This window comes from Cupriavidus cauae (genome assembly GCF_008632125.1).
GTDB classification, from domain to species: domain Bacteria; phylum Pseudomonadota; class Gammaproteobacteria; order Burkholderiales; family Burkholderiaceae; genus Cupriavidus; species Cupriavidus cauae.
The window spans coordinates 1-55,897 of record NZ_VWRN01000060.1 but is presented as its reverse complement, the minus strand read 5'-3'; the positions used below and the strand labels follow the sequence as shown (position 1 = coordinate 55,897).

Genomic DNA, 55,897 nt, shown 5'->3' with positions numbered 1-55,897 from the left:
CCGCTTCCCCGCGTGGGCCGGCTGGCTGCCGGCGCACACGCCGAAGCTGGTGGTGGCCACCGCCGAGCCCCCGCGCCGGCCCTGGCGATTTCCCATCCTGAAGCGGGGCGCCGAATAGATGACGGCAAGACAGGCGAGTCATCCCACGGGAGCACGGCGGCGCAGCCGCTGGGCGCAGGTGCGCCGCATACTCGGCATCGCCTTCGTGGCGCTGGTGGTGGTGCTGGTGGTCAGGAAGCTGGCCGAGGTCGAATGGGCCGAGGTCTGGGTCACGCTGCAGGAATACGACTACCGCACGCTGACGCCGGCGGTGCTGCTGGTGATGCTCAGCTATTTCTGGCATTCGGCGTTCGACCTGCTGGGCCGCTGGTATGCGCGGCATCGGCTGTCGTCGCCGCGCGTGCTGGTGATTGCCTTCGTCAGCTATGCCTTCAACCTGAACCTGGGCGCGCTGGTCGGCGGCCTCGGCATTCGCTACCGGCTCTATTCGGGGGCGGGACTGTCGGGCGCACAGATCGCCTCGGTCTATACCATCGGCGTGGTCAGCAACTGGATCGGCTATCTGGCGCTGCTCGGCGCGGTGCTGGCCGCCCGCACGGTGGTGCTGCCGGTCGAATGGGGGCTCAATGCCACGTTGCTGCAGATCGCCGGATTTGCGCTGCTGGGCGTGGTCGCCGCGTATCTGGTCGCCTGCGCCAAGGCCAGGCGGCGCCGCTGGACGGTACGCGGGCATGCCTTCCATCTGCCGCCGCTGCGCTTCGCGGTGATGCAGTGCGCGCTGTCGATCACCAACTGGCTGACCATCTCGGCCATCATCCAGACCCTGCTGCCGTCGTCGGTGCCGCTGCTGGTGGTGCTGGGCGTGGTGCTGATCGGCAGCATCGCCGGGGCGGTGGCCCATATCCCGGCGGGCCTGGGCGTGCTCGAGACCGTGTTCGTGGTGCTGCTGGGCGACCGCGTCCCGCACCACGCACTGCTGGCGGCGCTGCTGGCCTATCGGGCGATGTACTACCTGTTGCCGATGCTGCCGGCGACGGTGGGATATTTCCTGCTGGAGGCGCGCGGACGGCGCGCCAGCACGGTCGAGCCGACCGCGTGAGGGAAGGGCGGACGCTTTAGCCGCTGGCCAGGCTGACGCCGCGCGGGCCGGCTTGCGCGCGGCCGTTGCGGCCGTAGACCGTCGCCGTGTCGCCGCGCTGGCGCAGCGTCTGCAGCGCGTCCTGCGTGTATTCCAGATGCGCGGACACCACGGCCCCGCTCAGCGCATTGGCCTCGGCCGCGCCGCGCGCGGTCAGCACCAGCGTGCGCCACGCGGTGGCGACGCCTTCGTCGATATGCAGTCCCACCAGCTGCCGGCCGCCGCCCACGCGAATGCCGAGCGCGGCCATCTGCGCCTGGCGCGCGGTGCCCAGCTGGGCGATCTGCTGTGCCAGTTCCTGCTTGTGCTGCACCAGCTCGCCCAGCGACTGGAAGTCGCCGGTGCGAATCGCGTTCCGTTCCTGCTGCAGGGCATCGACAAAGGCCGCGATGGCTTGCGTTTCGTGCTGCATGCTGGCGATCAGGGCTTGGCTCATGGGCGCGAAGTCGAAGGAAGTCGGTGGGGAATCGGGGGCCGGGCGGCGCGGATATCGGGATCGAACGCAGGATCGACGCAGGATCAACGCGATATCGATGCCTGCTCAGCGGCCGTTGTCCTGCGTCAGTTCGCGCAGCGTGGCCAGCAGACCGTCGGCGATCTTGCTGGGGTCCATCTTCAGGCGGCCCTCGGCGATGGCCTGGCGGATCTCGTCCACCTTGGCCTGGTCGATATCGCCGTCGGCCTCATGGGCGAGGCGCGTGCCGATATCGCGAACCTGGGTGCCCAGCGGGCTCATGGTCAGGCCGCCCGCGGCCGGTGCGGCGCCCGCAACGGGGCTCGACGCGGTGCGTCCAGTGCTTTCAGCGGCACCTTCGCCGGTGCGCGGCAGAGTCGATTGGTGGATCTTCACGGGATGTCCTTGCTGGGTTTGCTCAGCTTAACGGCGCAGGGTCGCCAAACTTTAGGACGCGAATTGTGACACGCTGTAACGAAGTCGGGGGCTTCGGGGGCTATTGCTGCAGCACCACCGTGTCCGCGTCCCGGACCAGCCCGTTGACCACCTGGCCGCTCTTGAGCCGCACCTGCACGGTATTGCCCGCGGCGGCGTCGGCCAGGATCTTGCCCTCGCTGCGGATCTGGAAGGCCTCGCCTTCGATGGTCACCGAGACCATCTGGCCCTGCTTGACCGCGATCGCCTTCCTGACCATGTCCATCCGCAGCGGCGAGCCGGCGGCGATCCGGTTGGCCGTGACCGCGCCTTCGAGCTGGGCCGGGTCGGTGACGACCGCGCGCGGCAGGCCGGCCAGATCGCCCTGGCGCTGTTCCAGGTCGGCCGGACCGATCGGCTGGCCGGGCGCCAGCGCATGCGCGGCGACATAGTAATCGGCCACCACCGAGACGCGCGCCTGGACGTAGCGTGTCCACGGCCGCTCGCCGCCGCAGCGCACGCCGACCGAGACGCGGCCCCAGGCCGCCGCGCCGCCCGGCAGGAACGGCTGCGGCGACACGCATTCGCGCGCGCGCCCGCCCGACGGCGGCACCACCTGGATGCTGGCCTTGCCCGGCAGCCCGGCGGTCTCGCGCAGCAGGAACTGCTCGACCGCGACGCGCACCGGATCGTCGGTGAACGGCGACGGCTGCGCAGCGTGCGGCGGCGCGGACGGTGCGGACGGTGCGGACGGCACGGGCGTCGTCGTGGCGGTCGCCGCCAGCGCGGCGGTGCAATGCAGCGCCGCGCAGAGCGCCAGCAAGGCGAGGCGGGCCGGTGCCGATCGGTTCGAGCGATGGTGCGAGCGACGGAGCGAGCAGCGGGGCGAGCTGGACATGGCGTGATCCCGGCAGGCGGAGCGAAAAGGAAAACGGGGAAGCCGGGCGCAGGCACGCGCGTAGCGCGTGTGGGGCGCGTGTAGACGCGATGAGCCCGGCAACGAGACCCCATTGTAGGCAGGGGCCCGCGCGCCCTCGGCCCGAAATGCGCAGATTTCCCCGTCCTATTCGTCCGATTGCACTGGCCACCCGCCACCTAAGATGGCACCCGTAAAGAAGGCCGGGTCCATTCCCGGCCGCCCTCACGCCTTTGCCGACGCAGGGGCGCGTGGTTTCGTCACACGTTCCTCGATAGCGAGAGATAGCGAGATACGGACATGATCGACAGACTCGATGCGTCGTTCCGTTTCCAGCAGGAAGCGTTGAACTTGCGCAATCAGCGGCAATCGGTAATCGCCGCCAATATCGCCAATGCCGATACGCCGGGCTTCAAGGCCCGCGACTTCGACTTTGCCAGCCAGCTGTCCGAATCGGTCGAGCGGGGGCGGCAGGCCAACGGCGTGTCGCTGTCGACCACGTCGACGCGCCATCTGCCGGGCCAGGCCTCGGTCGCCAGCGAGTTCGAACTGGCGTACCGCATTCCGATGCAATCGAGCATCGACGGCAACACCGTCGAAATGGACACCGAACGGGTGGCCTTCGCCGACAACGCGGTCAAGTACGAGTTCGGCCTGACGGTGATGAACGCGAAGATCAAGGGCATGTTGTCCGCCATCCAGTCGTGAGGAAACCATGCCGGCAATGAATATCTTCGACGTGACGGGCTCGGCGATGGCCGCGCAGTCGCAGCGCATGAACGTCACGGCCTCGAACCTGGCCAACGCGGACAGCGCAGTGGCACCCAACGGCCAGCCGTATCGCGCCAAGCAGGTCGTGTTCGGCCTCGCGCCGACGCCGGGCCAGGCCGACATCGGCGGCGTGCAGGTGCGTGGCGTGATGGAAGATCCGTCGCCGCCCCGCATGGTGCACAACCCCACCCATCCGCTGGCCAACGCCGACGGCTATGTGGTGATGCCCAACGTCAATCCGGTGGAGGAGATGGTCAACATGATTTCGGCGTCGCGGTCCTACCAGGCCAATGTCGAGGTGTTGAACTCCGCCAAGAACATGATGCTCAAGACGCTGACCATCGGTCAGTGATTCCGCCATATCAACGGGACCAACCGGACCAACGGGACCAACGATGACCACCACGCCACCCGTCAGCAACAACAACAGCGCGTCGAATCAGCTGGCCAACAGCGCGTCCAGCGCCGCCGACCTGCAGAACAACTTCCTGAAGATGCTCGTCACGCAGATGAACAACCAGGATCCGCTCAAGCCGATGGACAACTCGCAGCTGACCTCGCAGCTCGCGCAGATCAGCACGGTCAGCAGCATGCAGACGATGAACGCGACGCTGGGCCAGCTGCTGGCCCAGGTGAGCGCCGGCCGTGCGATGGACTCGGCCGCGCTGATCGGCCGCACGGTGATGGTACCGGGCAAGGAAGTCGCGGTTTCCGGCGGCAAGCCGAGTCAGTTCGGCATCGACCTGCCGGCCACCGCCGACGCGGTCACCGTCGACGTGCTCGACAAGGACGGCAACGTGGTGCGCACCATCGACCTGAAGGGCCAGACCGCCGGCGTGCACGACGTGACCTGGGACGGCAAGAACAACGCCGGCGGCACCGTGCCGGACGGCGAATACACGTTCAAGGTCAGCGCGACCGCGGACGGCAAGAGCGTGGAGCCGGTGGCGCTTGTCTACGGCAAGGTGCAGGCCATCAGCGGCGACGCCAATGGCGTGCTGGTCGATATCGGTGGCGGTCATACCGCGCTGGTCGACGACGTCCGCAAGATTCTTTAATCGGTAATCGGTATTCAACAGAACGCCAGCGCGGCGGTGCCATCGGCGCCGGCGCGGGCAACTTCGTACGACGCGTAACAAGGGGAAATCATGGGTTTCGGTCAAGGAGTCAGCGGCATCAATGCCGCGGCACAGAATCTGGACGTGATCGGCAACAACATCGCCAACGCGAACACCGTCGGCTTCAAGCAATCGACCGCGCAGTTCGCCGACGTGTACGCCGGCTCGAAGGTCGGCCTGGGCACGCGTGTGAACTCGGTGGTGCAGTCGTTCACGCAGGGCAATATCGAGGCGAGCGGCCGCTCGCTTGACGTGGCGATCACCGGCGGCAACGGCTTCTTCCGCATGGTCGGCACCGACGGTTCGGTCTTCTTCTCGCGCAACGGCCAGTTCCTGCGCACCGACGACGGCCGCATCACCAATGCGCAAGGCCTGCAGCTGACCGGCTACCCCGCCGGCGTGCAGCCGGGCGGTGGCGTGCAGCCGCAACCGCTGGTGGTGTCGAACGCCCAGATGGCGCCGAAGGCCACCGACCGCATCACCGCGCAGTACAACCTGGATTCGCGTGCCGCGTCGCGCAATCCGAGCGTGACGGCAAACGCCGCAAATACGGGTTCCGGTTCGGTGCAGGTCGCTGTTTCCGACGCTACGGCGCTGGAGGACTTCACGTATCAAGTGTCCTTTGACGGCACAAATTACACGCTGACCCGTTCCGATGGGCAGACAGTGACGCAGCCCGGCGCGAATTTCACGATCGACGGCCTGACGTTGACCGCCGGCGCGGGAATGAACCCGGGCGACAGCTTCACCGTGGACCCGCTCACCTCCAACTTCACCACCTCGGCCGGTAATCCCCCTGCGGCGGGGACTTTCGACTACAGCAGCACGATCGAGGTGTTCGACTCGCTGGGCAATGCCAAGCAGGTCACCGCGTATTTCGTGAAAGGACCGACCGGTGCCAATGGCACGCGCTGGGATGTCTACGTAACGGACAGTACCGGCGCCCAACTGTCCGGTCCCAATGAGATGGTGTTCAACCTGAACGGCGCCCTGACCACGCCCGCTGCCGGTGCGACGATTCCCGTAACCGTTCCCGGGGTGGGCGGCGCCGCCGCGATGAACATCCAACTCGATCTGGCCGGCACCACGCAGTTCGGCGACGACAACGATCCGAAGTCGATCGTGCAGAACGGCTATACCACGGGCGCGCTGCTGGGCTTCTCGATCGAAGCCGACGGCACCATCCTGGGCAGCTACTCGAACGAGGAAACCCAGGCGCTGGGCCAGGTCGTGATGGCTTCGTTCGGCAACGTCGAAGGGCTGAAGCCCGAAGGCGACAACGTCTGGAGCGCCACCGGCGCCTCGGGCCAGCCGCTGCTCGGCTCGCCGGGCGGCAGCATGGGCCAGCTGCAATCGAACGCGGTCGAGGCTTCGAACGTCGACCTGTCCGGCCAGCTGGTCAACCTGATCATTGCCCAGCGCAACTACCAGGCCAACGCGCAGACCATCCAGGCGCAGGACCAGGTGCTGCAGACGCTGGTCAACATCTGATCGGCATGATCGGCATGATCGGCATCACCGCGCAACCACGGAAAGCCGCAGCAGTGGCCGCAAGCATTGGATAGGAATCGCAGATGGACCGCCTGATCTACACCGCCCTGTCGGGCGCCAAACAGACGCTGGACCAGCAGGCCGCGGTGGCCAACAACCTGGCCAACGTGTCGACCACGGGCTTTCGCGCGCAGGTCAACATGTTCCGCGCGGTGCCGGTGGTCGGGCAGGAGACGCCCACCCGCGCCTTCACGCTGGCCAGCACACCTGGCGCCGACATGAAGGCCGGACCGCTGACCTATACCGAGCGTCCGCTCGATATCGCGATCAAGGGCAACGGCTGGCTGGCGGTGCAGGGGCGCGACGGCGCGGAGGGTTATACCCGCGCCGGCTCGCTGCAGGTGGGCCCGGACGGCCAGCTGCTGACCTCGAACGGCCTGCAGGTGCTCGGCGACGGCGGCCCGATCGCGGTGCCGCCCGGCTCGACGGTGACCATCGGCAACGACGGCACCATCACCGCGCGCGGCCCCGGCGAGACCGCCAATGGCCTCGCGCAGGTGGGCCGGCTGCGGCTGGTCAATCCGCCGCCCGATGCGATCGCGCGCGGCGACGACGGCCTGTTCCGGCTGCGGCCGGGCGCCGCGCCGCTGGAGACCGACCAGACCGTGCGCGTGATCGCCGGCGCGCTGGAAGGCAGCAACGTCAATCCGGTCGAGGCGATGGTCGACATGATCGCCAACGCGCGCCGCTTCGAGATGCAGATCAAGATGATCCAGGGCGCCGACGCCAACGAGCAGCGCGCCAACGCGCTGCTGTCGAACCGCTGATCGCCCGCCCTGAGCGCCCACGCCAGGCGCCCACCAATGAATCGACAGGGCACGCCGCCGCGCGTGCCCGCCACCAAGGAACACCATGAACCGCTCTCTCTGGATTGCGAAGACCGGCCTCGATGCGCAGCAAACGCAGATGGACGTGATCTCGAACAACCTGGCCAACGTGTCGACCACGGGCTTCAAGCGCAGCCGCGCGGTGTTCGAGGAACTGATGTACCAGACCATCCGCCAGCCGGGCGCGCTGTCGTCCGACCAGACCACGCTGCCGTCGGGCCTGCAGCTCGGTACCGGCGTGCGTCCGGTCGCCACCGAGCGCATCCACACGCAGGGCAATCCGCAGCAGACCGGCAATGCCAAGGACGTGGCCATCATCGGCCAGGGCTTCTTCCAGGTCACGCTGCCGGACGGCACCACCGCGTACACCCGCGACGGCTCGTTCCAGGTCGATCAGAACGGCCAGCTGGTGACCGCCAGCGGCTTCGTGATCGAGCCGGCCATCGCCATCCCGGCCAACTCGACCTCGCTGACGATCGCGCGAGACGGCACCGTGTCGGTGACGCAACCGGGCAATGCGAACAACGTGCAGGTTGGCCAGCTGCAACTGGCGACCTTCATGAACCCGACCGGTCTGGAAAGCCTGGGCGAGAACCTGTACGTGCAGACCGACGCGTCCGGCGCACCGAACCCGACCGTGCCCGGCCTGAACGGCGCCGGCATTCTGCAGCAGAACTACGTCGAAGCGTCGAACGTCAACGTGGTCGAGGAGCTGGTCAGCATGATCCAGACCCAGCGCGCCTACGAAATCAACAGCAAGGCCGTACAGACGTCCGACCAGATGCTGCAACGCCTGACTCAACTGGGTTGAACATGAACGCCATGCTGTTCCGTCTGGGCCGGTCGGCCTGCCGTCTGGCCTGCATTCTCGGGCCGCTGCTGGTCACCGGCTGCGCGCTGGTGCCGCGCGAGCCGCTGGTGCAGATGCCGACCACGGCCCGGGCCGAACAGCGGCCGACGATCGCGCCGACCGGCTCGATCTATCAGAACTCCTACGCCGGCAACCCGCTGTTCGAGGATCGCCGCCCGCGCAATGTCGGCGACATCCTGACCATCGTGATCAGCGAGAACGTCAACGCGTCGAAGAACTCGGGCACCAACGCCTCGCGCACCAGCAACGCGGCGCTGGCCTTCGACGCGGTGCCCCGCGCGCTCGGCGGCCTGTTCGGCGCCAGCCAGAACGCCAACATGAGCGGCGAGAACGGGATCCGCTCCAGCGGCGGTTCCAGCGCGGCCAATACCTTCAACGGCACCATTACGGTCACCGTGATCGAGGTGCTGGCCAACGGCAACCTGGTGGTCTCCGGCGAGAAGCAGATGGCCATCAACCAGGGCGCGGAATTCATCCGCTTCTCGGGCGTGGTCAATCCCCGCACGATCACCGGCGACAACGCGGTGCCGTCGACCCAGGTGGCCGACGCGCGCATCGAATACACCGCCAAGGGCTATATCGACGAAGCGCAGAACATGGGTTGGCTGCAGCGCTTCTTCCTCAACGTTTCACCGTTCTGAATCGCGTCATGTCTTTGCGCCTGGCTGTTTGCCTCCGCGGTAGTTTCCGCTCCAGCCGTCCCGGCATCTCGACGCCGGGCTTCCTGCCGCTGCTCGCGCTGGCGCTTGCGCTCGCGCTCGGCCTGCTGCTGCCGGCAGGCGCGGCCCATGCCGAGCGCCTGAAGAACCTGGCCACCATCCAGGGCGTGCGCGACAACCCGCTGGTCGGCTACGGCCTGGTGGTCGGTCTGGACAACACCGGCGACCAGACCATGCAGACGCCGTTCACCACGCAGAGCCTGAGCAACATGCTGTCGCAGCTGGGCATCACGTTGCCGGCCGGCCGCAACATGCAGCTCAAGAACGTGGCCGCGGTGATGGTGACCGCGACGCTGCCGCCGTTCGCACAGCCGGGCAGCCAGATCGACATCGTGGTGTCGTCGATGGGCAATGCCAAGAGCCTGCGCGGCGGCACGCTGTTGATGACGCCGCTCAAGGGCGCCGACGGCCAGGTCTATGCGATCGCGCAGGGCAATCTGCTGGTTGGCGGCGCGGGCGCGTCCGCCAACGGCAGCAAGGTGCAAATCAACCAGCTGGCGGTCGGCCGCATCGCCAACGGCGCCATCGTCGAACGCGCGGTCCCGGCGTTCCAGGCGGACAACGGCGTGCTGACGCTCGAGCTCAAGAGCTCGGACTACGGCACCGCCGAGCGCGTAGTCGAGGCGATCAACCGCAATCTGGGCGGCGGCGTGGCGAGCGCGCTCGACGCGCGCGTGGTGCAGGTGCGCGTGCCGCAGGCCTCGTCGCAGCGCGTGGCGATGCTGGCGCGCATCGAGAACATCGACGTCACGCCGGCCCGTGCCGCGGCCAAGGTCATCCTGAACGCCCGCACCGGCTCGATCGTGATGAACCAGGACGTCACCGTGCAGGACTGCGCGATCGCGCACGGCAACCTGTCGGTGGTCATCAATACGCAGCCGGTGATCAGCCAGCCGGCCCCGTTCAGCGGCGGCGAAACCGTGGTGGCGCCGGTCTCCGAGATCAACCTGAAGCGCGACGGCGGCTCGCTGCAGCTGGTGCGCGCCGGCGCCTCGCTGTCGGCGGTGGTGCGCGGCCTGAACTCGCTGGGCGCGACACCGGCCGATCTGCAGACCATCCTGGAAGCGATGCGGGCGGCGGGCGCGCTGCGCGCCGAGCTCGAAATCATCTGATCGCACGGGCCATCGCATGAGCCAACCGATCCACGCTCAAGCCGATCTGTCGCAGCGCTTCGCGCTCGACACGCAGGGATTCGAAGCGCTGAAGCAGAGCGCGCGCGACGGCAGCGCCGACACGCTGAAGGCGGCCGCCAGGCAGTTCGAGGCCGTCTTCACGCAGATGGTGCTCAAGAGCATGCGCGAGGCGACGCCGCAGGACGGACTGTTCGACAACGAGCAGACCAAGCTCTATATGTCGATGCTGGACCAGCAGCTGGCCCAGCACCTGTCGTCCAAGGGCATTGGCCTGGCCGAAGTCATGGCGCGCCAGCTGGCGCGTGCCAGCGGCCAGCCGCTGCCGCCGGAGGCCACCGCCGCCAGCCGCATGGACGAGGTGGCCGGCACGCTCGGTCCTCTGCTGGACGGACGCAGCACCGCAGCCGCCGGCGACGACGAGCAGGTGCCGCGCGCCGGCACCGTGGTGCCCGGCGGCAACTGGAATCCCACCGCTGGCCTGCGCCAGTATCAGGCGCAGCAGACCGGCCAGTGGCAGGGCGGCGCGGCGATGCCCGAGGACACGCCCGCCCATATCAGCGCCTTCGTCAGCCGCATGGCCGGGCCCGCCGTGACCGCCTCGCGCGCCAGCGGCGTGCCGGCACGGCTGATCCTTGGCCAGGCCGCGCTCGAATCCGGCTGGGGCCGCCGCGAGATCACGCATGCGGACGGCAGCACGACCCACAATGTGTTCGGCATCAAGGCCGGTGCGAACTGGAAGGGTCCGGTCGCCGAGATCACCACCACCGAATACGTCGACGGCCAGCCGCAGAAGATCAAGGCGAAGTTCCGCGCCTATGGCTCGTACGAGGAAGCCTTCTCCGACTACGCGCGGCTGCTCGCGAACAATCCGCGCTATGCCGGCGTGGTATCGGCCGGCTCGGCCGAGGAAGCCGCCCACGGCCTGCAGCGCGCCGGCTATGCCACCGATCCCGAGTACGGCGCCAAGCTGGTCCGGATCATGAAGAAGGTGCCGGTCTAAGGCCGGCCGCCGGTGCCCGGCCGAAGGCCGCCACCGGTTCTCGCCGCTCTCCCGTCCGCGGGAGAGCGGCGGGGGAGAGGGCAAGTGACGGCCACTGTGCCGCCAGGTCCAAAAAGCGAGCTCCGATCCCTAAAGTCCGCCGCCCAAACTGCCGTTACCACCCTCATCCACCGCCACGGTCGCGACTGCATCGCGCGGCCATGGCGACCAACAGAATCCGGGGCTAGTGCATGTCTCTCTTCAATATCGGCCTGTCCGGCCTGAACACGGCACAGAACGCGCTGACGACCATCGGCCACAACGTCAGCAACGCGGCGACCGCCGGTTACACGCGCCAGAACACCATCATCGCCTCGTCGGGCGGGCAGTACACCAGCCAGGGCTTCTTCGGCCAGGGCTCGACCACCACCACGGTGATGCGGGTCTACGACGAATTCCTGACCAGCCAGCTGCGCAGCGCCGAAACGTCGAGCGCCCATCTGGCGACGTACTCGGAACAGATCAGCCAGATCGACAGCCTGCTGGCCGACCAGAAGGGCGGCATCGCGCCGCTGATGCAGAAATTCTTCGCCGCGGTGCAGGGCGTGGCCGACAAGCCGGGCGATACCGCGGTGCGCCAGAACATGCTGAACGCCGCTCAGTCGCTGGCCGGCCAGCTGCGTTCCGCGGCCTCGTACTTCCAGAACCAGCAGGAAGGCATCAACAGCGAGATCCAGAGCTCGGTCACGCAGGTGAACGCCTATGCCAAGCAGATCGCCTCGTTGAACAGCGAAATCGCCAAGGCCACCGCGGCCAGCGGCGGCCAACCCCCCAACGACCTGCTGGACCAGCGCGACGAGGTCATCGCGCAGATGAACAAGGTCGTCGGCGTCAAGGTGGTCGCGCAGGACGGCGGCAGCTACAACGTGTTCGTCGGCAACGGCCAGCCGCTGGTGGTCGGCGCCAACTCGTACGACCTGAAGGCCGTGCGTTCGTCGGCCGACCCGTCGCGCATGGGCATCGCCTATACGCTGCCGGACGGTACCGCGATCGAGATGGATGACACGCTCTTCAGCGGCGGCAGCATCGGCGGCCTGATGCAGTTCCGCAGCGAGACGCTCGACGCCGCGCAAAACGCGATCGGCTGCCTGTCGCTGGCGATCGGCCAGACCTTCAACGCGCAGCACCGCCTCGGCATGGACCTGAAGGGCCAGATCGGCGGCGACATGTTCGCGCTGGGCTCGCCGACGGTGATCGGCAACACCCGCAATACCGGCACCGGTACCGTTGCCGCCACGATTGCCGATGCGACCGCGCTGACCACCAGCGACTACACGGTGACGTACGACGGCACCAGCTACAGCCTGGTGCGGATGTCCGACAACGAGGTGGTCGCCAGCGGCGCCGGCCCGACCTTCACGGCCGACGGCCTGAGCATCACGGTCGGCGGCACCATGGGCGCCGGCGACAGCTTCCAGATCCAGCCGACCCGCAATGTCGCGGGTTCGTTCGACCTGATCATCACCGATCCCGCCAAGGTCGCCGCCGCCTCGCCGGTGCTGGCCGAAAGCAGCGCCTCCAATGTCGGCACGGGCACCGCCAAGGTCAGCAACGTCGCGCAGGGCTTCAACGTGCCGCCCTCGAAGATCGTGGCGACCTTCGACGGCACCGCCTATACGTTCGCCGACGCCGCCGGCAATCCGGTGACGCCGGACGCCGGCCCGGTGACCAACGGCAGCGCGGTCGAATATACGTTCGACGGCGTGACGGTCAGCTTCGACGGCGCGCCCAAGGTCGGCGACAGCTTCACCATCGGCTCCAATGTCGGCGGCTCGTCCGACAACGGCAATGCGCTGGTGCTGGCCAAGCTGCAGACCGCCAAGACCATCAACGGCGTGTCGAGCTTCAATGACGCCTACGCCCAGCTGGTCAACGACATCGGCAGCCGCACCAAGTCGATCAATATCGCATCGACCTCGCAGAACAGCATCACGACGCAGGTGCGTACCGCCCAGCAGTCGGTCTCCGGCGTCAACATGGACGAGGAAACCGTCAACCTGCTGCGCTTCCAGCAGCTCTATCAGGCGAGCGCCCAGGTGATCCAGACCGCCTCGTCGCTGTTCGACGCCATCATCAATATCCGCTGACGGGCCGCCCGCCTACCGAGACCAGGAAACCATCATGCGTGTCGCCACTTCCACGTTCTACCAGCTCGGCCTGTCCGCGATGAACGGCCAGCAGTCCTCGCTGCTGCACGTGCAGCAGCAGCTCGGCACCGGCCGCCGTGTGCTGAACCCGTCCGACGATCCGATCGCCGCCACGCGCGCACTGGGCGTGGCGCAGGCCGGCGCCGTCAACGAGCAGTACGCGACCTCGCGCACCCAGGCCAACATCAGCCTGGCGCTTGAGGAAAAGACGTTGCAGAGCGTGATCACCACGATCCAGAACGTGCAGACGCTGATCGTCTCCGGCGGCAACGGCACCATCAGCAACGCCGACCGCGCGTCGATCGCCGCCGAACTGCAGAGCAACTACGAGCAGCTGCTGGGCCTGGCCAATGCCGACGACGGCAACGGCCAGTACCTGTTTGCCGGCTTCAAGTCGGGCACGCCGCCGTTCGCCGCCAATGGCGGCACGGTGCAATACGTCGGCGACACCGGTTCCCAGCTGCTGCAGGTCGACGTCGCCCGTCAGATGGCCGCCGGCGACAACGGCCGCGATGTGTTCCTCAGCGTCACGGGCTCGGCCGACTACGTGATGACCGCCGACGGCGGCAACACCGGCACGGCGCTCTACGGCGCGCTGTCGGTGACCGACCCGACCGACCCGCTGTACGGCCACGCGTTCTCGATCGACTTCGCCGTCGACGGCAGCGGCAATACCACTTACACCGTCACCGACAACAGCGCCGTACCCCCCACGGCCATCGTGCCCGCGACCCCCTACGTCGCCGGCGATGCGATCCAGTTCGGCGGCGTGTCGTTCACCGTCAAGGGCGCGCCGGCCAACGGCGACTCGATGACGCTGGCCCCGGCCAAGCAGGCCGGCACCGACATCTTCGCCAACATCAAGGCGGCCATCGATGCGCTGAAGCAGCCGGTGACCACCGAAGCCGATCGCGCGCGGCTGGACAACGCCCTGGCGACCGCCAACCGCAAGATGTCCAACTCGCTCGACAACGTGCTGACGGTACGCGCGTCGGTCGGCTCGCGGATGCAGGAACTCGATGCGCTCGACACCATCGGCGCCAATCGCGACCTGAACTACGAGCAGACGCTGTCGGGATTGCAGGATCTGGACTATGCGTCGGCCATTGCCGAGTACTACCAGCGTCAGACGGCGCTGCAGGCGGCGCAGCAGTCATTCATGCAGATTCAGGGGATGAATCTGTTCAATTACCTGCGGTAAGGGCAGGGACCATCCGTCCGGGGTGGTCCTCTTGCACGGCAGGTGGGGCTGGCATCAGACCAGCCCCTTTTGCATCACGCCCTGCTCACGCCCCACACGCCCCACTCACGTGCCGGACAGCCCGCCCGCGGGCGCCTGCTCGCCGGGGCGTTGCGCGGCCACCGACATCAGCCGCGCCTCGATATAGATGCGCCTGACCGCAGGGTAGCGAGCGCGGATCTGCCGTTCGACCCGCTCCACCGAGCGCGCCATGTCGTCACGGCTGGCGTCGGCCATGAATTGCACATCCAGCGTAACCAGTACGTCGTCCGGACCAAAATGCATGGTCAGCGGCCTGCCGGCGCGCTCGATGCACGGATCCTCCTGCGCGAGACGCTGGATTCCCAGCGCCATCTCCCGGTTCACGCCCTCGCCGACCAGCAGGCTGCGGCTCTCCACTACCAGCACCGTCGCGACGCCGGCCAGCAGCACGCCGATCGCCACTGACGCCGCGCCGTCGAGGACGGGCATGTTCCAGCGATGACTGGCGTATACGCCAAACGCAGCCAGTGCCAGGCCCGCCAGCGCGGCAGCATCTTCGGCGAGCACAGTGACGGTGGTGGGGTCCTTGCTCGCGCGCAAGGCCGCCCAGAACGGTGCGTCGCCCTTTTCGCGGTAGAACTGGCGCAAGGCGATGACGAAGCTGATGCCTTCGAACACCGCGGCGCTGGCGAGTACGACGTAGTTCCAGTGCGGGTCGCGCAACGGCTCGGGATCCATCATGTGCAGGACGCCCTCGTACGCCGAGATGCCGCCGCCGACGCCGAAGATCAGCACCGCCACGATCAGGCTCCAGAAGTACAGTTCCTTGCCGTAGCCGAAGGGATGCTGCGGATCGGCGGCGCGGCGGCTGCGCGCAATCCCGATCAGCAGCAGGACCTCGTTGCCGGTGTCCACCGTGGAGTGAATGGCTTCCGAGATCATTGCCGAGCTTCCCGTGACGCCGGCCACGATGAACTTCGTGATCGCGATGGCGGAATTGGCCGCGATCGCTCCATAAATGGCGACGGGAGATTTCGCGGATTTGCCCGTTGACGACGGCGCGAGGTCGCGAGGCGGGGAGTCCTTGTAGCCGATCATGGTGCCCATTTGCCAATTGCCCATTTGCCCATTGCTCGGCGGCGCATTCGCGATGATGCCGCCGCTCGGTGTGCGAAGGTGGTCGTCCACCCTGATGAATGGGTCGTGATGCAACAGGCGTTCCCGAGCGGCCCTTGGCCTGCCGGTGCGGCACAGCGCGGGGCGGCACCGACTCAAGGCCGTCCGCCGCCCGGTAAATTGTTCTTGTTGCGATGTAAAACGTACGTCGGGGCAGGGCCTGCCCGTGTTCCGCGCGCCAGGATGACGGGCGGACATCTTCGACTTGCGCCGGTATTGCGCCCTGCGCGCAGGCCGGCGCCCCGCGGTTGATGGTCAGCTGGCTGCCTTTTCCTTGCGATGGGACTTCGCCTTTTGGACGGCATGGTGCGACCGCTTGTGCTTCGCCTTCGCGGTCTTGGTGGCATGGTCTTTCGTTGCAGCCGGCGCAGCGGGCTTTGCTGGCGTGGCCGGGCTGGCAGGCGTGGCTGGTGTCGCCGGGGATGCCGCCTGAGCCTGGACCGTGCCAGAAACCAGGAAGGACATGGCGGCGGCGAATACTGCCAGTTTGCCGATGGACGGAATGCGCATGACGTCTTCTCCTTGGTCGAAGGGAGAACTGCAATACGAAACGGCCGACAGCGTCGGCTTTCGGATGTCGCGGGGAAGCGCCACGGGCACCGCCCACGCGCTCCGTCCCGCTTCGATGCCGAAATCGGGACCGACAGTCCGATAACGCGCGCGTCGCGTCGAACGTTGACGGCTTCCGCATGGCGGCGGCCCGCGGAACGCATCCGGGGCGGGTCTTGGCCCGCCCTCACCTCGGCGGCATTGGGGCCGCACGCCTGCGATCAGAACAACAGGATGCCCCCCAACGCGCCGCCCCGCTGTCTTGCCGACAGCCCGTCGAACGACTTCGATCGCGTCTCGCCGACCTCGGCGACCAGCGTGATGCTCTTGGTCAGGCTGTAGTACAGGCCCGCGGTGAGATTGGCGTTGGACTTGAGGCCGGTCCCGGGGTTGTCGCTGTTGCGGCTCTGGCCATAGCCAAGGCCCAGCTTGATCCGGTCCGTTGCCTTGTAGGTCCCTTGCACAAGGTAGGCCGAACTCCGCACGTCGCCCTGGTCGGCGTCCGAAAGGATGCCCAGGCCCTTGCCGGTCTGGAAGTTTGCCAGCAGACCAAAACGCCCCGCGTTCACGGAGCCGCCGACTTCCACTGCAGTCATGTTCAGCGATCTTCCGGCAGCATCTTCGAGCCGCTGGGACTTGCCGCCGAGCCACAGCTTGTACTGGTCGGTGCCGAAATTGACGCGGCCCTGGAACTGCGGCGTGTTCTTCGCCGTGTAGTCGGGTACGCCAATCACGGGCTGCTGGTCGACCGGGCTCATCACCGCCACGTCGACGGACAAGCCGCTGAAGGACGGCGTGGTGTAGACGAACTGGCCATAGGTGCCGACATAGGCGTAGCCCGCGCCGATATGACCCAGCGATACGCGACCGCGCTGCGTGGCACGCGTCGCGGCACCGACGCCGAGCAACGTCATGTCGTTGATGATCGCGTTGTAGCCGTACAGCCCATAGTCGCGACCGAGCTTGACCGTGCCCATGCTGCCATTGCCGAACGTCAGGTAGGCCTGGCGCACGTCCACCACGTTGTTCTGCGAGATGGCATCTCCGGTGGCAGCTGCGGCGCCGATACCGATCAGCGCGGCCACATCGTACTCGTCCTGGCGCGACTTCGCGCCAACGGACAGATAGCTCGGCAGCAGGCCATTGCCGATGACCGTGCTGTTGTCCTTGCCGCCGCAAGCGAGCGCGCGGCTGCCAAGCGCGAGGCCGCCGATGTTGTCGCCCGAGCACGAGTTTGTCGTATAGAAGGCATTGATGTTGCCGCCTACCGTCAGCGTCCAGTCGCCGGCCTGGAACTCCGCCGCGCCCGCATGGCTGGCGCAGGCCAGCGCGCCGATGACACAGGCAAGACGAATGGACAGCTGGCGCGGTTTCCGCACCGGGTGTTGGTGATGCATGGATGTCTCCTCTGGTGTTGTTGATCTGATGCGGCCGGTTCGCCGGCCGGCCGCATTGCGCAAGCGGCATGCCGGAGCAGTGGAAGAAGAGGAGCAGATCGAAGGGTTGTGGCGCGGTGAGGCAGCGATGTGCACGCTTGAAGCAACCGTGCCAACCGATGCGGAAAAACGAAACAGGACACTCGCCATGGGCGTCGCGAGGCGCGGCGTTCGAGGACCGGTCGATGCGTCGTACGAGAACAGTTGTTGCGGAATCGGTCAGCGATGCGCCGACGGGGCCGCAACGCTGTCCGCCGCATGCCGTGTGTCATTTCCGCTCACTGTGCTGCGCGACGAAACAAGCCGGAACAAGGATGCGATTCCGGCCGATCAGGTACAGTCAGCGGATCGAAAAGCGGAGGGAGACATGATCGTCGCTAACCGTTCGGCGGGACTGGTGGTGGTGCGCTGGATCGAAGACGAATGGCGTTGCCTGGTCCTGCGCGCGTACCGCAATTGGGACCTTCCGAAGGGAAGGCCGGAGCCCGGTGAGGCGCTGTTGGAGACGGCGCTGCGCGAGACCGCCGAGGAAACGGGTTTGTCGGCGCTGGCGATGCCTTGGGGCGATGACTATCGTGAGACCGAGCCCTACGCCAAAGGCAAGGTCGCGCGCTTCTACATTGCCTTGTCCCGCGAAGGGCAGGTCAGCCTTCCGCTCAGCGCGGAGCTCGGACGGCCGGAACATCACGAATTTCGCTGGGTGTCGTTCGCCGCGGCGCTCGAACTGCTGCCGCCGCGCTTCGGACCGATTCTGCAATGGGCGCAGACGGTGGTGGAAGCCAGCACTAAACAATATACGCAGTAAGGGATGGCAGCCGGGAAACTCACGCGGGCCAATATCGTCCAACCCGGATTCCGACCGAATTGAGAACCGTCATGCAGAAAATCTTCCTCAGTGCCGCCAGCCTTGTCTTGCTGCTGGGCGTTGTGTCCGGCTGCAGTAGTACCGGTGCCCCGGGCGACCGGCAATCCGGCATCACCATGTACGGCACCGTCGACGCCGGCGTCAGCGTCACGCGGGACAGGTAGGGCGGGACCAGCCCGTCCCGATTCGTGTTCATCCGACTGTCTGTCCGAACCGCAGTGCGTCGAGCCATTCGCCGATGACGGCACGCGCGGCGCGCTCGAGTACCGAACCATGCCGCGCCGCATCCGCGCGGATCGCCGCGATGTCCAGCCGATGCGCCGCCAGTTCATGCGCATGGCCGATCAACCAGCGCTCGATCTGCCGGTGATCGGCCTCGAGATGAAATTGCAGGCCGAGAATATGCGGCCCTAGCGCAAATGCCTGATTGGGGAATCCCGCGGTTTCAGCCAAACGCGATGCCCTCTCCGGAATCGCGAACTGGTCGCCATGCCAATGCAGTACTGGAATTTCGCCGACATGCCGCAATGGCGAGGCTCGGCCTTCCCCGGTCAGAGTCAGTGCCCCGTAGCCGATTTCCACCTTGCCTGTCGGCGTCACCGTTGCCCCCAACGCTGCCGCCATCAGTTGCGCGCCGAGGCAGATGCCCAAGGTCGGCTTGTCCTGCCTGAGCCGCGCCGCGATGGCGTCCTTCTCCGCGGCGAGAAAGGGGTAGCGATCGGTCTCGTACACACCGATCGGGCCACCCAGCACCACCAACAGATCCGCCGCCGTCACTGTCGCGCTGTCGATCGCGTCGACACCGGCCTCCAGATAGCGGACCGTATAGCCGCGCTCGATCAATAGCGGTTCAATGATGCCGAGGTCTTCAAAGGCAACATGACGGATCGCCAATGCGGTGCGATGCATGCGGTTCTGCTCCATTCAATCAAGCGATTTGCGATATTGGCTGGCAATTCGATCGGCGGGGCGGGGGCGGATGCTCCGGCCCGTCCCAACGCCAATGGCGAGCCCGCTTACGCCGCGGCGCGCAGCTTCACCGCCGGAAAGTCCACCGGCACGGCGAACGCCACATTGACGTAATTGGTGAACAGGTTCAGCGCCACGTGCGCGAGGATCTCGACGATTTCCTCGTCGCTGAAGCCTGCCTCACGAACGGCCCGCACATCGGTATCGTTGACCTGGCCGCGCGCCTCCACGACTCTCAACGCGAAGCGCAGGGCCGCGGCGGTCTTGGGATCGGTGGATTCGCCACCCTGCGCCGCGGACATTTCCTCGGCACTGGCGCCTGCCTTGCGGCCCAGCGCCGTGTGGGCCGCAAGGCAGTATTCGCAGGCATTGCGGTTGGCGATCGCCACGGCGATCTGCTCGCCAAGCTGGGCAGGAATGACGCCGCCGCCGAGCGCGCCGAAGCTGCCCCACATGCTCCGCAGCGCGGCAGGAGAGTTGGCCACGGCCTTGAACATGTTCGGCGTGGCGCCGAACGCGCCGTGGATCTGCGCCAGCAGCGCCTGGCGCTCGGCGGTGGTGTGATTGGGATCGATCAGCGGGACGCGAGACATGTGGTCACTCCTTGAGGTGGAAGGCTGCCGTCCGAATGGAGCGGTCGGAATCAATGGTAGGTAGAATGGCTGGACGCAAGGTGCAATAACGTCCATGAAACGTGTCCTTCCATCCGAAACGCTCGCGCAGACCACGGCCGATCCGGTGGATCGGCTGACCGCATTGCTGGACCGGTTCCGTGTCCGCACCAGGCTGTTCCATACCGGCAAGCTGTGCGGACGATCGACCTTCGAGCCGCTGCCGGGGCGCGCCTTCCTGCACGTCCTTCGCCGTGGCGAGATGGAAGTGCGGCACCGGCCCGGCGACACAGACGTGCCGCGTTTCCACCTCGCCGAGCCGACGCTGCTGCTCTATCCCCGGCCCGTGCACCATCAGTTCGTCAATCCGCCCGAGGACGGCTCGGATTTCACCTGCGCGACGCTGGATTTCGACGGCGGCGAACGAAACCCGATCGTGCAATCGCTGCCGTCACTGGTCCGGGTGCCGCTGGACACGGTGGAAGGGCTGCGGCCTGCGCTGGACCTGCTGTTCGCCGAGGCGGATCACGTCCGCTGCGGCTCCCGCGTGCTGGCAGACCGATTGTTCGAGGTCGTGCTGATCCAGCTGCTGCGCTGGATCATCGACCATCCTGCGGAGGTCGGCGTGACCAGCGGTCTGATCATGGGGCTGTCCGATCCACGCCTGGCGAAGGCGCTCGTCGCGCTGCATCGTTCGCCGTACGAGGACTGGTCGCTGGCACGGATGGCCTCGACCGCGGGCATGTCCCGCAGCGCGTTTGCCGCGGCGTTCAAGGACGCGACCGGTACGACGCCAGCGGCGTATCTGACGGACTGGCGGCTCAGCCTCGGCGCATCGATGATGCGCTCCGGGCGACCGGTGAACCTGATCGCCACGGAGCTCGGGTTTGCCAGCGCGTCGTCTTTCTCGAAGGCATTCCGGCAGCGGATGGGGGTGTCGCCGCGCAAGTGGTTGGCGGAGTCGGTGTAGCGAGCGCCGCCATCGATCGACGGACGAGGCGGGCTTTCGCGTTCCCCCACGCGTTGCCTTGTGGGGGCCTCGGCAGGCGAGCGCAATTCCCGGGGTCAGCGAACCACCGCGGCGCGGCCGCGTATGGCGGCCAGCACCAGCACGGTCGCGCACGCCTCCAGGAACGCCACGAAGTACAGGCCCGACGACAGCTGGCCGGTATTGGTCTTGAACCAGCCGATCATGTACGGCGCCACGAATCCAGCAAGGTTGCCGATCGAGTTGATCAGCGCGATGCCGCCGGCGGCAGCGGTGCCGGCGAGAAAGGCGGACGGCAGCGACCAGAACACCGGGAACGCGGCCAGGATGCCGATCGACGCCAGCGTCAGCGCCACCAGAGCCAGCATCGCACTGTGCAGCCATAGACCGGTCAGCGTCAGGCCGACGGCCGCCAGCAATGTCGCCATCGCGCAGTGCATCCGGCGTTCGCCGCTGCGGTCCGAATGAATGCCGTTGAGGACCATGGCGATGGTGCCCGCGATGAACGGGATGGCCGATACCAGGCCAATCTGCAGATTGCCCTGCACGCCCAGCTCCTTGATGATCGACGGCGACCAGAACGCGATGGTGGCGTTGCCGCTGACGACGCAGAAGTAGATCGCGGCGCAGATCCACACGCGGGAATTGGCGAACGCGGCTTTCAGCGTCGAGTGCTTGGCCGGATCGCGATTCTCGGCCTCGATGGTGCGCGTGACCAGTTGCTTCTCGGCGTCGGACAGCCAGCGCGCGTTTGCCGGCTTTTCCGGCAGGTACATCATGACGGCGATGCCGGCGAGCACCGACGGAATGCCTTCGAGCACGAACAGCCATTGCCAGTTGGCAAGCCCGTCGACGCCATCCATCGTCGTCATGATGAAGCCGGCCAGCGGGCCGCCGATCACGCCGGCGATGGCGAACGACGTCATGAACAGGCCGTTGATGCGCGCGCGCCGCGCCGCCGGGAACCAGTACGTCAGATACAGCACGACGCCGGGGAAGAAGCCCGCCTCGAACACGCCCAGCAGGAAGCGCAACGCGTAGAACTGCATCGGCGTCTTGACGAAGATCATCGCCATCGACGCGAGTCCCCACAGGATCGTGATGCGAGCCAGCGTCTTGCGCGCGCCGATCTTCTCGAGCAGCAGGTTGCTCGGCACCTCGAACAGGAAATAACCGAGGAAGAAGATGCCGGCGCCGAAGCCGTACACCGCTTCGCTGAATTGCAGATCCTGCAGCATCTGCAGCTTGGCGAAGCCCACGTTGACGCGGTCGATCCAGGCGAGGATGAAGAGAAAGACCAGAAAGGGAATCAGGCGGATGGCGATCTTGCGATATGCCACTTCGCATTGCCGCGCCACCTCGGTGGGCTGCAAGTTCTCTAAGGCGCCCGCGGCGCCGCTCATCACGGAAGACATCGGTGTTGCTCCTTGGGTGTGGTGGGCGGGGCTGCGCTGCATTGGCGCAGCCCTCGGAGGGTCGCTGTGCTGGGGGGCGCCGCGGTGGCGGCGCGATCTTCTCTCTGCCGCGGCGTGCGGCGTGCGGCGTGCGGCGTGCTGCGTGCGCCTGCGGGGGCCGCCGCGGTTGGCGCTACTGCGGGCCGACTGCGGACGGCGGCCGCATCAGTGCAGCAGCGGCTCGATCGATCCGGCGACCTGCAGCACGCGGGCGTCCTGGCCATGCAGGCCGCAAACGCCGAGGCCGATGCCCGGTGCGACCGGCAATGACACCGCGCAGCCGTCCAGGAAATTGATCACGCTCGGGTTGCGCAGCACCAGTCCGTTGGTCGCGAAGAAGTCCTCGTCACGGTCCAACGCATCGAGCCGCGGCGGGCGCATCGCGACGGTGGGCATCAGCCACGCATCGGCATCGCGCAGCCGCTCGGCGGCTTGGCGCTGCATCGCGCGACGCTCGGCGAGCAGCGTGATGTAATCTGCCGCGCTCAGTTGCTCGCCGCGCCGGATGCGCTGCGCAACCCGCTGGTCGTAGCGATCGCCATCGCGCGACAGCCACTCGCGATGCAGCGCCCACGCCTCGGCCGCCGTCAGGCCGCCGGCCGCGTTGATCTCGGGCAGGCGCCGCAGCTCGGGGAAGTCGAACGGCACGATGCGCGCGCCTTGCGCCGACAGCCGCGACAGCATGTCCTCGAATGCCTGGGCGACCTCGGCCTCCAGGCCATCGCAAACGAAATCGCGCGTCACGTAGAGGCGCAATCCCGCGAGCGTTGTAGGACGAGCGTCGAGTGCCTCGCCGCTCAGCACGGCATCGATGGCCGCGCAGCACGCAACCGATCGGGCCAACGGGCCGGCAGAATCCAGCGACGTCGACAGCGGCACGGCGCCATCGAGCGGCACGCGGCGCGCGGTCGGCTTGAAACCGGTCAGGCCACAAAACGCCGACGGAATGCGGATCGAGCCCCCGGTATCGGTGCCTAGCGCGGCCACCGCCATGCCGCCTGCGACGCTGACCGCGCCGCCAGAGGTGGACCCTCCGGCGATCCGCTCGGTGTCGAGCGGCGTGCGCGGCGTGCCGTAGTGGGGGTTCAGGCCCAGTCCCGAGAACGCGAACTCGCTCATATTGGTGCGACCGATCAGCACCGCACCGGCAGCACGCAGGCGCGCCACGGCGGGCGAGTCCGCGGTCGCCGGTGCATTGCCGTCGAGCACGCGCGAGCCGGCGCGGGTCACTTGTCCGCGCACATCGAACAGGTCCTTGATGGACACCGGCAGGCCGGCGAGAGGGGAGACCACCAGGCCGGCGGCGCGTGCCTGGTCGGCGGCGCGCGCAGCGGCGAGCGCGCCGGCCTCGTCCACCTCGATAAAGGCAACACCGCCGGCGCGGCGATGGCTGTCGATGCGCGCCAGCGCCTGCTCGGTCAGCGCGACGCTGGTGGTCTGTCCGGCAGCCAGCCTGGCCGCCAGCGCCGCAATGGTCGACTCGCTCATTCGGCCACCGCCAGGCTTTCGACGCGATACGCGTGGCGCAGCGTGCGGTTGCGCACCGGATCATGCAGTTCGACCTCGAAGGCCTCGCCATGGCCCAGCTCGCCGATCACCGCCTGGGTTCCGCAGAACATCGCCGTGCCAGCCGGCAGCGACGACTCGCCGGTCAGGCGCTGGATCAGCTCGCGCGGGTCGAGCAGGCGCGTGACCTTGCCTTCCTGGTACAGCGCGCGCTCGCCGTCGCGCACGCGCCAGCAGCGCATCTCGAGGCTGTCCCAGTGGTCGGCCACTTCCTCGAAGCGCCAGACCTGCTTGCCGACCGGCTTGTCGCACATCTGCTTGGACACCGTCACGTCATAGGCCTCGACCTTGCGGTCGGTGTGGTCCGAGCCGACGCCGACGTACAGTCCATCGCCCGCCTGCAGCAGCACCACTTCGATTTCGCCGGAGGAGTCGTCGCGCGGCACCTCGATGACATCGGCCGTGGTCAGCAGCGACGCCGCCAGCGGATAGAAGGTCGGCACGCTGGCGGGCGGCTTCACGCCGATGGCCTGCAGCTCTTCGATATGGTGCTGGACGGCCTCGAGATCGCGCCCGGTCCATCCGGCGATGATCAGACGTTGAATGTCGAGGGCGAGTTCGCCCCCGCCGGCAACTTGGAAATGCAGTGTCGGCATTGCGTACTACCTTGATTGGGGAAAAGAGGGGGTTAGAGCGTCCGGATGATGTTCTTCCGGAATTCGTCGATATGCGTGCGGACCGCTTCCCGCACCGCCGGCACATCCCGGCGCTCCAGCGCGTCGACGATCTCCAGGTGCTCCTGGTAGACGTTCTCGAGATGCTGCGGGTCGGACAGCGACAGGAACCAGAAGCGCGCCTGCTTTTCGTGCAGGCCGCGCAGCAATTCGGCCAGTACCCGATTGCGGGAGGCGGCGGACATCGCCGTATGGAACTTCAGGTCCAGCGATGCCAGCGCGGGGATGTCACGACCGGCGATCAGCGGGGGCGAGCGATCGACGATGTCGCGCATTGCCTTGAAATCGCTGTCGTGGCCGCGCTCGCAGGCCAGCGTGGCGCACAGCACCTCGTTGGTAGCGCGAACCTCGATCATGTCCAGCACTTCGTTCAGGGACAGCGGGGTCACCAGCACGCCCTTGCGCGGCATGATCGACACCAGCCCTTCGACCTCCAGCCGATGCAGCGCCTGATGGACCGGCGTGCGGCCCAGCCCGAGCATGGCCGCGACCTGGGCCTCGTTCAATGGCTCGCCAGGCCGGAATTCGCACGAAATGATGCGCCGCTTGATTTCCGTATAGGCCAGTTCGCGCATGGCCGCCCCGGTCTGGGAGGCGGTCTGCTTGCCACTGTCGTCGTCGGTTCCTACCAGTCGAATGGATGTCGCCACGGTCCGGTTCTCGTTCTCTCTGAAGTTGGAGTGATACTAGTGTGATATTTCACAGAGAACAAGGGCCGGATTTATCAGGGTTTACGCGGAGTCGCCTTCAGGCGGGCGGTTCTCCCCGCGCGGCGTTATGGGCGCCGAGGTCGATAAAGACCTTCCCGCCCTGGACCCGCACCGGATAGCTGCGAACGCCCTCCGTCACCGGCGCGCACACGGCCGCACCGGTCCGGACGTCGAACTTGCCCTGATGCAACGGGCATTCGATCTCGTGTCCGTCGAGGAACCCGTCGCACAGCCTCGCGTGGCCATGCGTGCAGAGGTTGTCGGTGGCATAGATCTCGCCATCGACGCCGTACAGCGCGATCTCGCGTCCGCCCACATCCACGGCGATCACGTCGTCCTGCGGCACCCTCGCAAGGGGGGCGGCCTCGGTCCAGCTTTCGGTCATCGTTCTCTCCCGCATCAGATTGGATAGATCAGCGAGTTGGGGATCATCTCGCTGTCGAATATGCAAAGCCGCGAGGCGAAACGCAGGCCATCGGGCGTGCGCACGACGGTGTCGAGATAGCGGCCGGCGTTCAGCACATCCGTCAGCTGATCGGGTTTGGTGCGCAGTACCGCGTAATTGGCCTCGGACACGATGCGCTCGCCGTCGGCGCTGCGCACCAGCGGCGCGCCGACGATGTGGCGCTGATAGTAGGGATCGTGGAACAGCGTCTCGCGAATGCCGTAGATGCGATCGCGCAGCATGGCCTTGCTTTCGAACGACAGCGTCGCCAGCGGCAGGCCGCGTTCGTGGTTTTCTCGCGGCTGGACCTTGTAGATACAGTCGTCGGTGAAGAAATCGGGCCAGCGGTCCCAGTCGCCGTTGTCGACGACGCTGGCGTAATCGGCGTACAAGGTCAGCAACGCGTGGTAGTCGACGAATTCCATCTTCAGACCTCCATTACCTTGCGCCAGTAGGCGTACATGCCGCGAATCAGCGTCTCGGTCACCATATGGTCCGTGTTCTCCGCGGTGCGTCCGCCCAGTTCGGCCAGCACGCGATGCCATGGCTTTTGCGCAAAGCCTTGCTGCGAGCATTCAATGGCCTCGCCGTCGTCGGCCGAGACGAAGCCGGCGGGGCCGAACAGATTGGCTTGGCGCAGGCGGCGGCGCGTCATGGTCTCGTCGTCGTCCTCGAAGCCGAAGTGTGTCCAGACGAAATCGAAGGTATCTGGACCGCGCGGCTGGATATGCCGCGTGGACACCGAATTGACCTGCTGCTGGAAGATCACGCTGGGAAAGATGGTCATCATCACCGCGGTGGGTTCGCCCCACCAGGGCTCGTGCACGATGTCGAGCAGCCGATCGTCCTGCAATGTCATCTGGTCCTTGAAGCTGGCGACGCCCGAAGTCACGTCGCTCTTTCCGCCCTGTCCGCGCGTCGAAACCATCGCGGCGTGACGCAAATGCTGGTCCATGACCAGGCGCGCCTTGTTGTCGGCGCGCCAGAGGCCGAAGGTCACGAACCACGTATGCAGCAGGCCGGGGTGGTAGGGGTCCTTGATGTTCTCCTGCATCAGCTTCCAGTTGCCCGGGATGCGCTGCTTGTTGTAGCCGAGCAGCTTCAGCTTGCGGCCGTTGAAGAGACGATCGAAGTAGCCGAGGATGTCCGGGCCGAGATAGGTCTCCAGCGGCTCGACCTCGTGATCGAACGACGCGAAGACGACGCCGCCGCGCGTAGCGACCTTCAGCCGGGTCAGGCCGTGTTCCTCCGGCCGGAAATCCGCGGGCATGCCGCCGTTGATCTTGCCGTCCTGCTTGACCCCGCGCCGAAACGGCACGCCCTGCAGATTGCCCTTCAGGTCGTAGTTCCACTGGTGATACGGACAGTGGAAGTCCTTGCGATTACCGCTGCGCTCGCGGCAGAACTTCATGCCGCGATGCGCGCAGACGTTTTCGACCACATTGATATCGCCGTCCGCATCGCGGATCACGATGACGGAGCGCTCACCGATCGCGGTGCGCTTGAAATCGCCGGGATTGGGAATCTCCGCTTCGAGGGCGACATAGCTCCAATGGCCGCGATAGAAGCAGCGCTCCAGTTCGCGCTGATAGAGTTGCTGGTCAGTGTAGACGCGGAATGGGATGCGGCTGATGCCGTCGTCGGTCCATATCGGGTCGCTGCGTGGGGCGTTGCTGTCCATGCGATGTCTCCTGTTCTTGTTGGACGGTTGGCTGTCGTTGGTCAGTGCATTCGGGGCGCGGGTGGATCAATCGTTCGATGCGTAGAAGGCGTCCGCGTAGATATGGTCGGCTTGGATGCCGCGATCGCGCAGCAGTACCGTCGCGGCCTCGACCATCGGCGGTGCGCCACATAGATAGGCACGCCATCCGTTCAAATCGGCGTAGTCGTGCGCGACCGCTTCCGTGACGAGCCCGGTGCGCAGATCGCGGTCGCTGCCCGTCTCAGTGGAAACCACATCGATTCGCAGGCGCGGATGCCGCTGTGCCAGTTCGTTCAACCAGTCCAGCCCATACGCGTCGCGCGGCGATCGAATGCCGAAGTACAGATGGATGGGATTCGAGAGCCCGGCGGCGATCGCGCCTCGCACGATGGCGAGCACCGGCGCCAGGCCCGTCCCTCCGGCAATGCAAAGAATGGGATCGTCGTTACGCGTGCGCAGATAGGACGTGCCAAGCGGCCCGCTGACGCGAACGGTATCGCCGACCTTCAGCTGTTCACGGATATAGCCGGTGACGCGGCCTTGCGGAACCATCCGCACATGAAATTCCAGTTCGCCATCGCCCGGCAGCCGTGCCATGGAGTAGGGGCGAATATGGTCCGGCGTGAATTGCAGCGTCGCGTACTGGCCCGGAGAGAACGACAACGGCTTGGACGGCGCCAGTCGGATCAGCTTGATGTCGTGCGTCAGGTCCGCCAGTGCGGTCACCGTGCCCTTCACGATGCGAGATGGATGGACCACCACCTCGTCGGGCTCGGGGATCTCGATGGTACAGGGACCCATCACCATCGATTGGCAGGCGAGCAGGGCGCGTCCGCCCTGCTCATCGTCGTTGATGAGGGTGTGGGCGCTGTCATCGCCGGCTGGCCGCACATCGCCCTCGAGCAGACGACAGCGACAGGTGCCGCAGCGGCCCGCCATGCAGCTGTACGAGATCGGCACGCCATGCTGCTGCAACGCGCTCAGCAGATTCTCGCCCTGCGGCACGTCCAGACGCTGTCCATGGGGGAGGACGCGGACTTCCATGTCGTCTCCAGTTCGTCGTTGTTGTTGTGGTTGTAGTGGGGGTGGTCGTTATAGTCCGGACCCATCATCGGACATCGGCAGTGATAAACCAATAGAATCCCGCTTATATGACCCATTCACCAAAGTGATAACGGAAAAGGGGGAGACATGCGGCTGCAGGACGTCGATCTGAATCTGCTCGTCGTGTTCGAACACCTGCTGCGGCTGCGTACCGTGTCGGGAACGGCCCGCGAACTCGGCCTGACGCAACCGGCCGTCAGCAACGCGCTGGCGCGATTGCGGCGACTCTTCGATGACCAGCTGTTCGTGCGCAGCGCCAAGGGGATGCTGCCGACGCCGGTGGCGGAGGACCTCGCGGAGCCGGTCGCCTATGCATTGGATGCGTTGCAGTCAGCCCTGAACCGCAAGGTCGAGTTCGACCCATTGCGCAGCGACCGCAGCTTCCAGCTGGCGATGACCGATATCGGCGAGGTCCACTTCATTCCCAGGCTGATGAGCGCGCTGCGCGAAAGGGCACCCGGCGTGTCGATCGCCACCGTCCGCAATACCGCGATCGACCTCGCCGACGCGATGAGCGTGGGACAGGTCGATCTCGCGGTGGGCCATCTGCCCGAACTGCCATCGGAGTTCTACCAGCGCCGGCTGTTTCGTCAGCGCTACGTCTGCATGTTTCGCGCGGGCCATGCGCTGGACAGGCGTACCGTGCGACTGCAGGACTTCGAGCGCGCGGACCACGTCGTGGTCACCGCGGCCGGCACCGGCCACGCCCGCGTCGACGAAATCCTGGCCAAGCTCGGGGTCCGCCGCAACATCCGCCTGCGCGTGCCGCATTTCGTCGCGCTGGCCGACATCGTCGCCACCACGGACCTGGTCGCGTCCGTCACTGAGAAGTTCGCCGAGCGCAGCGCCGCGTATTTCGGCCTCAAATCGATCCGCCATCCGGTGGATCTGCCGGACATCCAGATCAATCTGTTCTGGCATGGGCGCTATCACCGGGATCCCGGCAATCAGTGGTTGAGGGATTTGATTTTTGAGTTGTTTGCGGAGGGGTGAGCGCGCCCCGCAAGGCAAGATCGGCGCCGCGGCTGAAGCATTTCGAGACCGGACTTCAGTAGGGAAAACTTCGTGACTTCGACACGTTAAGAAGTTGCGATAACGCGGAATGAATCTATTTCCGTAAACCTTCCTACTAATCGGAGGTACTGCGGTTCTCTAGCCTGCGCAACCATTCTGACTCGCCGCCGGCAATGCGATCTGATTAGTTGCCATGCGGCGCCCCGGCACGGTGGTGATGCCTACCGATGCTCGAGCATGTCCATGAGAACGCCGGGCGATAGGCACTTTAATGAGGCGTTAAGGAAGTGGCGAAGCTATTGAAAGATGGAAATCTCAGTGGTATAGCGATCGCGATGGCTCTTGTCGTGGGGTTGCATTGGTATTTTCCGTGGTCTATTGGCTGGAGAGCTATCTGGGACGCTTGATAAGCTTCTCGATTGGATTGACCCTCGTCGCCGCAGCGGGATATGCCGGGCGAGCAAAAGCAATTGGATTGCGCTCCTTAAGAGGAGCGGAATGGCATTAGATGAAACGAACTTATGATGATAATAATTGAGATGGCTAAAACATCAGCGTCAGCCTGAGATTCTATGGTAGGAGAGGACATAATGCCGGTAAATAAAAAGGATCTGCAGCAGTTCGATCGGGCAAGGTGGACGTTGATTGTGGTTTCGGCATTTATATTTTGCTTATTCTTTGCCGGGTTTGCCGTCTTCGATTCCCCTATTTTTCACACCGTATTGGTTGTTGCTTATGTGTCTTGGGGAATATTCTTTGTCCGCAAAAACTACCGCTGCCCGAAGTGTCGTGCGATTCCCCGGTTACCACCTTTTATGGCCATAGATCTTGGCCCAAAGATATGTAGAAAATGTGGCCTGGATTTCGGTGGATGTGAGCCCGTGGAATCACGCGAATAGAGGGCGGCGCAATGGCGGTTTGGGTACGCGGCCCATCGCCATTTAGAGCGATAGTGAGCGGACGTTACGCCAGTAAGAAGATTTGCGGAGCGAAATAGATGGATATCGGGATCGGTGTGGTCTTGATTTGTGTTGCTTCAATGTTTATAACTTGGCTTGTATTTGGTAAAAATTTAACAGATACAAGAACAGCCAAATTCTTGTATTGGATTAAGTCGAGTGTCTTTATGGGAGTGTTGGTTTTTGCGTGGATAGCCTATAAAGAGCCGGCGTTAGGATTTGTGCCAACCATTGCGATCGCAATGGCGCTGTCTGGGTTTGTGAACCTCGTTAGATCACAATGGGCTTTCCTGTTTCCGTAGAAGTTAGCTTCCGCTGCGATCCCGGCGTGATTTCATTTTGACGACATGCGAATTAAGCCATTGGTGCAATATGGAAATCTTGAAGCCGGCCTTGTTCCCCAACATCCTGATCATCACCGGCCTGATGGCCGCCGGCAAATCGTCGGTGGCTCAGGCCATCGCGGAGCGGTTGCCAAAGTCCGTCCACCTGCGTGGCGACACGTTCCGCAAAATGATCGTGAACGGCAGAGCGGAGATCACACCCGAACTGACGCACGAGGCCCTGCAACAACTCTCGCTGCGCTACCGCCTGGCGTGCGACGCGTGCGAAGCCTATGCCGATGCGGGCTTCACGGTGATCTATCAGGACGTGATACTCGGTGAGTATCTCGACGAGGTCCACACGAGGCTGTCCCGCTGGTCGCCCGGCGTACTGGTGCTGAACCCCGCGTTGGACGTGGTCGCGCGGCGCGATGCCGAACGGCGCAAGACCGCCTATGCCGGTGATTGGACCCCTGCTTCGCTGGCTGCAGGGCTGGAGCACACGCCGCGAATCGGCTTGTGGCTCGATACCTCGGCCATGACGGTGGAGGAAACCGCCGACTTCGTATTGCGCCACGCAGAGGCAACCAGGGCCGGCGCACGCTAGAGTGAGGGACGCGACGACCGTCGTCGCAGTCAATCAATCAATCCATCGGGCAACATCCCAACAAAGGCCCGCATTAACCAATTGCCTTACCATTCGATCATTGCAAAGCGGATCAACTCCGCCGCATCCAACGATCGAAGACAAGCCATGGCACTGACAATCACCCCCGGAACGACGACCCGCACGCTGATTCGCGGCGAGGCTGGCGATATCGAATTGCTGATCGACTCGCCGAAAGACGCGGTGCAGGGCATTGCCGTGGTCGGCCATCCTCATCCGATGCAGGGCGGCACCGCTGACCACAAGGTGCCGCACCAGCTGGCCCGCGAATTGACCGCGCATGGCTTTCTCGCGGTGCGACCGAATTTTCGCGGCGTCGGCGCGACGCAGGGCGAGCACGACGCCGGTGTCGGCGAGACGAACGACATGCTGGCGGTGGTCGACCATCTGCGCGAGCAGTACCCGGGTCTGCCGCTGGCGCTGGCGGGCTTCTCCTTCGGCGCCTTCGTTGCGGCGTTGGCATCGGTCCAGCTTACGCAACGCGGCATCGCGATCGATCATCTGATTCTGACCGGCATGCCGTCCGGCCCCGTTGCGAATCACCGCAGCTACGATACGCCGCCGGTCCCCGCCAATGCACTGGTGATTCATGGGGAGGACGACGAGCGCGTCGCGCTGTCGGCCATCTTCGATTGGGCCCGTCCGCAGCAGCTGCCCGTCGTGGTGGTGCCCGGCGCGGACCATTTCTTTACTGGCAAGCTGCCGGTGCTGAGGCGCCAGGTCGCCAGCTATCTGGAGCGCCCGCCCGCATCCGCCGAGGCGTGAATCGGCCGCGTGGGCCTCGTCAGCCCGGCCCAGCTGCGCCGATCAGCCGCATGGGCCCCGCCTAGCCCGGCGAAGCTCCGCCGATCAGCCTGACTCCCTTCCACTGCCCGCTCCCGACCATCTCGGACACGATGGTCTGCAGCGCGGCCTCGACGCTGCGGCACGCCAGGCTCAGGCTTGCCGACGACGACAGGCACAGGCTGACGCGCCGCTCCAGCGTCGCGTCGGTAATCGACATCGCCGCAAGCGCATCGTCTTCGTCGCCGGCCAGCGCGGACCACGGCAGGATGGTCCATCCCAGTCCCTCGCGCACGGCGGACAGCAGCACCGATACCGCGCTGGTCTCCGCGACCAGGCGGCATTGCAGGCCGGCACTGACCAGCGCGCGATCGCACAGCACGCGGACCGAATTGGGGAAGCTGGGCAGCAGCAGCGGCAGCGCCGCGGCCTGCGCCAGCGTGATGGCGTGGGGATGTCCCGGATGTCCCGGACGTTCTGGAATTGGCCGGCCGACCAGCATCAGCTGTTCGTCGAGCAGCGGGGTCGACTGCATGTTGGGGCGCTGCTGCACGTCCATCGCCACGGCGAGGTCGAGCTTCTGCAGCGCCAGCGATTCGGCCAGATCGGCGCTGGAGCCTTCGACAATCTCCAGCGTGATATCGGGGAAGTGCTCGGTCACATGCCGCAGCAGCGGCAGGGCCAGCACGCGGGAGGTGCTGGTCGGCAAGCCCACGCTGACGTGGCCGCATGGCACGTCGCGGCCGTGCTGTACCGCGGCCTTGGCCTCTTCCATCTGCCGCAGCACCATCTTGGCGTGGCGGTAGAGGATAAGGCCGGTGTCGGTGGGTCTGGTGCCCGAGGGGCCGCGCACCAGCAATCTGGCGTCGAGTTCGGCTTCGAGGTTGGCGACGTGCTGGCTCAGCGAGGGCTGGGCGATATGGAGCGCATCGGCCGCGGCGGTGATGCTCTCCAGTTCGACGATGCGCGCGAAATAGCGCAGCTGCTTCAGGTCCATATTCGGCGAGGCGGTGGCATGGTGGCTCGCGCCAATCGGTCGCGAATGCGGCCGGATCGGTGGCGGGGACGCCGGCAATGTAGCATCCGCCGGCGCCCCGCTGCGCGTTCCGCAGCGGGGCCCGCCACAGGACCAGCCGCGGGACTAGCGGCGAATCGGCAGATCGAGATACGAAGCCAGCTCGCCGCCGAGTCGGATCGACAGCCGCGGCGGACGGCCGTGCGGCACCTGCGGGAAGTGCCCACGGTCCGCGCCGGCGATCGACAGACGCAGCCGGCTTCCGGCGGCCAACGTCCACGCGACGGGCAGCATCGCAAAGTGCAGGCGCTCGGTCTGCCCCGGCACCAGACGCGCCGCGTCGGCCTTCGCGAACGTGCGGTAGGGCCACGTGGTGCGGTATTCCGGCGGGCACGGCGCGGTCCTGCGATGCAGCGCGCGCAGCATGCCTTCGGTGATGTAGCGCACTTGCCCGGACGCCTCGACCTCGGACAGGAAGACATGCAGCGCGGCGTCGGGCTGCGAGCTGGCGAGGCCAATGTTCAGCACGACATGGCCGGCGATCGACAGCGGCGCCGTCAGCACCGCGCCATCGAAGGACAGCAGGTCCTGCTGCCGTTCACTCCAGTCCGGGTAGTAGTCCTCGATATTGGCCGCGCCGAGCCGCTCATAGCGGGTTTGGCGGCCGGTGGACCAGTTGAAGTCGGCCATCGTGTCGCGGTCCGATTCCGCCGCGGGACATGCCGGCGACAGGCTTTCCGCATCCGCGCTCAGATACAGCCGCTGCGTGTCATCCACCGGCACCGGGGGCCAGGTCGCGGCCGCATGCCATTGCTCGTCGTGCACGCTGTAGTAGTGGACGCGGGCCTCATGCTCGAGCCCGGTGGGCAATTGCATCAGATGATGATCGAAGAAGCGCAGTACCTCGGCCAGCAGCGGGAAGTCGGCGGCGGCGTGGTTGCGCCACGGCGAGATATTGGTGCGCGCGCCGTGGTCCCAGGGGCCCAGCAGCAGCCGGCTGTCGTGATTGGGCAGTGAAAGGAAGCGGGTGATCGCGCCATTCGCATAGCCGCCGCCGTCGTACCAGCCCGAGATCGAATACACCGCGACGTCCTGCGCAATGCCGTCGAGATAGCGATAGGGGCTGCAGCTGCCCGAATCGAGCGCCGGGTCGTGCTGCGTGGCGCCATCGCGGAAGGCGAACTCCGGCGCCAGATCGGCCAGCGCGAAGTTGTTGCGATGCTGCTCGATGGCCGCTTGTACCAGGCTGCCGTCGGTGTCCGCGTCGACCCGCTCCGGTCCATCGAAGCGCGGATCGTTGAAGTAGGGATAGCGGGCCAGCAGCGCGCGATCGTCCTGATCGAGCGCGACCATCAGTTCGTCATAGGCCTGCACCCAGACCTTGGACAGCAGGCCGCCCGGGTACAGCTGCTCGCTGTAGATGTCGGAGACCGCGAACAGCGGGGCGATCGCCTTGACCGCGGGATGGCCCGTGCTGGCCAGGAAACAGGCGGCCGCGCCCAGATAGGAGATGCCGGTCGAGCCGATGCGGCCATTGGACCAGGGCTGCGCCACGATCCAGTCCGCGATCTCGAAATAGTCGTCACGCTCGGTCGGCGATCGCAGCGCGTCACGCGTGCCGAAGCTGGCGCCGGTGCCGCGTACGTCGACCACCACTACCGCATAGCCCTTCGGTACGAAGGCGTCGCGGTATTTAGCGGTATTCGGGCTCGGCTCCGCACCGGGCTCGCGCAGCCGGAAACGGCGGAAATAGGGCGTGAAGATGACGATGGTCGGATAGCGCGCCGGCGCATCGTTGTCGCGGACCGGCCCTTCGGCCTCCAGCGGCTGCGGCACGAAGACATCGACCGCGAGCCGGCATCCGTCGCGCATCGTCACATAACAGGACAGCGGCGCATCGGGAACAGAAAAGCGCGAGGGGCGCGCTTCGAGATAGGTGCTGGCCGGCGTTTTCCAGGCATTGCCGCGGAGATCGATATCGGACATGAATCTTGCGTTGAGGTCGGTTGGCTTGCGGCAATGGTAAGCAGCGCCCCCCGAGCCCCGGAAAGACGAAATGCCGATATGGATATAGGGCTGGCCTATGGCATGCTGCGCCGCGGCGCGCAAGATCGGCCGCGAGCGCATCGAGATGCGCCAAAGCAGGGCCGAATGCCGATGCAAAACGCGGGGCATGCACCGCGGCGATTCCCGATGCCCGCGGGAGGGGCAGCCCGGAATCCGCCATAGGTTCGACCTATGGCGACATCGAGATTCCGTATTGGTTGGCACTCGCGCGAATTCTTACCATCGCTCTACAAGCCGGATCGATGGCGGCGCATTGCGCCGATGGGAGGGCGTGTGGCGCGCCGGTGCCAATGGAGCCAGCGAAACGCGGCCAGCGAAACGCAGCCAGCGAACCGCAGCCGTCGAGACCATTTCAATTCGCATGATTGGGGAGAACTGCAGATGTACCGTTCCTTGATGGGCGCCGCGATGGCGGCCCTGATGACGCTGTCCGGCGCCGCGATGGCGCAGGATGCCTATCCCAACCGTCCTGTCCGGCTGATCGTGCCGCAGTCGGCGGGCTCGGGCGGCGACGTGGTCGCGCGGATGCTGGGCGACAAGCTGAGCCAGGAGCTGGGTCAGTCCGTGGTGGTCGACAATCGCGCCGGCGCCAACGGCATCATCGGCACGTCCTTCGTGGCCAAGCAGCCCGCCGACGGCTACACGCTGCTGCTGACCGGTGTGTCGCAGGTCAGCTTCAACCAGCATCTGTACAAGTCGCTGCCCTACGATCCGCAGAAGGACTTCACCTTCATTGCTCCCGTGGTCGATACGCCGTTCGTGCTGGTGACCAGCAAGGCCAGCGGCATCACGTCGATGGCCCAGTTCATCGAGAAGGCGAAGGCCAAGCCCGGCGGACTGACTTTCGGCAGCGCCGGCGTCGGCAATTCCACGCATCTGGCGATGGAGATGCTGGCCGACAAGGCCGGCATCAAGCTGACACACGCCGCCTACAAGGGCTCGGGTCCGGCGCTGACCGGCGTGATCGCCGGCGAAGTCGATGCGATGGTCAGCGTGGTGGGTTCGGCGCTGCCGCAGATCACGGGCGGCAACGTGGTGCCGGTGGCGATCGTCGGGCAGAAGCGCGCCAAGGAGTTGCCCAATGTGCCGACGGTCAAGGAAGCGGGTCTGGACGTGCCCGTGATGCCTGGCTGGTACGCCTTGCTCGGGCCGGCCAATATGGATGCCAAGGTGGTGGCTCGGCTGAATGCGTCCGTGCAGGCCTTCCTGTCGGATCCGCAGGTCAAGAGCAAGCTGGCGTCGCTCTATCTGGAGCCGCTGGCAGGGTCGGCCGAGGCGATCAAGCAGCGCGCCGTGACGGACGCCAAGGTGTGCGGCGAATTCATCAAGCGGCGCGGGATTCAGAACTCGTGACGGTCGGACAGCTCAAGGGCGGCCATGCAAGGGCCATTCGAGAGGCTATTCGAGGGGCTATTCGAGGGGTTATTTGAGCCCGCAGCCCGGCGGCGTCGAATAAGGTCGCTGTCGCCCCCGCACGCGGGGCCCGGTGACCTGACTTCGCACACCGCCGAACTTCCGCAGGGCCGGGGAAGACCAGCCTGTCGGGCGGCAGCGCGATACCGCTAACTCTGCAACTCCGGCACGTTGCCGGCTTCCTCGTGCACGGTCAGGCGATCGTCGACATCCTGTACGCCGGCGATGGCCCGCACGGCCGCGATCAGTGCCTCGTGTTCGGCCGACAGGATGTGTCCGCTCAACCAGACTCGCCCGCCGACCACGGCCACGTCGATCGCGCCGGGGTGGCCCACGAGACGGCCCATTTCCGCGCGAACGCGCTCGGCGATGGTGTTGTCATCGGCCGCGTGCTTGCCCAGGCCGGTCGCGCTACGTACCTTCGCCGCGATGCCCTGCATCCGGTCGGTGATCCGTTTTGCCTGCTTCTCCGCGAGATCCTGCATGTCGTGGCGGCTTGCCTCGGCCTTGTCGCGCAGCTCCGCGCGGCGCCGGCGGCCCGACTGCGGATCGAACAGGTACATGATCGCCGCGCCAACCGCCGCCGCGACCGCAAATGGCAGCAGGCCCGGCTTGCTGCCGTGCGTTTCGCGCTGCATGCCTTCCCGCCGCTCCTCGTGCATTCCGTCGTTCATTTGCGCCTCCTTGAGAACAATGGCTACACCCCCCGCCCGGCGGCGGGGAAGCGATTAAAGCGGGGAGCATCAGGTGTGCCAGTTCGACGGTGCGGAAGGAGAGCCGGCGTGGTGGGCGAAAGCGGCGTGCGAGCTCGCAGATAAAGCGATCCGGCGCCCCGGCGGGGAGGTGAAATTTACCGATGGGGAAATCAGTGTTGCAGAGACGCCTGCAGAGGGGCCTGCAGAAGGGCGTGCAGAGCGGGCCTGCAGAGGGGGGCCTGCAGAGGGGGCCTGCAGAAGGGCTGGTAGAAGGGCTGGCAAGAGGGACGGCAGAAGCGCTGACAAAAGCGCTGGCAGAAGGATTTGCAGAGAGGCTTTAGGGACGCGGCCTCGCCGCGATTCGACGTGGTGCCGCCTTTTCCGCCTCATTGACCCCGTCGTTCTCCAATACTTCGGCCACGCGCGTCTTCAACATCGGCACCACCTCTTCACCGAACCACGCGTTCCGCTGGAACCACGCCACATTGCGCGGCGAGGGATGCGGCAGCGGAACATATCGCGGCCCATATTCCGCCCACGCCATCACGGTCTCGGTCAGCGACGGCTTGTTCGCGGCGCCGAGAAAATACCGCTGCGCATGGAGGCCGACGAGCAGCGTCAGCTCGATGTGCTCCAGCCCGGCCAGAATCCGGTCCATCCACATCGGCGCGCACTCCGGCCGCGGCGGCTTGTCGCCACTGGCAGCGCGGCCGGGATAGCAGAGGCCCATCGGCACGATGGCGAATCGGGTCGGGTCGTAGAACGTCTCGGCATCGACGCCCAGCCACTCACGCAGCCGCTTGCCGCTGGCGTCGTTCCAGGGGATGCCAGTCTGGTGGACCTTCGTCCCCGGCGCCTGGCCGACGATCAGGATGCGGGATTGCGGCGAGGCCTGCAGTACAGGGCGGGCGCCGAGCGGCAAATCCGGTTCGCAGGCCCTGCAGGCCCGGACTTGGGCCAGCAGCGCGCCGAGTTCTATTGTTCGGTGAATCTTCATACGTCCGGTATTACGAGTGGCGCGATGGCTTTACAGAGGAACTCTGCTAGCGCCGTACTTTTTGTGACGCGGAGGGAATCCGCGATAGTGCCCTTTCGCGACACTACGTCGGCCCTTAGTGTCGCAAATTCCCCGATTCCCGACACTGCCCGAATGTTTAATGTCGCGATTCGCGCGTTTCCCGACACTACGACATGCTTGATGTCGCGATTCACGCGTTTCGCGACACTACGCGGTGACGAGTAGCCCGGCGTTGACGGGGGCCGTTGTGGGCCCAGGGCGGTGCGAGCAGCACCTGAACCTTTTACAATCTGCGTTGCAAAGCGATGTACGGCTCACAACGTGCCAACCGCGTACCGGCAGTATCGCGGTTTGAGAGCGCCCACCGGAGGACCGGGGCCCGACGGCATGCTTCTTGCCCCGCCCCGGTCATCAGCGAACCACCAAAAGGCCCGCATGAAGCCACGGCAAGACGGTCGCAAGGGAGGCAAGGCAATGAAACGCATCGGCGAGACCGCCCGGTTGCGCGACACTCTGGAATCGGCCGACGACAGGACGGCGGCCAGCGGGGCCGTGCCGGTGCCGCCGGCCGAAGCGCTGACCGGCGAGGTTTGGCGCAAGGGTGCGCGTGTCACGCTGCCCGTCAGGCAATTGCGGCCCACGCAAATGACCGTTGGCCTGTATCACGTCCAGAGCAAGATGGACGTGACCCTGCGCCATCAGGGCCGCAAGCAGATCGAGCTGCTGGAGCGGCATCGCATCCATGTCGTGATCGGCCCCGGCCCGGCCTTCTACGTCATCGACCACCATCACTGGGCGCGCGCCTGGTATGAGCTCGGCATCGAAAGCGTGCCGGTGGTGATCAAGCACAACTGGAGCGCGCTGCCGCCCGATCGCTTCTGGCTGGAGATGGAGGCCCGGCATCTGGTCCATCCCTACGATCAATACGGCGAGCGGCAGGGGCTCGCCGCCCTGCCGCATTCGCTGGCCGAGATGCGCGACGATCCGTACCGCAGCCTGGAGGCCTTCGCCCAATTGGCCGGCGGCTACGACAAGGTCAAGCAGGCCTATCCCGATTTCCGCTGGGCCGATTTCTTCCGTCGCCACATCGACGGGCGCCTCGACACGGTGCCCGGTTTCGCGCTGGCGCTCGCGCATGCCGTCAAGCTGGCGCGCAGCAGCAAGGCGCGCGGCTTGCCGGGTCATCTCGATGACCGGGAGGATGGCAAGACTCGCGGCAAGGCTGGCGGCAAGGCGAAGCTCAGTTCCATCGGCAAGGACAAGGGCACCAAGTCCAGCAAGTCCGGCGGCTCCGGCAAGTCCGGCAAGTCCGACGGAAAGGCGTGATGACGGCGCGCGCGCAGGCGAGCACGATCGCGCCGGCGGCGGCCTTGCCCGAGCGCCTCGATGGGCTGCCCTGGTCGCGCTGGCACTGGCGCGTGGTGATCGCGCTCGGCGTGGCATGGGTGCTCGACGGTCTGGAGGTCACGCTGGTCGGCTCGCTCGGCGGCGTGCTGCAGCGGCCCGATACGCTGGGGCTGTCGGCCGCGCAATTCGGCTGGTCGGGTTCGATCTATATCGCCGGCGCGGTGCTCGGCGCGCTGATCTTCGGCCGCTTGACCGATCGCCTTGGCCGCAAGCGGCTGTTCCTGCTGACGCTGGCGGTTTATATGGGCGCGACGCTGGCGACCGCCTTCTCGCCGAACTTCGCGGTCTTTGCGCTATGCCGCTTCGTCACCGGCTTGGGTATCGGCGGCGAATACGCGGCGATCAATTCGGCGATCGACGAACTGGTGCCGGCACGCGTGCGCGGCCGCGTCAGCCTCGCGATCAATGGCAGCTTCTGGCTGGGCGCGGCACTCGGTGCGGGCCTGAGCCTGGTGCTGCTGGACCCGCGCGTGCTCGGTCCCGAACTGGGCTGGCGCGCGGGCTTCGCGCTGGGCGCGATCCTGGCCGTGGCGATCCTGCTGGTGCGGCGCGACGTGCCGGAGAGCCCGCGCTGGCTGCTGACGCATGGCCGCCCGGAAGAGGCGCTGCGGATCGTCGAGCGGATCGAGGCCGAGGTCTACGGGCATTCGGCGCATACCGCCCGCGACGACACCGTGCTGCGAAAAATGCCGCGCACCGCCGGACAGGCGACGCCGTGGCGCGAGGTCGCCGACGTGATGCTGCATCGCTATCGGAGACGCACCGTGGTCGCGCTGGCGCTGATGATCTCGCAGGCCTTCTTCTACAACGCGATCTTCTTCACCTACGCGCTGGTGCTGACGCGCTTCTACGCCGTGCCCGATGCCCGCGTGGCGCTCTATCTGTTTCCCTTCGCGCTCGGCAACGTGCTTGGCCCATTGATCCTTGGCCCGCTGTTCGACCAGGTCGGCCGGCGCAGGATGATCGGCCTGACCTATTGCCTGTCCGGCGTGGGGCTGGCGCTGACCGGCTGGGCCTTCGTGCAGGGCTGGGTCGAGGCGCGCGGCTTGGCGCTGTGCTGGTCGGCGGTATTCTTCCTCGCGTCGGCCGCGGCAAGCTCCGCGTATCTGACGGTCAGCGAGGTCTTCCCGCTGGAAATCCGCGCACTGGCCATCTCGATCTTCTTTGCGATCGGCACCGGCGCCGGTGGATTCGTGGCGCCGGCGCTGTTCGGCATGCTGGTCGAAACGGGCAGCCGGGAAGCGGTGGCGATCGGTTATGCGATCGGCGCGGCGCTGGTGATCATCGCCGGTCTGCTGGCGTGGCGATACGCGGTCGACGCCGAACGCAAGCCGCTGGAGGCGGTGGCGGCGCCGCTGCGGCCGTATCTCGACTGAGCACGACTGAGTGCGACTGAGTGCGACTAAACGCGCCGGCACGCCGCCGTCACCCTCACCAGCCGTTGTGCGCCGCGCCGCTATCCACGCGCCGGTGCGCGGCAAAGCGTTGCAGCAGGAAATCGACCAGCGCGCGCGTCTTCGCCGACAGATGGCTGCGCGTCGGGAACACGATGTAGATATCGGCGTTCGGCAGGCTCCATTCCTTCAGCACCGGCTGCAGCTCTCCGCTGCGCAATAGCGGCGCCACATCCCATTCCGAACGCACCAGGATGCCATGCCCTTCGCGCGCCCAGCCCAGCGCCGATTCCCCGTCGTTGGTGCTCAGTGGGCCGCGCACCTTGACGGTCTCCTGCCGCGTGCCGCTGCGCAAATGCCAGGTGCCGAACGTCTCGTCGCTCTCGCGAATGAAGATGCACTGATGCCGCGTCAAGTCCTGCGGCGTGGCCGGCGTGCCGGCGGCCTTCAGATACGCAGGGGTGGCGCACAGCAGGCGGCGATTGTTGGCCAGCAGCCGCGCAGTCAGCCGCGCGTCCGGCAACTCCCCGAAGCGGACCGACGCATCGAAGCCCTGTTCGACCAGATTGACCGGGCGGTCGCTCAGATGCAGCTGCACCTCGACGCGCGGATGCAGCCGCGCGAAGGCGGACAGTGCCGGCGCGATATACCGGCGGCCAAAGCCCAGCGTCGCACTGATCCGCAACAGACCGTGCGGCGTCGCGCCGCTGCCCGCCACGGTGCGCTCCAGCGCCTCCAGTTCGGCGAGCACGCGCGCGCCTTCGACCAGATAGGTCTCGCCCTCGGGCGTCAGGCTGAGCCGGCGCGTGGTCCGTTGCAGCAGGCGCACGCCGAGGCGCCGCTCGAGCGCGGCCAGGCGCTTGCTGACCGCCGGGGGCGTGACGCCGAGTTGCTGCGCGGCGGCGGCCAGGCTGCCGTGCTTGTTGACGGTGGCGAAGAAGGCGAGATCGGAGAAGCCGTCCATGAAGGGTGGATCTGGTGGAGGGGGAGCCGAGCGACCGACGGGAGTGGTGATTCGTGAATCGCAGTTAATCAAGCATGATCCGGCCGGAAATTATGCTGGTTTTCATCAATGATACGATGCCTTCCACAACAAGACCAACAACGAAACCAATAACGAAATCAACAACGAACCCCCGAGTGGACGGAGACAACGATGAAACTGCAACTCCTTTGCGCCGGCCTGACGCTGGCTTTCGGTAGCACGGTCGTCGCCGCGGGCGCGTATGCGCAGGGCTATCCCGAGCGGCCGATCAAGCTGGTGGTGCCCTACGCGCCGGGCGGCAGCGCCGATATCGCGGCGCGGCTCGTCGCCGACGAATGGGCCAAGGCGCTCGGCGGCACCATCGTGATCGAGAACAAGGGCGGCGCCGGCGGCAATATCGGCGTCGATGCGGTAGCCAAGGCGGCCGGCGATGGCTACACGATCGGCCTGCAGACGGTGTCGCTGGCGATCAATCCGTCGCTGTTCGCGAAGATGCCGTACGACACGCAGAAGGACCTGGCGCCGATCGGCATGGTGGCGAGCTCCCAGCATGTGCTGGTGGTCAACAACCAGCTGCCGGCCAAGGACCTGAAGGGGCTGCTGTCGATGCTGAAGGCCCAGCCCGGCAAGTACACCTATGGATCGGCGGGCCCGGGCAGCACCTTCCATATGGCGGCCGAGTTGTTCAAGAGCGTGGCCAATGTGCCGATCGAACATATCCCGTATCGCGGTGGCGGTCCGGCGCTGATGGACACCATCGCCGGCCAGGTCAACATGAGCTTCCCGGTGCTGTCCGCCGCGCAGCAGCAGGTGCAGGCCGGCAAGCTGCGCGCGATCGGCGTGACCGGACCCAAGCGCTCGCCGCTGATGCCCGATGTGCCCACCATCGCCGAGGCGGGCCTGCCGGGCTATGCCTTCGAGACGTGGTTCATGGTGTTCGCCCCGGCCGGCACGCCGCAGCCGGTGATTGCCAAGCTGAACGCCGCGCTAAATACCGCGTTGAACGCGCCGGCACTGAAGGCCCGCATGGTGCGCGAGGGCTTCGATCCGATGCCGTCCACGCCGGAGCAGGCCCGCGCCCGCCTCGCCAAGGAAATGCCGCTGTGGGCCAGGCTGATCAAGGAGCGCGGCATCTCGGCGGAGTAAGCCATAAGCCAGGCACATTGCCCGCGACAGGCGCCGCGGAACATCGCGGCATGACATATCGCCTCATTCGGAACCCTGCATGATTCCCCGCACGCTATATCGCAAGCTGGTCGATTCGCATACGGTCGCCAGACTGGACGACGACAACGTCCTGCTGTTCTGCGATCTGCATCTGATGAACGAGTACACCAGCCCGCAGGCCTTCGCCGGCCTGCACGAGCAGGGCCGGCCGGTGCTGATGCCGGGGCAGAACGTCGCCGTGGTCAGCCATATCATCCCGACGCATCCCGGCGCGATCCGCGTGATTGCCGACCCTGCGTCGGCCCTGCAGGCGAGCAACCTGAAGGCCAACTGCGACCGGCACGGGATTGCGCTGTTCGATACCAACGACCGGCTGCAGGGCATCGAGCATGTGGTCGCGCCCGAGCACGGCATGATCCGGCCCGGCATGGTGGTGATCTGCGGCGACAGCCATACCACCACCTATGGGGCGCTGGGTGCGCTCGGCTTCGGCATCGGCACCTCGGAGGTCGAGCATGTGCTGGCGACGCAGACGCTGGTCTACCGGCTGGCAAAGGACATGCGGATTCGCGTCGACGGCACGCTGCCGGCCGGCACCACGGCCAAGGACCTGGTACTGATGATCATCGGCCGGATCGGCGCGCAGGGCGCACGCGGCTATGTGGTCGAGTTCTGCGGCAGCGCGATCGAATCGCTCAGCGTCGAGGCCCGCTTCACGCTGTGCAATATGGCGGTCGAGGCCGGCGCGCGCGGCGCGCTGATCGCGCCCGACGCCACCGCCATCGAGTACGTGCTGCAACGCGCGCCGGATATCGATGAGGAACTGCAGCCGCAGGCGCTTGCCGCCTGGCGCGCACTGCGCAGCGATGCCGGCGCGGCCTTCGACGTCGAACACCGTTTTGATGCCAGCGACGTGGCGCCGCATGTCACCTGGGGCACAAGCCCGGATCAGGTCGTGCCGGTGGGCGGACGGATCCCCGATCCGCTGGAACAACCGGAGGGCCCCGCACGCCGCAGCACCGAACAGGCGCTGTCCTATACGCGCCTGGAGCCCCGCGCGCCGATCGCCGGCACGCCGATCCAACATGTGTTCATCGGCTCCTGCACCAACGCCCGCATCGAGGACTTGCGTGCGGTGGCCCAGGTGGTGCGCGGCCGGCGCGTGGCGGACGGGGTACGCGCGATGGTGGTGCCCGGCTCGGGCGCGGTCAAGGCGCAGGCCGAGGCCGAGGGCATCGCCGCGCTGCTGATCGACGCCGGCTTCGAATGGCGGCAGCCGGGCTGCTCGATGTGCCTGGCGATGAACGACGACGTGCTGGAGGCCGGCGTGCGCTGCGCCTCGACCACCAACCGCAATTTCGAAGGCCGGCAGGGCAGGGGGGCGATCACCCATCTGATGAGCCCTGCGATGGCGGCCGCCGCCGCCGTGACTGGCCGCATCACCGATGTACGCGCACTGGAGCGCCACCATGACTGAACCGCTTCGTATCGACGGCAAGGCCGCGGCGATCCGCATCGAGAACCTGGACACCGACCAGATCATGCCGAAGCAGTTCCTGCGCGGCATCGACAAATCGGGGCTGGCGCAAGGGCTGCTGTACGACCTGCGCTTCGACGCGAAGGGCGAGCCGCGCGCCGACTTCGTGCTCAATCGCCCGCAATACGTCGGCACGTCGATCCTGATCGGCGGCTCCAACTTCGGTTGCGGCTCGAGCCGCGAGCATGCGGTCTGGGGTTTGCAGCAGTACGGCATCCGCGCGGTGATCGCGCCGAGCTTCGGCGAGATCTTCTATTCGAACGCGATGAACAACCGGCTGCTGCTGGTGATGCTGCCGCCGGAGCAGGTCGCCGCGCTGATGGAGATCGTCGAGGCCAGCGACGGTGGTCCGGTCGGCATCGACATCGAAGCGATGCGGGTGCACGCCGAGGGCTTCGATGCCGGCTTTACGCTGTCGGCGCGCCATCGCGAGATGTTCCTGCAGGGGCTGGACATCATCGGCCTGTCGCTGGCGTATCGGCAGCAAGTCGAGGCCTTCGCCGAGCGGCGCTGGGCCGCCGAGCCTTGGACGCGCGACATCGCCGCGGTGACGCGCCGACGGCTCGGCGGTAGCGCCCGGTAAGCATCGATTGCCTGCCGCCTGCCTATACTCAATGCAGCCCGCCGGCCTTGACCGGTGTCGCGCCGGCGGCGCCTGGGCGGACCTCGATCCGCCATTTCATGCAGGCAGCGTCAGGAGGCAGCAATGGGACGCAAATATATCGATTGCCGGGAAATTCCCAGCGACACCAAGTGCACGGTGGCGATCAGCGCCGACAGCGAGGAAGAACTGCTGGAGGCCGCGGTGCAGCATGCGGTGGAGGTCCATCATCATGACGATTCGCCGCAGCTGCGCGAGCAGCTGAAGGCAGCCTTCAAGGAAGGCGCGCCGCCGGCATGATGGGCGCCGGCAGCGCCGATGGCGATCACGATGACCCGCCGGCTTCGAGCCGGCGGTTTCGTTTCTGCCGGCGCGACGTTGCGCGCGGCCGGTCTCTCAGGCCGGGGTCGCGGCGAGCGCGGCGTTTTCGCGCTTGAGCGTTGCGCGGGCGCTGGCGACGGCCCGCCGCCGCGCCGCCAGTTCCGCGGCGGCCGCGTCGAGCTCTGCCTGCATCGTGACGAGACGCGCGCGCACCAGCGTGGGCGACGGACCGCCGGCGGCCATGCGGGCGCGGACACCCTGCACCGGGTCCAGGCAGCGCTGCACCGCCTCTTCGCTCAGGCCGATCGCGCGGCCGATCTGCTGGCGCGCGGCGATGTCCACCATGTCGCTGGTGATGCGGTCGGCGGGCAGTTGCGCGTCCAGCGCCTGGCGCACCACGGCGCCGACGATATGGTGCGCCTCGCGGAATGACAGATTGGCCTCGCGCACCAGTGCATCGGCAAGATCGGTGGCCGCGGAGAAGTCCCGGCGCGCGCGCAGCAGCATGTTGTCGCGCAGCGGCGTGGCCGAGCCGATCACCAGCGTCAGCAGCCGGGCGCTGCGCAAGCATTCGTCGGCGCATTCCCAGAAGCTGCGCATGCTCTCGCGGTTGCCGTCGCCGGTATGCGAGAAGTTGGTGCCCTTGACCGTCGACAACGCGGCGGTCAGCAGGCCGGTCAGATGCGCGCCCTTGCCCTTCAGGTATTCGAGCACGACCGGGTTCTTTTTCTGAGGCATGATGCTCGACGTCCCGGCCACGCTGTCGGGGAAGTCGATCAGGCCGAATTCCGGCGTCGACCAGACGAAATAGTCCTGTGCGATGCGGCTCCAGCCGACGGCGGCGATCGTCATCGCCGACATCATCTCCCAGGCGAAATCGCGCGATGCCACCGCGTCGAGCCCGTTGGCGACGCAGCGCGAGAACCCGAGCAACCGTGCGGTTTCCTCGCGCTGGATCGGGAAGGCGGTACCCGCGAGCGCACCGGCACCGAGCGGGCAGGCATCGAGCGCATCGAGTGCGCGCAGCAGCCGTTCGGCATCGCGGGCAAAGGCGTCGGCCAGACCGACGAGGTAATAGCCGTAGGTGATCGGCTGCGCCGCCTGCAGATGCGTGTAGCCCGGCATCACCGTGTCGGCGTGCTGCCGCGCCATCGTCAGCGTGGTCGCGCGCAAGGCCTGGATGGCCTCGAGCAGCGCCAGCCCGGCATCGCGGGCGCGCAGCCGATCATGCGTGGCGAGGATGTCGTTGCGGCTGCGTGCCACATGGAGCCGGCCGCCGGCGTCGGCGCCCGCGGTCTGCATCAGCTGCGCTTCGTAGTTGAAGTACGCGTCTTCGCGCGCCGGGTCGAGCGGCACCGCGTCGGGGCCCGCGCGTTCGATCTCCTCCAACGCCCGCGCGATCCGCGCCGCCATCGCGCGCGGCACCAGCCCGGCGGCATGCAGCATCAGCAGATGGGCCTGGTTGATGTCGGTGAGATAAGGGAAACCGCTGGCGAAATCGCGGTTCAGCCGTGGCAGGTAGATCAGCTCGCACACTTCGGGAGCGGTGGCCTGCTGCAGGCGGCGGCTGACTTTGGAAGCGGTGTGGTTTGCGGTGCTGTTGGTGGCGCTGCTGGCGCTGTTGGCGCCGTAGGTGGTGTCGATTGCGTTCGTGTCCATATGGCCCGGGGGGATAGGGGAATTGACATTGCGTTGTGGGCCAGTATGGAAATCGTCCTCCATATCGTCAAATCACAATCTGCGGTTGGCGCATACCAATTTGATATACCATCGCCACGCGCCTTCTCCACCACGACACGATGAACTTCAAGCAGATCGAAACCTTCCGCGCGGTGATGCTGGCGCGCTCGATGACCATCGCCGCGGAGCAACTCCATACCTCCCAACCGAACGTCAGCCGCGTGATCGCGCAGCTCGAGCGCGAGGCCGGCTTTCGCCTGTTCGAGCGCATCGCGGGCCGGCTCGTGCCGACCGTCGAGGGCGAGGCGCTGTTTCGCGATGTCGAGCGCGCCTTCGTCGGCCTGGATACGCTGCGCGATTCGGCGCGTGCGATCCGGCAGCTCGGCACGGGCGCACTGCGCATCGGCGCGGTGCCATCGATCGCGATGAGCGTGATGTCGCCCGCCATCCGCGAGTTCCGCAAGCGGCATCCGGACGTCGCGATCTCCGTCCATACCAGCGATTCGCCGATGGTCGCCAAATGGACCGCGACGCGGTTCTGCGATTTCGGCCTGGTGTCCTACGTGGTCGATACGGCGGGCGTCGAGGCGACTTTGCTGCGCGATGTGCCGGGCGTCTGCATCGTGCCGGCCGACCATCGTCTCGCGCGCAAGCGCCGCATCGTGGCCAGCGATCTCGATGGCGAGACCTTTATCTCGCTGACCCATGGCGACGGCACGCGCGCCGCCATCGACGCCGCCTTCGTCCCCGATCGCCGCAAGCTGACGCTGGAGACGCCATACGCGGCGACGATCTGCACGATGGTCAGCATGGGTCTGGGCGTCAGCGTGGTGAATCCGGTGGTGATCCGCAGCCTGCGGATTGCCGGCGTCAAGGCGCTGCCGTTCGAGCCGGCGATCGTCTTCAACAGCTACGTGCTGCGCGCCCGGCAGCATCCGGAGCCGGCGCTGGCGCGGGCGTTTCTCGATTGCCTGCGGCGGGCGATCGGCTGAGTGCAAGACCGGCAGACGCCGCCGTCGCTACAATGACCCACGGTGATCCCACCGCCATCCGACCAACGCAACGGAATTCACGCCATGCCAAAACATATCGGCATCGTTGGCTGCTCCGCCGAGGGCGCCGCGCTGTGCTATCGGACCATTTGCGCCGAAGGCGCGCAGTTTCTCGGGCCGCACGGGCATCCCGAGATCTCGATGCATACGCCTTCGCTGGCCGACTATGTTGCCTGCCTGGATCGCGGCGACCTGCGCGGTGTCGGCGAGCTGATGCTCGATTCCGCCAACAAGCTGGCGCGGGCCGGCGCCGATTTCCTGATCTGTCCGGACAACACGATCCACCAGGCGTTCGAACATGTCGCGCCGCATTCTCCGCTGCCGTGGCTGCATATCGCCGAGGTGGTCGCGGACGAAGCGGCTCGGCGTGGTTATCGCAAGGTTGGCGTGACCGGTACCCGGTGGCTCGTCGACAGCGAGGTCTATCCGGAAAAACTGGCGGCGCGGGGCATCGAGGCGGTACGACCTGGTTTGCAGGAGCGCGCGGAAATCGGCCGGCTGATCATGGACGAGCTGGTCCGCGGCGTTCTGCGAACCGAAACCACCGCGTACTTCCAGAGCGTGATTGCCGGTCTGAAGGCACAGGGCTGCGAGGCGGTGGTGCTCGGCTGCACCGAGATTCCACTGATCATCAGCGATGCCAATTCGCCGCTGCCGACGCTCGACTCGACGCGGCTGTTGGCCCGCGCTGCGTTGCGGCTCGCGGTGGAGCCGGACAAATGAAGCACTATGTTGTGGCGTCCATGCCACAAATCTGCCGTCGCAGCGCGGGGTATTTGCAGCGGACTTGTTGCGTCGCAGCAGATGGTATATAGTCGAGTCTGTCTCCTCCACCACCTCGGTGGATTCCAGCCGCGCGAAACTTCGCGCGGTTTTTTTTCGCCCCTACGAAGGCGGCGAGCCGTGCCTGGTCGGGTCGGTTTCCCCGGCGATTTCCGCATATCGTAAGACGCGCCGCGAGAATGGCGGCTTGCGGGCGTCACGCTGCACCACACCGGCGATCCGCCCGCACCATCGCGCGGCAAGCCCGCACCACCCCGGCGAATACACGGTCCCGGCCGTCAATTTATTGCGTTGCAACATCGAATCTCATAGAGTGGCTGAAACGTCGATTTCCGCTACCCGATGCGCGTTGTATCCGCTCTGACTCGCCCAGTTTCCGCCGTCGCCGCCGCCATCCTCGCCACCGTTCGCGAGACGGCCATGAAAGCCCGCGCCGGGGGCCTGTGCCGCCGCGGCGCGGTCTATGGCGCGTCCTTCCTCGCCCTTGCCACGATGGGTTGGCTGGGCGCCGACCAGGGCCTGCTATGGTCGGCCACCGCTTCGATCTGGACTTGCCTTGCCGATCCGGGCGGCACCGCGCGAGACCGGTTGCCTCCGCTTGCCGCGGTGGGGGTCGGCGGGGCGCTCGCGAGCGCGCTCGGAGGAGCATTGGCCGGCAGCCCGATCGCCGCGTTACTGGTAGTGGTCTCGGCCGGCCTCGCCGCCGGCATGGTCGAACTGCGCGGCACGGCCGCTGCGTTGTCGGCCAAGTTGCTCTACGTGGTGTTGATCGCAGCCTGCCTGCAACCGGTTGGCGAGGCGAGCGCCGCCACATGGGCACTGGAACTGGGACGGGACTATCTGCTTGGTGGCGTGTTTGCCTGCGCGCTCTCGCTGGCGCTGCTGCCCTCGGCACGCGATACGCGGCCGCGGCCGCAGATGGTGGCGATCTTCGCGGCGCTGCAAGCGCTGGCCCGCACGCTGGCCGAAGCGACGCCACTCGCCGACGACCGCGACGCCAGTACGCAAGGCGATGCGCAGACCGACATCGGCAAGCGGCGCGTTCGCGAACGAATCGAGCAGGCGCGCGAACTGATCGCGACGCAACGTAGCTGGTTCGATCCGGCCACGTTGCTGCATTACCGTTATCTGATCGCGATGGCCGAGGCGGTGTTCGCCCTGCTGATCGTCGCTTCCGATCTGCGCGGCAGGCGCGGCCACGAACGGCTGCCGCTGCGCCACCTGCATCGCTGCCTCGACGATCTGCGCGAGCAGATCGAGCAGGGCCTGGCCCGCCATGCGGCCGATCTGCCCGCGCTGACGCGGTCGATGTATCTGCAGCTCAAGCGCCTGCACGGCCAGGTCGCCAATGCCAGCGCACCGCCGCTGTATCACGCCGCGCTGGCATCGCTGGCGCGCTTTCCCGACTTTGCCGCATGGCGCGCGTCTTTCCATTGGCCGCGCCGCTCGCTATGGATCGGCCTGCGCGCGTGGGGAACGACGCTGGCCGAGCTCGGTGCGCGCGATGCGCGCGTGACGCGCCACGCGGCCCGGCTGGCACTGGCCGGCGGCCTCAGCCTGCTGCCCGGTCTGGTCTGGCAGCTCGATCATGGCTACTGGGTCGCGGTGACCGTGATCATGGTGCTGAGCCCGCAGCTGCAGACCACGCGCCGTATTTCGCTGCAGCGCTTCGCCGGCTCGCTGGGCGGCGCGCTGCTGGCCTGCATGGTGGGGCTGCTGCATCCCACCGCCCCAGTCGCGCTCGCGATCAGCGCGGTGTCGCTGTCCGCTGCCTATGTGGCCCGCCTTGCCGGCAGCCCGGGCCTGTTCGCACTGATGCTGACGCCGGCGGTGATCCTGTTTTCGTGGATCGGCGAACCTGCTTCCGACAGCAGCCACGTCGCAATGCTGCGCGGCGCCGATACCGCGTTCGGCTGCCTGATCGCGCTGGCGAGCTATCTGGTGCTCGCCCCGCGCGCCGAGTTGTCACGCGCCCGCCGCCGCGCGCGGGAAGCGGTGGCCATCCATGCGATCTATCTGCGGGCGGCCTTTGCGCAGGCACTGTCCGATGCCGAACTGGAACCGTCCGAGACGCGGCTGGAAGCGCTGCGCGTGGCCGCGGGCCGCGCATCGGTGCGCGCGGAACAGGCGCTCGAGCAGGCCGGCGCCGAACTGGGCCCGGCCATCGTGGCGGAATTCGCGCGGCTGCATGTGACCGTGCGGAAGATGGCGGCGCTCGCCGGCGTGATTCGCGCGGAGGCGGTCGGCAGCGAAGCGCCGGTACCGGCGAGCGCCGACACGCGGCGTTGGCTTGCGCAGGTGCAGGACGAACTGGCGACGCTGGCGGCGAGGCCAGGGGAGGCTGCAGCGACCGACATCGCCGTGAAGAGCGAAGACACCAAGCACGACGGCACCCATCAAGCCGCGCCGCCATGGCGCGACCGCTTCCTGCTCGAACAGGGGATGCTCGCCCGCCGCTATGCCGCGCAGGCGCACGCCGGCGTGACGGCGATCGCCACGATGGTTCCCGCGCGCGGCGGCCGCTGGCGCCGCGTCCTGGCGGCCGGCTGAACGGCTCTTGAACGGCTCATGAACGGCTCATGAACGGCTCATGAACGGCTCTTGAACGGCTCTTGAACGGCTTCCTGGCCGGCATCGACCGGTTTCCGAGCGGCTTCCTACCCAACCAGCAAAAAAGCCCGACGGCAGGTCGCCGTCGGGCTTCGGGAATTGCCGGCGCGAGGCCGGCATCGGACGCTATGGCGTACGCTTACGCGCCGATCGGCTTGCCGTCCTTGTGGCGAACCACGATGGTCGACGAGCGCGCCGGCAGGCTGGCGCTGGGCCATGCGCCGTTCGGGTGCTGGATGTTGATGAAGAACGTCGTCAGGTCCGGCGTGTAGGCGATGCCGGTGATCTCGCAGCCGTGCGGGCCCACCAGGAAGCGCTTGCACTCGCGGGTCTGCTGGTCGACGTAGTGCATCGAGTTGGCACCGAAGATGTCGGTCGTGCTGCTGCCGGTGCCGGCATCGGTCTGCACCCACAGGCGGCCCTTCGGATCGACGCGGATGCCGTCCGGGCTCGAGAAGGTGTCGCCGACGATGTTGCCCTTCAGGTTGTCCGCGGCCAGCGACGGGTCGCCGGCCAGCAGGAAGATTTCCCAGGTGAAGGTGGTCGCCAGCGGCGAGTCGCCCTGTTCCTTCCAGCGGATGATGTGGCCGTGCGGGTTGGTGGCGCGCGGGTTGGCCGCATCGGTGACGCGGCGGCCGCCGTTGTTGGTCAGCGTGCAGTAGACGGTCTTGTCCAGGCCCACGGTGATCCATTCCGGACGGTCCATCAGCGTGCCGCCGGCGACGCGGGCCGCGGCCTTGGTCTTGATCAGCACGTCGGCCTGGGTGTTGAAGTCCACCGTCGTCGGCGCCGGCGGCGTGGTCGACTGGGTGTAGTTGCCCGGATCGCTGGCGCCGGTGACCAGGCCGTTCTTGCCTTGGGTCAGCTCGACCCACTGGCCCGAGCCGTCGGCGTTGAACTTGGCCACGTACAGCGTGCCCTGGTCGAGCAGGTTGGCGTTGGCGGCGCGGTTGTTCGGATCGAAGGCATTGCTCGGGATGAACTTGTAGATGCAGCCCGGGGTGCCGTCGTCGCCCATGTAGAACGCCACGCGGTTGCTGGCGTCCGTCATGTACGCGGTGTTCTCGTGGTCGAAGCGGCCCATCGCGGTGCGCTTGGTCGGCGCGCCCAGCTGGTTCAGCGGGTCGATCTCGACCACCCAGCCGTAGCCTTCTTCCGGGTTCGACTGGTCGAGGTAGTTGTCGGTGGTCTCTTCGCAGGTCAGGTACGTGCCCCACGGCGTGGCGCCGCTCGAGCAGTTGTTCAGCGTGCCGACCACGCTGCCGCCGAGCGCGGCAGCGGCCGGGCCGCCCACCTTGTAGATGGTGTTGCCGGTATAGCGCTTGTTGTACTGCGAGTCGCGCTTGACGCGCCACTTGCCGTCGGCGAATTCGATTTCGATGATCGACACGCCGACCGACGACAGCGCGATGCGCTTCTGCTCGGCCGTGGCCGTGGCTTCGTCGTAGCTGGTCGGAAACAGGATGGCCGAATCCATCGCTTCGTGATTGATCGCCAGCAGGCCGCCCTTCTGCGGGTCGACGCCGGGGATCTCGAAGAAGTGCATGCCGTCGTGGTTGCCGCCGGCCTGGCGCTCGGTTTCCGCCGAGCTCTGGAATGAGCCGCTATAGCCGACCGAGCCGATTTCGACCGGATCGCCGGCGGAGAACAGGACCTCGTACGAGTAGTTCTCGGGCAGCGTCACCGTGTCGGCGGTGACCTTGTCCGCCACCGGGTTGAAGCCGATGCTGTAGTCCAGTGGCTGGCTCGGGGTCGGGCCGGGGGCCGGAGCCGGGGCCGGCGCGGGATCGTCGTCGCCACCGCAGGCAGCCAGCAGGCCGGTCGAACCGAAGACCGACAGCAGCGACAGGCTCAGGCCGCCACGCAGGACCTTGCGACGGGCCGGGTTGGCGGCGACGATCTCTTCGAGCGTCTGGCCGGGAACGGTGATGTAGCCTTCAGCCGCACGGCGCGGCTCGCGCGCCTTATCGGTGATGTAAGACATGACGGGGGGACCTCCCTTTGTTGGATTGAATGCCGGGCATCGCATCGCGGCCTTATCGAGGTCTTATCGAAGCCTTATCGAAGCGATATCGAGGGCAATCGAAGACATTTCGCGGCCGCATCGTGCCAATGCGATGAATGCAGCGGCAAGTGCAAATTGACGGCGAGGTGGATGCTAGGGGCGGTCCGTGACGTCGCGATGAAAAGATGTCTGATGCAATGGCATCAAGTGCGGGGGAAGGCGCGGACGGCGGCCTTGGCGACGAAACTTCATCGAGATTTCATCGGCGTGTCATCGCGCCGTCATGCCGGCGTGTTTCAGCCGGCCTTGCGGAAGGTCAGGTTCAGGCGAAGCGTCCCCAGCAGCGGATGGTCGCCGTCGGCCAGTGGCGCGATGCCGTGATAGAAGAGCCGGCTCGGCCCGCCCCAGACGACGATATCGCCGTGCGCCACGCGGATGCGGGCGGGACGGTCGGCGCGTCGCGCGCCGCCGAACAGAAACACCGCCGGCAGTCCCAGCGAGACGGAAACGATCGGCGCATGCAGATCGCGCTCGTTGCGGTCCTGATGCAGCGACAGCCGCGTGCCGGGCGTATAGCGGTTGATCAGGCAGGCATCCGGTACAAAGCCGGGATACCCGGCCGCCGCCGCGGCCTCGCGCGCCAGTTCGACGAAGACCGCGGGCATCGCGGGCCAGGGCCGGCCGCTGTCCGGGTCGTTGGGGTCATAGCGATAGCCGCGCTCGTCCGACACCCAGCCGAGCGTGCCGCAATTGGTCATCGCCACCGACATGCGAAAGCCGCCGGGCGTGACCAGATGACGGAAGGGGGCTTGGGCGTGGACCTGTTCGATTGCCTGGCGCAGCGCCAGCGCGCGGGACAGCGCGAAGCCGCGCAGCACCACGGCACCCGGCCCGATCGCTTCGCTGTGTTCCCCGCCGCGGCTGTCGGGCTCGGGCAGGTTGTCGAACAGGTCGAAGGTCATGGGGGGACGGCGCGTGTCGATTCACTGGGAGAGGGAATGATACGCCGGCGGGTGGAATCGCCCGCAGGTTGACTTCCCTCTCCCGCGCGCGGGAGAGGGGTTGGAGGAGAGGGAGCCCACCCAGCTGACTATCCGCCTGCTCAGGCGAACGTATCGACCTCACCCAGCGCCACGCGACGCGGCGCCGCCGGTGCCGTCGCCGTCTGGGCCGCGCCAGGCTGCTGGAACTCCGTCACGCCCTGGGCGAAACCCTGGCCGCGATGCTGCGGGGCCTGCTGTTGCCCCTGGCCCGGCTGGCCGGCGAACTGCTCGGCGCCGACCGAGGTCTGGCCGAGCTGGATGCCGCTGTCGGCCATCGCATGGCGCAGTTGGGGCAGGGCGGCTTCGAGCGCCGCGCGCACGCTGGCGTGCGGCGAGACGAACTGGGCCTGGGCCTGGTCGTTGACCACATTGAGCACGACCTTCAGCGGACCAAGGTCGGGCGGGTTCAGTTGCAGTTCGGCGGTGTGGTTGCCCTGCGTGGTCAGGCGGACCATCTGCTGGCCCAGGGCCTGCGGCCACTGCGGATCGCCGACGCGCGGGGCCAGCGGCAGCGTGACTGCGGCTTGCGCGCCCGATTGCGCACCGAGCGTGGTGGCGGTGCCGTGCGCCAGCGGCGTGGCACCCTCGATCGGCGCGGCCACCGCGCCGTTGTCTTCACCCGGTGCCTTGGCGGCGGCCGACGCGGCCTGCAGGGCGGCCTGCAACGCGGCCGTCGGCGATACGGTGGTGCTGCTCGCCGCCGCAGCGGGCTGCTGTGCAGGGGCAGCGAACTGGCTGGCGGCGCCGTCGCGGCCGCCGGCAGCGCCGTCCTGCTTGCCGCCGGTGTCG

55 protein-coding genes (1 of these 55 cut by a window edge) are annotated in these 55,897 nt (G+C 66.7%); 30 read left to right on the top strand and 25 right to left on the bottom strand.

Features of this window, described 5'->3' with window-relative positions:
- On the top strand, window positions 1-118 hold the final stretch of the coding sequence (clsB, locus tag F1599_RS22345) for a cardiolipin synthase ClsB (protein ID WP_150084623.1). 1,094 nt of this gene lie to the left of the window's left edge; the window shows 118 of its 1,212 coding nt (coding positions 1,095-1,212); the start codon falls outside the window, past its left edge; the stop codon is at window positions 116-118.
- Window positions 119-1,099, top strand: coding sequence for a lysylphosphatidylglycerol synthase domain-containing protein (locus tag F1599_RS22340; protein ID WP_223819821.1), 981 nt, complete (start codon window positions 119-121; stop codon window positions 1,097-1,099).
- A gap of 16 nt (window positions 1,100-1,115) precedes the next feature.
- Here the strand turns inward: F1599_RS22340 and F1599_RS22335 are convergent, their stop codons facing one another.
- The 3 genes from F1599_RS22335 to flgA all read right to left on the bottom strand — a co-directional run bounded on the left by F1599_RS22335 (window position 1,116) and on the right by flgA (window position 2,904).
- A complete protein-coding gene (locus F1599_RS22335) occupies window positions 1,116-1,574 on the bottom strand; it encodes a flagella synthesis protein FlgN (protein WP_150084622.1) in 459 nt (152 codons plus the stop codon).
- Window positions 1,575-1,679: 105 nt separating this feature from the next.
- Window positions 1,680-1,988, bottom strand: coding sequence for a flagellar biosynthesis anti-sigma factor FlgM (gene flgM, locus F1599_RS22330; protein WP_149319459.1), 309 nt, complete (start codon window positions 1,986-1,988; stop codon window positions 1,680-1,682).
- A gap of 100 nt (window positions 1,989-2,088) precedes the next feature.
- Window positions 2,089-2,904 carry a flagellar basal body P-ring formation chaperone FlgA gene (gene flgA / locus F1599_RS22325; RefSeq protein ID WP_223819820.1) on the bottom strand — a complete coding sequence of 272 codons (816 nt, stop codon included), beginning with the start codon at window positions 2,902-2,904 and terminating at the stop codon, window positions 2,089-2,091.
- A gap of 318 nt (window positions 2,905-3,222) precedes the next feature.
- Between flgA and flgB the strand changes: the two genes are divergently transcribed.
- The 11 genes from flgB to flgL all read left to right on the top strand — a co-directional run bounded on the left by flgB (window position 3,223) and on the right by flgL (window position 14,299).
- Window positions 3,223-3,630 (top strand): flagellar basal body rod protein FlgB, encoded by a 408-nt coding sequence (gene flgB, locus F1599_RS22320; RefSeq protein ID WP_149319460.1) that lies wholly within the window; start codon window positions 3,223-3,225, stop codon window positions 3,628-3,630.
- A gap of 7 nt (window positions 3,631-3,637) precedes the next feature.
- Window positions 3,638-4,045, top strand: a complete 408-nt coding sequence (gene flgC, locus F1599_RS22315; RefSeq protein ID WP_006579133.1) for a flagellar basal body rod protein FlgC — start codon at window positions 3,638-3,640, stop codon at window positions 4,043-4,045.
- A gap of 43 nt (window positions 4,046-4,088) precedes the next feature.
- Entirely contained in the window at window positions 4,089-4,751 is a 663-nt protein-coding gene (gene flgD, locus F1599_RS22310) for a flagellar hook assembly protein FlgD (RefSeq protein WP_149319461.1), read from the top strand.
- 90 nt (window positions 4,752-4,841) lie between these two features.
- Window positions 4,842-6,302, top strand: coding sequence for a flagellar hook protein FlgE (locus tag F1599_RS22305; RefSeq protein WP_150084621.1), 1,461 nt, complete (start codon window positions 4,842-4,844; stop codon window positions 6,300-6,302).
- A gap of 83 nt (window positions 6,303-6,385) precedes the next feature.
- A complete protein-coding gene (flgF, locus tag F1599_RS22300) occupies window positions 6,386-7,129 on the top strand; it encodes a flagellar basal-body rod protein FlgF (protein WP_006579130.1) in 744 nt (247 codons plus the stop codon).
- 85 nt (window positions 7,130-7,214) lie between these two features.
- Window positions 7,215-8,000, top strand: a complete 786-nt coding sequence (gene flgG / locus F1599_RS22295) for a flagellar basal-body rod protein FlgG (RefSeq protein WP_023264122.1) — start codon at window positions 7,215-7,217, stop codon at window positions 7,998-8,000.
- An 11-nt stretch (window positions 8,001-8,011) separates the two neighbouring features.
- Window positions 8,012-8,701, top strand: a complete 690-nt coding sequence (gene flgH / locus F1599_RS22290; RefSeq protein ID WP_149319607.1) for a flagellar basal body L-ring protein FlgH — start codon at window positions 8,012-8,014, stop codon at window positions 8,699-8,701.
- A gap of 8 nt (window positions 8,702-8,709) precedes the next feature.
- On the top strand, window positions 8,710-9,891 hold the full coding sequence (locus F1599_RS22285) for a flagellar basal body P-ring protein FlgI (protein WP_223819819.1): 1,182 nt from the start codon (window positions 8,710-8,712) through the stop codon (window positions 9,889-9,891).
- A gap of 16 nt (window positions 9,892-9,907) precedes the next feature.
- Window positions 9,908-10,912, top strand: a complete 1,005-nt coding sequence (gene flgJ, locus F1599_RS22280) for a flagellar assembly peptidoglycan hydrolase FlgJ (RefSeq protein ID WP_149319463.1) — start codon at window positions 9,908-9,910, stop codon at window positions 10,910-10,912.
- Window positions 10,913-11,142: 230 nt separating this feature from the next.
- Window positions 11,143-13,038, top strand: coding sequence for a flagellar hook-associated protein FlgK (gene flgK, locus F1599_RS22275; RefSeq protein WP_150084620.1), 1,896 nt, complete (start codon window positions 11,143-11,145; stop codon window positions 13,036-13,038).
- 34 nt (window positions 13,039-13,072) lie between these two features.
- Window positions 13,073-14,299 (top strand): flagellar hook-associated protein FlgL, encoded by a 1,227-nt coding sequence (gene flgL, locus F1599_RS22270; RefSeq protein WP_150084619.1) that lies wholly within the window; start codon window positions 13,073-13,075, stop codon window positions 14,297-14,299.
- Window positions 14,300-14,404: 105 nt separating this feature from the next.
- On the opposite strand, the gene F1599_RS22265 is transcribed toward flgL, so the two are convergent.
- The 3 genes from F1599_RS22265 to F1599_RS22255 form a co-directional block, all read right to left on the bottom strand.
- The gene (locus tag F1599_RS22265; protein WP_223819818.1) at window positions 14,405-15,508 is read right to left on the bottom strand and encodes a cation diffusion facilitator family transporter; all 1,104 of its coding nucleotides are present in this window, start codon (window positions 15,506-15,508) and stop codon (window positions 14,405-14,407) included.
- Between the two features lie 243 nt (window positions 15,509-15,751).
- On the bottom strand, window positions 15,752-16,006 hold the full coding sequence (locus F1599_RS22260; RefSeq protein ID WP_223819817.1) for a hypothetical protein: 255 nt from the start codon (window positions 16,004-16,006) through the stop codon (window positions 15,752-15,754).
- A 260-nt stretch (window positions 16,007-16,266) separates the two neighbouring features.
- Window positions 16,267-17,442 carry a porin gene (locus F1599_RS22255; RefSeq protein WP_150084618.1) on the bottom strand — a complete coding sequence of 392 codons (1,176 nt, stop codon included), beginning with the start codon at window positions 17,440-17,442 and terminating at the stop codon, window positions 16,267-16,269.
- On the opposite strand from F1599_RS22255, the gene F1599_RS26335 reads away from it, so the two are divergent.
- Both F1599_RS26335 and F1599_RS26010 read left to right on the top strand, forming a co-directional pair.
- Window positions 17,441-18,286, top strand: a complete 846-nt coding sequence (locus F1599_RS26335) for an NUDIX domain-containing protein (protein ID WP_223819816.1) — start codon at window positions 17,441-17,443, stop codon at window positions 18,284-18,286. The two genes, F1599_RS22255 and F1599_RS26335, sit on opposite strands and share 2 nt — an antisense overlap.
- 71 nt (window positions 18,287-18,357) lie before the next feature.
- Complete coding sequence (locus F1599_RS26010) at window positions 18,358-18,510, top strand: hypothetical protein (protein ID WP_190286434.1); 153 nt, start codon at window positions 18,358-18,360, stop codon at window positions 18,508-18,510.
- A 28-nt stretch (window positions 18,511-18,538) separates the two neighbouring features.
- Here F1599_RS26010 and F1599_RS22245 read toward each other — a convergent pair whose 3' ends face one another.
- Window positions 18,539-19,255, bottom strand: coding sequence for a glutamine amidotransferase (locus tag F1599_RS22245; RefSeq protein WP_150084617.1), 717 nt, complete (start codon window positions 19,253-19,255; stop codon window positions 18,539-18,541).
- A gap of 107 nt (window positions 19,256-19,362) precedes the next feature.
- Entirely contained in the window at window positions 19,363-19,908 is a 546-nt protein-coding gene (locus F1599_RS22240; RefSeq protein WP_150084632.1) for a carboxymuconolactone decarboxylase family protein, read from the bottom strand.
- A gap of 145 nt (window positions 19,909-20,053) precedes the next feature.
- Between F1599_RS22240 and F1599_RS22235 the strand changes: the two genes are divergently transcribed.
- Window positions 20,054-20,896, top strand: a complete 843-nt coding sequence (locus tag F1599_RS22235) for an AraC family transcriptional regulator (protein WP_150084631.1) — start codon at window positions 20,054-20,056, stop codon at window positions 20,894-20,896.
- A 95-nt stretch (window positions 20,897-20,991) separates the two neighbouring features.
- Here F1599_RS22235 and F1599_RS22230 read toward each other — a convergent pair whose 3' ends face one another.
- The 8 genes from F1599_RS22230 to F1599_RS22195 form a co-directional block, all read right to left on the bottom strand.
- Complete coding sequence (locus tag F1599_RS22230) at window positions 20,992-22,329, bottom strand: MFS transporter (RefSeq protein ID WP_149319468.1); 1,338 nt, start codon at window positions 22,327-22,329, stop codon at window positions 20,992-20,994.
- Between the two features lie 204 nt (window positions 22,330-22,533).
- Window positions 22,534-23,856: an amidase gene (locus tag F1599_RS22225; protein ID WP_150084616.1), complete on the bottom strand. Its 1,323-nt coding sequence runs from the start codon at window positions 23,854-23,856 to the stop codon at window positions 22,534-22,536.
- Window positions 23,853-24,530 carry a DUF2848 domain-containing protein gene (locus tag F1599_RS22220; protein ID WP_150084615.1) on the bottom strand — a complete coding sequence of 226 codons (678 nt, stop codon included), beginning with the start codon at window positions 24,528-24,530 and terminating at the stop codon, window positions 23,853-23,855. The genes F1599_RS22225 and F1599_RS22220 overlap by 4 nt, the downstream gene beginning before the upstream one ends.
- Before the next feature lie 32 nt (window positions 24,531-24,562).
- On the bottom strand, window positions 24,563-25,246 hold the full coding sequence (locus F1599_RS22215) for a GntR family transcriptional regulator (protein WP_395896895.1): 684 nt from the start codon (window positions 25,244-25,246) through the stop codon (window positions 24,563-24,565).
- Window positions 25,247-25,355: 109 nt separating this feature from the next.
- Window positions 25,356-25,703 carry a non-heme iron oxygenase ferredoxin subunit gene (locus tag F1599_RS22210; RefSeq protein WP_150084613.1) on the bottom strand — a complete coding sequence of 116 codons (348 nt, stop codon included), beginning with the start codon at window positions 25,701-25,703 and terminating at the stop codon, window positions 25,356-25,358.
- Between the two features lie 14 nt (window positions 25,704-25,717).
- A complete protein-coding gene (locus F1599_RS22205; protein ID WP_150084612.1) occupies window positions 25,718-26,188 on the bottom strand; it encodes an aromatic-ring-hydroxylating dioxygenase subunit beta in 471 nt (156 codons plus the stop codon).
- A 2-nt stretch (window positions 26,189-26,190) separates the two neighbouring features.
- On the bottom strand, window positions 26,191-27,444 hold the full coding sequence (locus F1599_RS22200; RefSeq protein ID WP_150084611.1) for an aromatic ring-hydroxylating dioxygenase subunit alpha: 1,254 nt from the start codon (window positions 27,442-27,444) through the stop codon (window positions 26,191-26,193).
- 66 nt (window positions 27,445-27,510) lie between these two features.
- On the bottom strand, window positions 27,511-28,470 hold the full coding sequence (locus F1599_RS22195; protein ID WP_263364059.1) for a 2Fe-2S iron-sulfur cluster-binding protein: 960 nt from the start codon (window positions 28,468-28,470) through the stop codon (window positions 27,511-27,513).
- Between the two features lie 186 nt (window positions 28,471-28,656).
- Between F1599_RS22195 and F1599_RS22190 the strand changes: the two genes are divergently transcribed.
- From F1599_RS22190 to F1599_RS22175, 4 genes are all read left to right on the top strand, one after another.
- Window positions 28,657-29,562: a LysR family transcriptional regulator gene (locus tag F1599_RS22190; protein ID WP_150084609.1), complete on the top strand. Its 906-nt coding sequence runs from the start codon at window positions 28,657-28,659 to the stop codon at window positions 29,560-29,562.
- A gap of 1,018 nt (window positions 29,563-30,580) precedes the next feature.
- Window positions 30,581-30,844 (top strand): hypothetical protein, encoded by a 264-nt coding sequence (locus F1599_RS22185; protein WP_150084608.1) that lies wholly within the window; start codon window positions 30,581-30,583, stop codon window positions 30,842-30,844.
- A gap of 70 nt (window positions 30,845-30,914) precedes the next feature.
- Window positions 30,915-31,472: a phosphotransferase-like protein gene (locus F1599_RS22180; protein ID WP_190286433.1), complete on the top strand. Its 558-nt coding sequence runs from the start codon at window positions 30,915-30,917 to the stop codon at window positions 31,470-31,472.
- Between the two features lie 147 nt (window positions 31,473-31,619).
- Complete coding sequence (locus F1599_RS22175) at window positions 31,620-32,297, top strand: alpha/beta hydrolase (protein ID WP_150084607.1); 678 nt, start codon at window positions 31,620-31,622, stop codon at window positions 32,295-32,297.
- A gap of 61 nt (window positions 32,298-32,358) precedes the next feature.
- Here the strand turns inward: F1599_RS22175 and F1599_RS22170 are convergent, their stop codons facing one another.
- Window positions 32,359-33,312, bottom strand: coding sequence for a LysR substrate-binding domain-containing protein (locus F1599_RS22170; protein ID WP_150084606.1), 954 nt, complete (start codon window positions 33,310-33,312; stop codon window positions 32,359-32,361).
- 144 nt (window positions 33,313-33,456) lie between these two features.
- Complete coding sequence (locus tag F1599_RS22165; protein WP_150084605.1) at window positions 33,457-35,316, bottom strand: CocE/NonD family hydrolase; 1,860 nt, start codon at window positions 35,314-35,316, stop codon at window positions 33,457-33,459.
- 462 nt (window positions 35,317-35,778) lie between these two features.
- On the opposite strand from F1599_RS22165, the gene F1599_RS22160 reads away from it, so the two are divergent.
- Entirely contained in the window at window positions 35,779-36,750 is a 972-nt protein-coding gene (locus F1599_RS22160) for a Bug family tripartite tricarboxylate transporter substrate binding protein (RefSeq protein ID WP_150084604.1), read from the top strand.
- A 209-nt stretch (window positions 36,751-36,959) separates the two neighbouring features.
- Here the strand turns inward: F1599_RS22160 and F1599_RS22155 are convergent, their stop codons facing one another.
- Together F1599_RS22155 and F1599_RS22150 are read right to left on the bottom strand one after the other, a co-directional pair.
- Window positions 36,960-37,484: a YtxH domain-containing protein gene (locus F1599_RS22155; protein WP_149319483.1), complete on the bottom strand. Its 525-nt coding sequence runs from the start codon at window positions 37,482-37,484 to the stop codon at window positions 36,960-36,962.
- A 358-nt stretch (window positions 37,485-37,842) separates the two neighbouring features.
- Window positions 37,843-38,502, bottom strand: a complete 660-nt coding sequence (locus F1599_RS22150) for a uracil-DNA glycosylase family protein (RefSeq protein WP_150084603.1) — start codon at window positions 38,500-38,502, stop codon at window positions 37,843-37,845.
- A 495-nt stretch (window positions 38,503-38,997) separates the two neighbouring features.
- On the opposite strand from F1599_RS22150, the gene F1599_RS22145 reads away from it, so the two are divergent.
- Entirely contained in the window at window positions 38,998-39,849 is an 852-nt protein-coding gene (locus tag F1599_RS22145) for a ParB-like protein (protein WP_150084602.1), read from the top strand.
- Entirely contained in the window at window positions 39,849-41,306 is a 1,458-nt protein-coding gene (locus F1599_RS22140) for an MFS transporter (RefSeq protein ID WP_150084601.1), read from the top strand. The genes F1599_RS22145 and F1599_RS22140 overlap by 1 nt, the downstream gene beginning before the upstream one ends.
- A gap of 55 nt (window positions 41,307-41,361) precedes the next feature.
- Here the strand turns inward: F1599_RS22140 and F1599_RS22135 are convergent, their stop codons facing one another.
- Entirely contained in the window at window positions 41,362-42,288 is a 927-nt protein-coding gene (locus tag F1599_RS22135; RefSeq protein ID WP_150084600.1) for a LysR substrate-binding domain-containing protein, read from the bottom strand.
- Between the two features lie 192 nt (window positions 42,289-42,480).
- Between F1599_RS22135 and F1599_RS22130 the strand changes: the two genes are divergently transcribed.
- The 4 genes from F1599_RS22130 to F1599_RS22115 all read left to right on the top strand — a co-directional run bounded on the left by F1599_RS22130 (window position 42,481) and on the right by F1599_RS22115 (window position 45,914).
- Window positions 42,481-43,455, top strand: coding sequence for a tripartite tricarboxylate transporter substrate binding protein (locus F1599_RS22130; RefSeq protein WP_150084599.1), 975 nt, complete (start codon window positions 42,481-42,483; stop codon window positions 43,453-43,455).
- Between the two features lie 79 nt (window positions 43,456-43,534).
- A complete protein-coding gene (gene leuC / locus F1599_RS22125) occupies window positions 43,535-44,953 on the top strand; it encodes a 3-isopropylmalate dehydratase large subunit (protein ID WP_190286432.1) in 1,419 nt (472 codons plus the stop codon).
- Window positions 44,946-45,596: a 3-isopropylmalate dehydratase small subunit gene (gene leuD, locus F1599_RS22120; protein WP_150084598.1), complete on the top strand. Its 651-nt coding sequence runs from the start codon at window positions 44,946-44,948 to the stop codon at window positions 45,594-45,596. Before leuC ends, leuD begins: the two co-directional genes overlap by 8 nt.
- Before the next feature lie 123 nt (window positions 45,597-45,719).
- Window positions 45,720-45,914 carry a DUF1059 domain-containing protein gene (locus F1599_RS22115; RefSeq protein ID WP_149319491.1) on the top strand — a complete coding sequence of 65 codons (195 nt, stop codon included), beginning with the start codon at window positions 45,720-45,722 and terminating at the stop codon, window positions 45,912-45,914.
- A 96-nt stretch (window positions 45,915-46,010) separates the two neighbouring features.
- Here F1599_RS22115 and argH read toward each other — a convergent pair whose 3' ends face one another.
- Window positions 46,011-47,594, bottom strand: a complete 1,584-nt coding sequence (gene argH, locus F1599_RS22110; protein WP_150084597.1) for an argininosuccinate lyase — start codon at window positions 47,592-47,594, stop codon at window positions 46,011-46,013.
- 140 nt (window positions 47,595-47,734) lie between these two features.
- Between argH and F1599_RS22105 the strand changes: the two genes are divergently transcribed.
- The 3 genes from F1599_RS22105 (at window position 47,735) to F1599_RS22095 (ending at window position 52,000) form a co-directional block, all read left to right on the top strand.
- On the top strand, window positions 47,735-48,607 hold the full coding sequence (locus F1599_RS22105; RefSeq protein WP_150084596.1) for a LysR family transcriptional regulator: 873 nt from the start codon (window positions 47,735-47,737) through the stop codon (window positions 48,605-48,607).
- A gap of 84 nt (window positions 48,608-48,691) precedes the next feature.
- Window positions 48,692-49,390, top strand: coding sequence for an aspartate/glutamate racemase family protein (locus tag F1599_RS22100; protein WP_149319494.1), 699 nt, complete (start codon window positions 48,692-48,694; stop codon window positions 49,388-49,390).
- Window positions 49,391-49,870: 480 nt separating this feature from the next.
- Window positions 49,871-52,000: an FUSC family protein gene (locus F1599_RS22095; protein ID WP_150084595.1), complete on the top strand. Its 2,130-nt coding sequence runs from the start codon at window positions 49,871-49,873 to the stop codon at window positions 51,998-52,000.
- Window positions 52,001-52,199: 199 nt separating this feature from the next.
- Here the strand turns inward: F1599_RS22095 and F1599_RS22090 are convergent, their stop codons facing one another.
- The 3 genes from F1599_RS22090 to F1599_RS22080 form a co-directional block, all read right to left on the bottom strand.
- Window positions 52,200-54,044, bottom strand: coding sequence for a PhoX family protein (locus F1599_RS22090; RefSeq protein WP_149319496.1), 1,845 nt, complete (start codon window positions 54,042-54,044; stop codon window positions 52,200-52,202).
- Window positions 54,045-54,361: 317 nt separating this feature from the next.
- Entirely contained in the window at window positions 54,362-55,027 is a 666-nt protein-coding gene (gene alkB, locus F1599_RS22085) for a DNA oxidative demethylase AlkB (RefSeq protein WP_149319497.1), read from the bottom strand.
- Window positions 55,028-55,167: 140 nt separating this feature from the next.
- On the bottom strand, window positions 55,168-55,897 hold a 730-nt coding region (locus tag F1599_RS22080), incomplete at its 5' end, for a flagellar hook-length control protein FliK (RefSeq protein ID WP_150084594.1).

Bases quoted from the DNA above. Each gene is read 5' to 3' on its own strand.
- F1599_RS22340 (WP_223819821.1), top strand. From the start codon at position 119: ATGACGGCAAGACAGGCGAGTCATCCCACGGGAGCACGGCGGCGCAGC.
- F1599_RS22145 (WP_150084602.1), top strand. From the start codon at position 38,998: ATGAAACGCATCGGCGAGACCGCCCGGTTGCGCGACACTCTGGAATCG.
- flgL (WP_150084619.1), top strand. From the start codon at position 13,073: ATGCGTGTCGCCACTTCCACGTTCTACCAGCTCGGCCTGTCCGCGATG.
- F1599_RS22190 (WP_150084609.1), top strand. From the start codon at position 28,657: ATGCGGCTGCAGGACGTCGATCTGAATCTGCTCGTCGTGTTCGAACAC.
- F1599_RS22185 (WP_150084608.1), top strand. From the start codon at position 30,581: ATGGATATCGGGATCGGTGTGGTCTTGATTTGTGTTGCTTCAATGTTT.
- F1599_RS22335 (WP_150084622.1), bottom strand. From the start codon at position 1,574: ATGAGCCAAGCCCTGATCGCCAGCATGCAGCACGAAACGCAAGCCATC.
- F1599_RS26010 (WP_190286434.1), top strand. From the start codon at position 18,358: ATGCAGAAAATCTTCCTCAGTGCCGCCAGCCTTGTCTTGCTGCTGGGC.
- F1599_RS22155 (WP_149319483.1), bottom strand. From the start codon at position 37,484: ATGAACGACGGAATGCACGAGGAGCGGCGGGAAGGCATGCAGCGCGAA.
- flgK (WP_150084620.1), top strand. From the start codon at position 11,143: ATGTCTCTCTTCAATATCGGCCTGTCCGGCCTGAACACGGCACAGAAC.
- F1599_RS22305 (WP_150084621.1), top strand. From the start codon at position 4,842: ATGGGTTTCGGTCAAGGAGTCAGCGGCATCAATGCCGCGGCACAGAAT.
- F1599_RS22095 (WP_150084595.1), top strand. From the start codon at position 49,871: ATGAAAGCCCGCGCCGGGGGCCTGTGCCGCCGCGGCGCGGTCTATGGC.
- alkB (WP_149319497.1), bottom strand. From the start codon at position 55,027: ATGACCTTCGACCTGTTCGACAACCTGCCCGAGCCCGACAGCCGCGGC.
- F1599_RS22170 (WP_150084606.1), bottom strand. From the start codon at position 33,312: ATGGACCTGAAGCAGCTGCGCTATTTCGCGCGCATCGTCGAACTGGAG.
- F1599_RS22160 (WP_150084604.1), top strand. From the start codon at position 35,779: ATGTACCGTTCCTTGATGGGCGCCGCGATGGCGGCCCTGATGACGCTG.
- F1599_RS22135 (WP_150084600.1), bottom strand. From the start codon at position 42,288: ATGGACGGCTTCTCCGATCTCGCCTTCTTCGCCACCGTCAACAAGCAC.
- flgC (WP_006579133.1), top strand. From the start codon at position 3,638: ATGCCGGCAATGAATATCTTCGACGTGACGGGCTCGGCGATGGCCGCG.
- F1599_RS22225 (WP_150084616.1), bottom strand. From the start codon at position 23,856: ATGAGCGAGTCGACCATTGCGGCGCTGGCGGCCAGGCTGGCTGCCGGA.
- leuD (WP_150084598.1), top strand. From the start codon at position 44,946: ATGACTGAACCGCTTCGTATCGACGGCAAGGCCGCGGCGATCCGCATC.
- F1599_RS22285 (WP_223819819.1), top strand. From the start codon at position 8,710: ATGTCTTTGCGCCTGGCTGTTTGCCTCCGCGGTAGTTTCCGCTCCAGC.
- argH (WP_150084597.1), bottom strand. From the start codon at position 47,594: ATGGACACGAACGCAATCGACACCACCTACGGCGCCAACAGCGCCAGC.
- F1599_RS26335 (WP_223819816.1), top strand. From the start codon at position 17,441: ATGGATGTCTCCTCTGGTGTTGTTGATCTGATGCGGCCGGTTCGCCGG.
- F1599_RS22200 (WP_150084611.1), bottom strand. From the start codon at position 27,444: ATGGACAGCAACGCCCCACGCAGCGACCCGATATGGACCGACGACGGC.
- F1599_RS22105 (WP_150084596.1), top strand. From the start codon at position 47,735: ATGAACTTCAAGCAGATCGAAACCTTCCGCGCGGTGATGCTGGCGCGC.
- F1599_RS22245 (WP_150084617.1), bottom strand. From the start codon at position 19,255: ATGCATCGCACCGCATTGGCGATCCGTCATGTTGCCTTTGAAGACCTC.
- F1599_RS22090 (WP_149319496.1), bottom strand. From the start codon at position 54,044: ATGTCTTACATCACCGATAAGGCGCGCGAGCCGCGCCGTGCGGCTGAA.
- F1599_RS22260 (WP_223819817.1), bottom strand. From the start codon at position 16,006: ATGCGCATTCCGTCCATCGGCAAACTGGCAGTATTCGCCGCCGCCATG.
- flgG (WP_023264122.1), top strand. From the start codon at position 7,215: ATGAACCGCTCTCTCTGGATTGCGAAGACCGGCCTCGATGCGCAGCAA.
- F1599_RS22115 (WP_149319491.1), top strand. From the start codon at position 45,720: ATGGGACGCAAATATATCGATTGCCGGGAAATTCCCAGCGACACCAAG.
- flgA (WP_223819820.1), bottom strand. From the start codon at position 2,904: ATGTCCAGCTCGCCCCGCTGCTCGCTCCGTCGCTCGCACCATCGCTCG.
- F1599_RS22180 (WP_190286433.1), top strand. From the start codon at position 30,915: ATGGAAATCTTGAAGCCGGCCTTGTTCCCCAACATCCTGATCATCACC.
- F1599_RS22205 (WP_150084612.1), bottom strand. From the start codon at position 26,188: ATGGAATTCGTCGACTACCACGCGTTGCTGACCTTGTACGCCGATTAC.
- leuC (WP_190286432.1), top strand. From the start codon at position 43,535: ATGATTCCCCGCACGCTATATCGCAAGCTGGTCGATTCGCATACGGTC.
- F1599_RS22210 (WP_150084613.1), bottom strand. From the start codon at position 25,703: ATGACCGAAAGCTGGACCGAGGCCGCCCCCCTTGCGAGGGTGCCGCAG.
- flgH (WP_149319607.1), top strand. From the start codon at position 8,012: ATGCTGTTCCGTCTGGGCCGGTCGGCCTGCCGTCTGGCCTGCATTCTC.
- F1599_RS22150 (WP_150084603.1), bottom strand. From the start codon at position 38,502: ATGAAGATTCACCGAACAATAGAACTCGGCGCGCTGCTGGCCCAAGTC.
- F1599_RS22255 (WP_150084618.1), bottom strand. From the start codon at position 17,442: ATGCATCACCAACACCCGGTGCGGAAACCGCGCCAGCTGTCCATTCGT.
- F1599_RS22175 (WP_150084607.1), top strand. From the start codon at position 31,620: ATGGCACTGACAATCACCCCCGGAACGACGACCCGCACGCTGATTCGC.
- F1599_RS22240 (WP_150084632.1), bottom strand. From the start codon at position 19,908: ATGTCTCGCGTCCCGCTGATCGATCCCAATCACACCACCGCCGAGCGC.
- flgJ (WP_149319463.1), top strand. From the start codon at position 9,908: ATGAGCCAACCGATCCACGCTCAAGCCGATCTGTCGCAGCGCTTCGCG.
- F1599_RS22230 (WP_149319468.1), bottom strand. From the start codon at position 22,329: ATGTCTTCCGTGATGAGCGGCGCCGCGGGCGCCTTAGAGAACTTGCAG.
- F1599_RS22165 (WP_150084605.1), bottom strand. From the start codon at position 35,316: ATGTCCGATATCGATCTCCGCGGCAATGCCTGGAAAACGCCGGCCAGC.
- F1599_RS22100 (WP_149319494.1), top strand. From the start codon at position 48,692: ATGCCAAAACATATCGGCATCGTTGGCTGCTCCGCCGAGGGCGCCGCG.
- flgD (WP_149319461.1), top strand. From the start codon at position 4,089: ATGACCACCACGCCACCCGTCAGCAACAACAACAGCGCGTCGAATCAG.
- flgB (WP_149319460.1), top strand. From the start codon at position 3,223: ATGATCGACAGACTCGATGCGTCGTTCCGTTTCCAGCAGGAAGCGTTG.
- F1599_RS22140 (WP_150084601.1), top strand. From the start codon at position 39,849: ATGACGGCGCGCGCGCAGGCGAGCACGATCGCGCCGGCGGCGGCCTTG.
- F1599_RS22130 (WP_150084599.1), top strand. From the start codon at position 42,481: ATGAAACTGCAACTCCTTTGCGCCGGCCTGACGCTGGCTTTCGGTAGC.
- flgF (WP_006579130.1), top strand. From the start codon at position 6,386: ATGGACCGCCTGATCTACACCGCCCTGTCGGGCGCCAAACAGACGCTG.
- F1599_RS22220 (WP_150084615.1), bottom strand. From the start codon at position 24,530: ATGCCGACACTGCATTTCCAAGTTGCCGGCGGGGGCGAACTCGCCCTC.